The organism is Mycobacterium sp. Root135 (assembly GCF_001426545.1).
Taxonomy (GTDB): domain Bacteria; phylum Actinomycetota; class Actinomycetes; order Mycobacteriales; family Mycobacteriaceae; genus Mycobacterium.
Window position 1 is genome coordinate 1 of record NZ_LMEZ01000007.1, and the last position, 56264, is coordinate 56264.

General features: G+C 67.6%; 59 protein-coding genes and 1 pseudogene (1 of these 60 running past the window's edge). 49 read left to right on the forward strand and 11 right to left on the reverse strand.

The genetic code is table 11. From position 1 onward, the window contains the following. The coding region (locus ASD37_RS20255; RefSeq protein WP_156720994.1) for a DUF222 domain-containing protein at positions 1-1115 on the forward strand (1115 nt) is incomplete at its 5' end. On the opposite strand, the gene ASD37_RS20260 is transcribed toward ASD37_RS20255, so the two are convergent. Next, complete coding sequence (locus tag ASD37_RS20260) at positions 1112-1585, reverse strand: hypothetical protein (protein ID WP_082570359.1); 474 nt, start codon at positions 1583-1585, stop codon at positions 1112-1114. The genes ASD37_RS20255 and ASD37_RS20260 overlap by 4 nt on opposite strands. Positions 1586-1609: 24 nt before the next feature. On the opposite strand from ASD37_RS20260, the gene hisN reads away from it, so the two are divergent. The 5 genes from hisN to ASD37_RS20280 all read left to right on the forward strand — a co-directional run bounded on the left by hisN (position 1610) and on the right by ASD37_RS20280 (position 6427). Then, positions 1610-2392: a histidinol-phosphatase gene (gene hisN / locus ASD37_RS20265; RefSeq protein ID WP_056555594.1), complete on the forward strand. Its 783-nt coding sequence runs from the start codon at positions 1610-1612 to the stop codon at positions 2390-2392. 94 nt (positions 2393-2486) lie between these two features. Next, on the forward strand, positions 2487-2636 hold the full coding sequence (locus tag ASD37_RS31580) for a hypothetical protein (RefSeq protein WP_156720995.1): 150 nt from the start codon (positions 2487-2489) through the stop codon (positions 2634-2636). Positions 2637-2736: 100 nt separating this feature from the next. Then, positions 2737-4146: an acyl-CoA dehydrogenase family protein gene (locus ASD37_RS20270; RefSeq protein WP_056555597.1), complete on the forward strand. Its 1410-nt coding sequence runs from the start codon at positions 2737-2739 to the stop codon at positions 4144-4146. Positions 4147-4181: 35 nt separating this feature from the next. Then, positions 4182-5390 (forward strand): acyl-CoA dehydrogenase family protein, encoded by a 1209-nt coding sequence (locus tag ASD37_RS20275; protein WP_056555600.1) that lies wholly within the window; start codon positions 4182-4184, stop codon positions 5388-5390. A gap of 38 nt (positions 5391-5428) precedes the next feature. After that, complete coding sequence (locus ASD37_RS20280) at positions 5429-6427, forward strand: acryloyl-CoA reductase (protein ID WP_056555603.1); 999 nt, start codon at positions 5429-5431, stop codon at positions 6425-6427. Between the two features lie 33 nt (positions 6428-6460). Here the strand turns inward: ASD37_RS20280 and ASD37_RS20285 are convergent, their stop codons facing one another. Continuing rightward, entirely contained in the window at positions 6461-7432 is a 972-nt protein-coding gene (locus tag ASD37_RS20285) for an esterase family protein (RefSeq protein WP_056555606.1), read from the reverse strand. Positions 7433-7671: 239 nt separating this feature from the next. Between ASD37_RS20285 and ASD37_RS20290 the strand changes: the two genes are divergently transcribed. The 11 genes and pseudogenes from ASD37_RS20290 to ASD37_RS20335 all read left to right on the forward strand — a co-directional run bounded on the left by ASD37_RS20290 (position 7672) and on the right by ASD37_RS20335 (position 17199). Then, a complete protein-coding gene (locus ASD37_RS20290) occupies positions 7672-8238 on the forward strand; it encodes a TetR/AcrR family transcriptional regulator (RefSeq protein ID WP_056555609.1) in 567 nt (188 codons plus the stop codon). 33 nt (positions 8239-8271) lie between these two features. Continuing rightward, positions 8272-9426: an acyl-CoA dehydrogenase family protein gene (locus tag ASD37_RS20295; protein ID WP_056555612.1), complete on the forward strand. Its 1155-nt coding sequence runs from the start codon at positions 8272-8274 to the stop codon at positions 9424-9426. Positions 9427-9445: 19 nt separating this feature from the next. After that, positions 9446-9538: pseudogene (locus tag ASD37_RS32350) on the forward strand (nitroreductase family deazaflavin-dependent oxidoreductase); the annotation flags it as partial. An 89-nt stretch (positions 9539-9627) separates the two neighbouring features. Continuing rightward, complete coding sequence (locus ASD37_RS20300; RefSeq protein ID WP_056555614.1) at positions 9628-10731, forward strand: homogentisate 1,2-dioxygenase; 1104 nt, start codon at positions 9628-9630, stop codon at positions 10729-10731. Continuing rightward, positions 10731-11897: an alpha/beta fold hydrolase gene (locus tag ASD37_RS20305; RefSeq protein WP_056555617.1), complete on the forward strand. Its 1167-nt coding sequence runs from the start codon at positions 10731-10733 to the stop codon at positions 11895-11897. Before ASD37_RS20300 ends, ASD37_RS20305 begins: the two co-directional genes overlap by 1 nt. Then, positions 11894-13102 (forward strand): CaiB/BaiF CoA-transferase family protein, encoded by a 1209-nt coding sequence (locus tag ASD37_RS20310; RefSeq protein WP_056555620.1) that lies wholly within the window; start codon positions 11894-11896, stop codon positions 13100-13102. The genes ASD37_RS20305 and ASD37_RS20310 overlap by 4 nt, the downstream gene beginning before the upstream one ends. Continuing rightward, entirely contained in the window at positions 13099-14010 is a 912-nt protein-coding gene (locus tag ASD37_RS20315) for a hydroxymethylglutaryl-CoA lyase (RefSeq protein ID WP_056555623.1), read from the forward strand. Before ASD37_RS20310 ends, ASD37_RS20315 begins: the two co-directional genes overlap by 4 nt. A gap of 62 nt (positions 14011-14072) precedes the next feature. After that, positions 14073-14636 (forward strand): TetR/AcrR family transcriptional regulator, encoded by a 564-nt coding sequence (locus tag ASD37_RS20320; protein ID WP_200959969.1) that lies wholly within the window; start codon positions 14073-14075, stop codon positions 14634-14636. Between the two features lie 27 nt (positions 14637-14663). After that, positions 14664-15902, forward strand: coding sequence for an acyl-CoA dehydrogenase family protein (locus ASD37_RS20325; protein WP_056555628.1), 1239 nt, complete (start codon positions 14664-14666; stop codon positions 15900-15902). An 11-nt stretch (positions 15903-15913) separates the two neighbouring features. Continuing rightward, on the forward strand, positions 15914-16879 hold the full coding sequence (locus ASD37_RS20330) for a phosphotransferase family protein (protein ID WP_056557395.1): 966 nt from the start codon (positions 15914-15916) through the stop codon (positions 16877-16879). Beyond that, the gene (locus ASD37_RS20335) at positions 16876-17199 is read left to right on the forward strand and encodes a DUF6285 domain-containing protein (protein ID WP_056555631.1); all 324 of its coding nucleotides are present in this window, start codon (positions 16876-16878) and stop codon (positions 17197-17199) included. The genes ASD37_RS20330 and ASD37_RS20335 overlap by 4 nt, the downstream gene beginning before the upstream one ends. Positions 17200-17203: 4 nt before the next feature. Here ASD37_RS20335 and ASD37_RS20340 read toward each other — a convergent pair whose 3' ends face one another. After that, on the reverse strand, positions 17204-17845 hold the full coding sequence (locus ASD37_RS20340; protein WP_056555634.1) for a class I SAM-dependent methyltransferase: 642 nt from the start codon (positions 17843-17845) through the stop codon (positions 17204-17206). A gap of 57 nt (positions 17846-17902) precedes the next feature. Between ASD37_RS20340 and ASD37_RS20345 the strand changes: the two genes are divergently transcribed. The 18 genes from ASD37_RS20345 (at position 17903) to ASD37_RS20430 (ending at position 35457) form a co-directional block, all read left to right on the forward strand. Further along, positions 17903-18283: a nuclear transport factor 2 family protein gene (locus tag ASD37_RS20345; protein WP_056555636.1), complete on the forward strand. Its 381-nt coding sequence runs from the start codon at positions 17903-17905 to the stop codon at positions 18281-18283. A 49-nt stretch (positions 18284-18332) separates the two neighbouring features. Continuing rightward, entirely contained in the window at positions 18333-18728 is a 396-nt protein-coding gene (locus ASD37_RS20350) for a response regulator transcription factor (protein ID WP_200959948.1), read from the forward strand. Positions 18729-18899: 171 nt separating this feature from the next. Then, on the forward strand, positions 18900-19274 hold the full coding sequence (locus tag ASD37_RS20355) for an NADH-quinone oxidoreductase subunit A (protein WP_056555643.1): 375 nt from the start codon (positions 18900-18902) through the stop codon (positions 19272-19274). Positions 19275-19280: 6 nt separating this feature from the next. Further along, the gene (locus ASD37_RS20360) at positions 19281-19838 is read left to right on the forward strand and encodes an NADH-quinone oxidoreductase subunit B family protein (RefSeq protein ID WP_056555646.1); all 558 of its coding nucleotides are present in this window, start codon (positions 19281-19283) and stop codon (positions 19836-19838) included. Then, positions 19835-20500 (forward strand): NADH-quinone oxidoreductase subunit C, encoded by a 666-nt coding sequence (locus ASD37_RS20365; protein ID WP_056555649.1) that lies wholly within the window; start codon positions 19835-19837, stop codon positions 20498-20500. The genes ASD37_RS20360 and ASD37_RS20365 overlap by 4 nt, the downstream gene beginning before the upstream one ends. Next, positions 20500-21816, forward strand: a complete 1317-nt coding sequence (gene nuoD / locus ASD37_RS20370) for an NADH dehydrogenase (quinone) subunit D (RefSeq protein WP_056555652.1) — start codon at positions 20500-20502, stop codon at positions 21814-21816. Before ASD37_RS20365 ends, nuoD begins: the two co-directional genes overlap by 1 nt. Continuing rightward, positions 21813-22661 (forward strand): NADH-quinone oxidoreductase subunit NuoE, encoded by an 849-nt coding sequence (gene nuoE / locus ASD37_RS20375; protein WP_056555655.1) that lies wholly within the window; start codon positions 21813-21815, stop codon positions 22659-22661. The genes nuoD and nuoE overlap by 4 nt, the downstream gene beginning before the upstream one ends. Then, on the forward strand, positions 22658-23971 hold the full coding sequence (gene nuoF, locus ASD37_RS20380; protein WP_056555659.1) for an NADH-quinone oxidoreductase subunit NuoF: 1314 nt from the start codon (positions 22658-22660) through the stop codon (positions 23969-23971). Before nuoE ends, nuoF begins: the two co-directional genes overlap by 4 nt. Continuing rightward, positions 23968-26352, forward strand: a complete 2385-nt coding sequence (locus tag ASD37_RS20385) for an NADH-quinone oxidoreductase subunit G (protein ID WP_056555662.1) — start codon at positions 23968-23970, stop codon at positions 26350-26352. The genes nuoF and ASD37_RS20385 overlap by 4 nt, the downstream gene beginning before the upstream one ends. Continuing rightward, positions 26349-27581, forward strand: coding sequence for an NADH-quinone oxidoreductase subunit NuoH (nuoH, locus tag ASD37_RS20390; protein WP_056555665.1), 1233 nt, complete (start codon positions 26349-26351; stop codon positions 27579-27581). The genes ASD37_RS20385 and nuoH overlap by 4 nt, the downstream gene beginning before the upstream one ends. Then, the gene (gene nuoI / locus ASD37_RS20395; protein WP_056555668.1) at positions 27574-28146 is read left to right on the forward strand and encodes an NADH-quinone oxidoreductase subunit NuoI; all 573 of its coding nucleotides are present in this window, start codon (positions 27574-27576) and stop codon (positions 28144-28146) included. Before nuoH ends, nuoI begins: the two co-directional genes overlap by 8 nt. Continuing rightward, positions 28143-28904 (forward strand): NADH-quinone oxidoreductase subunit J, encoded by a 762-nt coding sequence (locus ASD37_RS20400; protein WP_082570303.1) that lies wholly within the window; start codon positions 28143-28145, stop codon positions 28902-28904. The genes nuoI and ASD37_RS20400 overlap by 4 nt, the downstream gene beginning before the upstream one ends. Further along, positions 28901-29200, forward strand: a complete 300-nt coding sequence (nuoK, locus tag ASD37_RS32355) for an NADH-quinone oxidoreductase subunit NuoK (protein WP_056555671.1) — start codon at positions 28901-28903, stop codon at positions 29198-29200. The genes ASD37_RS20400 and nuoK overlap by 4 nt, the downstream gene beginning before the upstream one ends. 2 nt (positions 29201-29202) lie before the next feature. Then, entirely contained in the window at positions 29203-31077 is a 1875-nt protein-coding gene (gene nuoL, locus ASD37_RS20410) for an NADH-quinone oxidoreductase subunit L (protein ID WP_056557398.1), read from the forward strand. Continuing rightward, positions 31071-32630 (forward strand): NADH-quinone oxidoreductase subunit M, encoded by a 1560-nt coding sequence (locus tag ASD37_RS20415; protein WP_056555675.1) that lies wholly within the window; start codon positions 31071-31073, stop codon positions 32628-32630. The genes nuoL and ASD37_RS20415 overlap by 7 nt, the downstream gene beginning before the upstream one ends. Positions 32631-32671: 41 nt before the next feature. Next, positions 32672-34195: an NADH-quinone oxidoreductase subunit NuoN gene (nuoN, locus tag ASD37_RS20420; protein WP_370073081.1), complete on the forward strand. Its 1524-nt coding sequence runs from the start codon at positions 32672-32674 to the stop codon at positions 34193-34195. Positions 34196-34205: 10 nt separating this feature from the next. Further along, on the forward strand, positions 34206-34994 hold the full coding sequence (locus ASD37_RS20425) for an enoyl-CoA hydratase (protein WP_056555682.1): 789 nt from the start codon (positions 34206-34208) through the stop codon (positions 34992-34994). Positions 34995-35052: 58 nt separating this feature from the next. Next, a complete protein-coding gene (locus ASD37_RS20430) occupies positions 35053-35457 on the forward strand; it encodes a VOC family protein (RefSeq protein ID WP_056555685.1) in 405 nt (134 codons plus the stop codon). Here ASD37_RS20430 and ASD37_RS20435 read toward each other — a convergent pair. Together ASD37_RS20435 and ASD37_RS20440 are read right to left on the reverse strand one after the other, a co-directional pair. Then, positions 35454-35795 (reverse strand): hypothetical protein, encoded by a 342-nt coding sequence (locus ASD37_RS20435; protein ID WP_056555688.1) that lies wholly within the window; start codon positions 35793-35795, stop codon positions 35454-35456. The genes ASD37_RS20430 and ASD37_RS20435 overlap by 4 nt on opposite strands. A 65-nt stretch (positions 35796-35860) precedes the next feature. Further along, the gene (locus tag ASD37_RS20440) at positions 35861-36463 is read right to left on the reverse strand and encodes a TetR/AcrR family transcriptional regulator (protein WP_056555691.1); all 603 of its coding nucleotides are present in this window, start codon (positions 36461-36463) and stop codon (positions 35861-35863) included. Between the two features lie 41 nt (positions 36464-36504). On the opposite strand from ASD37_RS20440, the gene ASD37_RS20445 reads away from it, so the two are divergent. The 5 genes from ASD37_RS20445 (at position 36505) to ASD37_RS20465 (ending at position 42206) form a co-directional block, all read left to right on the forward strand. Next, complete coding sequence (locus ASD37_RS20445) at positions 36505-37683, forward strand: phosphotransferase family protein (protein WP_056555696.1); 1179 nt, start codon at positions 36505-36507, stop codon at positions 37681-37683. After that, entirely contained in the window at positions 37683-38798 is a 1116-nt protein-coding gene (locus ASD37_RS20450) for a hypothetical protein (RefSeq protein WP_056555699.1), read from the forward strand. Before ASD37_RS20445 ends, ASD37_RS20450 begins: the two co-directional genes overlap by 1 nt. 142 nt (positions 38799-38940) lie before the next feature. Next, a complete protein-coding gene (locus ASD37_RS20455; RefSeq protein WP_056555702.1) occupies positions 38941-40506 on the forward strand; it encodes an HNH endonuclease signature motif containing protein in 1566 nt (521 codons plus the stop codon). 62 nt (positions 40507-40568) lie between these two features. Beyond that, complete coding sequence (locus ASD37_RS20460) at positions 40569-41723, forward strand: serine hydrolase domain-containing protein (protein ID WP_056555705.1); 1155 nt, start codon at positions 40569-40571, stop codon at positions 41721-41723. A gap of 72 nt (positions 41724-41795) precedes the next feature. Next, positions 41796-42206: a cupin domain-containing protein gene (locus ASD37_RS20465; RefSeq protein WP_056555709.1), complete on the forward strand. Its 411-nt coding sequence runs from the start codon at positions 41796-41798 to the stop codon at positions 42204-42206. Positions 42207-42253: 47 nt separating this feature from the next. Here ASD37_RS20465 and ASD37_RS20470 read toward each other — a convergent pair whose 3' ends face one another. Then, positions 42254-42442, reverse strand: a complete 189-nt coding sequence (locus tag ASD37_RS20470; protein WP_156720996.1) for a hypothetical protein — start codon at positions 42440-42442, stop codon at positions 42254-42256. Between the two features lie 29 nt (positions 42443-42471). Then, complete coding sequence (locus ASD37_RS20475; RefSeq protein WP_056555715.1) at positions 42472-43968, reverse strand: NAD(P)/FAD-dependent oxidoreductase; 1497 nt, start codon at positions 43966-43968, stop codon at positions 42472-42474. A 122-nt stretch (positions 43969-44090) separates the two neighbouring features. Here ASD37_RS20475 and ASD37_RS20480 point away from each other — a divergent pair, with 122 nt between their 5' ends. After that, positions 44091-45443: a flavin monoamine oxidase family protein gene (locus ASD37_RS20480; protein WP_056555718.1), complete on the forward strand. Its 1353-nt coding sequence runs from the start codon at positions 44091-44093 to the stop codon at positions 45441-45443. On the opposite strand, the gene ASD37_RS20485 is transcribed toward ASD37_RS20480, so the two are convergent. After that, entirely contained in the window at positions 45433-46353 is a 921-nt protein-coding gene (locus tag ASD37_RS20485; protein WP_056555721.1) for an alpha/beta fold hydrolase, read from the reverse strand. The two genes, ASD37_RS20480 and ASD37_RS20485, sit on opposite strands and share 11 nt — an antisense overlap. Positions 46354-46452: 99 nt before the next feature. Continuing rightward, on the reverse strand, positions 46453-47550 hold the full coding sequence (locus ASD37_RS20490) for an NAD(P)-dependent alcohol dehydrogenase (protein WP_056555724.1): 1098 nt from the start codon (positions 47548-47550) through the stop codon (positions 46453-46455). A gap of 22 nt (positions 47551-47572) precedes the next feature. On the opposite strand from ASD37_RS20490, the gene ASD37_RS20495 reads away from it, so the two are divergent. After that, positions 47573-48547 carry an NADPH:quinone oxidoreductase family protein gene (locus ASD37_RS20495; RefSeq protein WP_056557399.1) on the forward strand — a complete coding sequence of 325 codons (975 nt, stop codon included), beginning with the start codon at positions 47573-47575 and terminating at the stop codon, positions 48545-48547. Here ASD37_RS20495 and ASD37_RS20500 read toward each other — a convergent pair. Then, positions 48531-48824: a hypothetical protein gene (locus ASD37_RS20500; RefSeq protein WP_056557401.1), complete on the reverse strand. Its 294-nt coding sequence runs from the start codon at positions 48822-48824 to the stop codon at positions 48531-48533. The two genes, ASD37_RS20495 and ASD37_RS20500, sit on opposite strands and share 17 nt — an antisense overlap. 146 nt (positions 48825-48970) lie before the next feature. Here ASD37_RS20500 and ASD37_RS32025 point away from each other — a divergent pair, with 146 nt between their 5' ends. The 7 genes from ASD37_RS32025 (at position 48971) to ASD37_RS20535 (ending at position 56005) form a co-directional block, all read left to right on the forward strand. Continuing rightward, positions 48971-49831, forward strand: a complete 861-nt coding sequence (locus tag ASD37_RS32025; protein ID WP_200959950.1) for an ABC transporter substrate-binding protein — start codon at positions 48971-48973, stop codon at positions 49829-49831. Next, positions 49828-50655, forward strand: a complete 828-nt coding sequence (locus ASD37_RS32030; RefSeq protein ID WP_200959951.1) for an amino acid ABC transporter permease — start codon at positions 49828-49830, stop codon at positions 50653-50655. Before ASD37_RS32025 ends, ASD37_RS32030 begins: the two co-directional genes overlap by 4 nt. After that, entirely contained in the window at positions 50652-51395 is a 744-nt protein-coding gene (locus ASD37_RS20515) for an amino acid ABC transporter ATP-binding protein (RefSeq protein WP_056555730.1), read from the forward strand. Before ASD37_RS32030 ends, ASD37_RS20515 begins: the two co-directional genes overlap by 4 nt. Positions 51396-51464: 69 nt before the next feature. Then, complete coding sequence (locus ASD37_RS20520; protein WP_056555734.1) at positions 51465-52262, forward strand: DeoR/GlpR family DNA-binding transcription regulator; 798 nt, start codon at positions 51465-51467, stop codon at positions 52260-52262. Then, positions 52259-53365 carry a galactose-1-phosphate uridylyltransferase gene (gene galT / locus ASD37_RS20525; protein ID WP_056555737.1) on the forward strand — a complete coding sequence of 369 codons (1107 nt, stop codon included), beginning with the start codon at positions 52259-52261 and terminating at the stop codon, positions 53363-53365. Before ASD37_RS20520 ends, galT begins: the two co-directional genes overlap by 4 nt. After that, complete coding sequence (locus ASD37_RS20530) at positions 53362-54468, forward strand: galactokinase (RefSeq protein WP_056555740.1); 1107 nt, start codon at positions 53362-53364, stop codon at positions 54466-54468. Before galT ends, ASD37_RS20530 begins: the two co-directional genes overlap by 4 nt. A 100-nt stretch (positions 54469-54568) precedes the next feature. Beyond that, positions 54569-56005, forward strand: coding sequence for a PE-PPE domain-containing protein (locus ASD37_RS20535; protein ID WP_162253290.1), 1437 nt, complete (start codon positions 54569-54571; stop codon positions 56003-56005). A 27-nt stretch (positions 56006-56032) separates the two neighbouring features. Here the strand turns inward: ASD37_RS20535 and ASD37_RS20540 are convergent, their stop codons facing one another. Continuing rightward, a protein-coding gene (locus ASD37_RS20540) for a serine/threonine-protein kinase (protein ID WP_056555746.1) crosses the window boundary here: on the reverse strand, positions 56033-56264 show its 3' end. The gene runs 920 nt beyond the window's last position; the window shows 232 of its 1152 coding nt (coding positions 921-1152); its start codon lies beyond the right edge, outside the window; the stop codon is at positions 56033-56035.

Below are 56264 nucleotides of genomic sequence, written 5' to 3' on the forward strand. Positions count from 1 at the left end.
CTGCTGTCGGAATGGCGGGCCACCCTGATCGTGCGCGACTGCTGTCGGAATGGCGGGCCACCCTGATCGTGCGCGAATCGGCGTGTCTGGACGTCGCCGACCGCCGGGTGTTGGACGCCCGGATGTGCGCCGATCAGAACAGTTTGGAGGGCAAGGGCGACAAACGCATCGAGGCCGACGCCAAGGCCATCGCCTACGAACTCGACCCCCACGCCGTCGTCGACCGCGCCGCCCGCGCCGAAACCGAACGCTCGGTGTGGGTCCGACCCGCCCCCGACAACATGACCTACGTGACCGCCCTGCTGCCCATGCCCCAAGGCGTATCGGTCTACGCCGCCCTGCGACGAGAAGCCGACACCTGCGGCGACGGCCGCCCCCGCAACCACGTCATGGCCGACACCCTCGTCGAACGCATCACCGGCCGGGTCTACGCCGCCCTGCGACGAGAAGCCGACACCTGCGGCGACGGCCGCCCCCGCAACCACGTCATGGCCGACACCCTCGTCGAACGCATCACCGGCCGCCCCGCCGACATCCCAGTCCCGATCGCCGTGGACCTGGTCATCACCGACGACACCCTGCTCGGCGGCGACCAGGCCGCGGCCCGGGTGCCCGGCTACGGACCCATTCCCGCCGGGGTCGCCCGGCGGTTGGTCAACCGCGCCGCAAATGACGCCCGGTCACGGGCGACAGTGCGGCGGCTGTATCGGCATCCCCGCAGCGGTGCGCTGGTGGCGATGGAGTCCAAGGCCAGAATCTTCCCCAAGGGGTTGGCGAAGTTCCTCGACCTGCGCGACGACACCTGCCGCACCCCGTACTGCGACGCCCCGATCCGACATCACGACCACGCCCGCCCTCATAGCCGTGACGGACCGACCAGCGCGCTCAACGGACTCGGCGAGTGTGCGCACTGCAATTACACCAAGGAAGCGCCGGGTTGGTCGGTGATCACCACCGCCAACGAAACCGGTTGCCACACCGCCGAATTCACCACGCCCACCGGCGCAAGACACAGATCGGTGGCGCCGCGAATGCCCGGGCGGCAGATGACACTGACTCTGTACAGCGCCTTGGAGGTCCGCACGGCACTGGCGGTCTCCGGGCATGCCGCCTAGCGGAGCTCGGTCGGCCCATTGGGAGCGGGAGGCGGCCACGGCTCGTGGGGCGGCTCGTAGGGCGGCGCGGGCGGCGGGGTCGCGACGATGCCCCACTTGTCGGGATTCTTCGTCGAGTAGACGACGGGCATCAGCTGGCCCATGCTCGGCGCCGTGCCGACAGCCATCTGCATGCGCGCGTAGACCTCGTGCTCGCGCACCGTCGGGCCGTTGATCACACCGGTGATCGTCACGAATTGCGAGCCGCCGGACTCCGCACCCGCACTCACCCCAGTGACGAGGAGGGTTCCCGACGTGTTTTGTCCGCCGCCACCTGGCCCCCGACGTCCGCCGAAGTCGGCCATGCCCCCAGGTCCGCCAGGTGCGCCAGGCACACCGGGACCCCTCTGTCCGCGCCTGCCCATGATGCGCGGTCCTATGAACAGCGCGATCCCACCGATGACGAGCAAGAGCACGAAGATTTCAAACACGACCCCCATGGTAGGACTGCACCCATGAGAACAGTCTCAGATGACCTCGGCCTCGCACTTCAGATGGCCGACGAGGCCGACGCCCTGACCCTCGACAGGTTCGGCGCACTGGATCTTCACGTCGAGACGAAACCCGACCTGACCCCGGTCACCGATGCCGACAAGTCCGCCGAGGAGCTGCTTCGCGGCCTCCTCGTCGCGAATCGCCCCGACGACGCCGTGGTCGGCGAAGAGTTTGGCGGCACTGCGGTTTTCGAGGGTCGACAGTGGGTCCTCGATCCGATCGACGGCACCAAGAACTTCGTTCGCGGCGTGCCGGTGTGGTCGACGCTCATCGCCCTGCTGCAGGACGGCGTTCCCACGGTCGGCGTCGTCAGCGCGCCCGCGCTTGGTCGACGGTGGTGGGCAAGTGCGGGCGAGGGCGCGTTCACGTCGTTCAACGGCGTGACTCGTCGCATAACCGTGTCGGGCGTGTCCGAGCTCGATTCGGCCAGCCTCTCGTACTCCGACCTGACCACCGGTTGGGAGGACCGTCGGCCGCAGTTCGTCGAGCTCACCGACGCCGTGTGGCGCGTCCGCGGGTACGGCGACTTCTGGTCGTACTGCTTGTTGGCGGAGGGGGCGGTCGACGTCGTCACCGAGCCCGAAGTCAAGCTCTGGGACTTGGCGCCGCTCGACATCGTCGTCCGCGAGGCCGGCGGCCGGTTCACCAGCATCGACGGCGCCCCGGGCCCGCACGGCGGAAGCGCGATCGCCACGAACGGACTCCTGCACGACGAAGTGCTCGGCAGGCTCGTACTCCGGTAAACGGTGCGGGCGGCCCACCCACGCGCCACATCCGGCCACAGATGTAGGGGAATCCCTGATTCAGTCCGACGCCAGCTTCCCTAGCGTCGTCGAAATGAAGAAGTCCACCCTCCTCGCTGCCGCCGCCCTCACCGGATTGGGCGCCGCACTCGTCGCTCCGACCGCCGTCGCGGACCCCCGGATCAGCGTGCCGTTTCACCCCGTGTCGGTGCCCTTCGATCCCCCGACGGGCGGCCCCCGTTAGGTGCTGACCATCTGGTGACGTTGATAACACCCTCGCTTTATCTTACTCAATAGTAAGATACGGTCATGGCGTACTGCCCCAACGATTCGAGGCTGTCGATATGACCAACACCCTGCCGTCCCCGAGCGGCACCAACGAGCGCCCGAAGCGCACCGGCCGCGAAAGCGCAGTTGGCCTGCAGCGGCACAAGCGGACGGCGACCGACATCGGGCTCGCCCTCATCACTCCCCTCCTCGGCCAGGAGTTCCTGGACCGCCGCGGTCTGCGCGAGCCGCTCAACCGCGGTCTTCGCAACGGCGTCCAGACCGTGTTCTCCGCGATCGGCACCTCGACGCGTCAGTTCAACCGAGTCTCGAGGATCGGCAAACCCGCCACGCGGCTAAAGCCAAGTGGCGCTGACTATTTCGATCTGACGCCGGACGACGAGCAGAAGATGATCGTCGAGACGATCAGCGAATTCGCCGAGGAGATCCTGCGGCCGGCGGCGCACGACGCCGACGCTGCGGCCACCTATCCCCCGGAGCTGATCGCCAAGGCCGCCGAACTGGGCATCACCGCCGTCAACATCCCGGAGGACTTCGACGGCATCGCCGCGCAGCGCACGACGGTCACCAACGCGCTGGTGGCCGAAGCCCTGGCCTACGGCGACATGGGCCTCGCCCTTCCGATCCTCGCGCCGGGCGGCGTCGCATCGGCCCTGACCCATTGGGGCAGCGCCAGCCAGCAGGCCACGTACCTTCCCGAATTCGCCGGCGAGAGCGTGCCGCAGGCATGCGTCGCGATCGCCGAGCCCCACGCGTTGTTCGATCCGACGTCGCTGAAGACCGTCGCCACCCGCACGCCGGGCGGCTACCGGTTGACCGGCGTCAAGTCGCTGGTGCCCGCCGCCGCCGACGCGGAGTTGTTCGTCATCGCCGCCCAGTTGAACGGCAAGGCGACGCTGTTCATCGTCGAGGCCGGCTCGGAGGGCCTCACCGTCAAGGCCGACCCGAGCATGGGAATCCGCGCCGCGGCCCTGGGCCAGGTCCGGCTCGACAACGTCGCAGTGCCGCTGCACAACCGGCTCGGCGAGGACGAGACGACCGAGGCCGGCCATGCCCACAACTACTCGGAGGCCATCGCCTTGGCCCGATTGGGTTGGGCCGCACTGGCGGTCGGCACGTCGCACGCCGTGCTCGACTACGTCATCCCCTACGTGAAGGAGCGGGAGGCGTTCGGCGAGCCCATCGCACGCAGGCAGTCGGTCGCGTTCATGTGCGCCAACATTGCCATCGAACTGGACGGGCTGCGCCTGATCACTTGGCGCGGTGCCGCGCGTGCCGAGCAGGGCCTGTCCTTCGCGAGGGAAGCCGCGCTGGCCAAGAAGTTCGGCACCGACAAGGCCATGCAGATCGGTCTCGACGGCGTGCAGCTGCTCGGCGGACACGGCTTCACCAAGGAACACCCGGTCGAACGCTGGTACCGCGATTTGCGGGCACTCGGCGTGGCCGAGGGTGTCGTCGTCCTTTAGTCCCTGGTTTCTCGAAACTATCCGAAAGTCCTGTCATGGCAATCAATCTCGAAATGCCCAAGAAGCTCCAGGCCGTCATCGACACGAGCCACGGAGCCGCCGCCAATATGCTGCGGCCGATCTCGCGCAAGTACGACCTCGCCGAGCACGCCTACCCCGTCGAGCTCGACACGTTGGCCGAACTGTTCGAAGGCATGACGGCGGCCAACACCATCTCCTTCGCCGGTGCCGAAGCGTTCCGCGACGGTGCCGACTCGAAGGTCAACGTCAACGGCGCCAACATGTCCGCGTTGGTCAACGCGCTCGAAATCAGCTGGGGTGACGTCGCCCTGCTGCTTTCGGTGCCGTTCCAGGGGCTCGGCAACGCCGCGCTCTCCGGCGTCGCGACCGACGAACAGCTGACCCGCCTCGGCAAGGTCTGGGCGGCGATGGCCATCACGGAGCCGAGCTTCGGCTCCGATTCGGCCGCGGTGTCGACGACGGCCAAGCTCGACGGCGACGAGTACGTCATCAACGGCGAGAAGATCTACGTCACCGCCGGAGCCCGGGCCAGCCACATCGTGGTCTGGGCGACGCTGGACAAGTCGAAGGGCCGCGCCGCGATCAAGTCGTTCATCGTGCCGCGCGACCATCCCGGCGTCACCGTCGAGCGGCTCGAGCACAAGCTCGGCATCAAGGCGTCCGACACGGCCGCCATCCGCTTCGACAACGCGCGGATTCCGAAGGACAACCTGCTGGGCAGTCCGGAGATCAACGTCGACAAGGGCTTTGCCGGCGTCATGGAGACCTTCGACAACACCCGGCCCATCGTGGCCGCGATGGCCGTCGGCGTCGCCCGCGCGGCGCTCGAAGAACTGCGCGCCATCCTCACCGACGCGGGCGTCGAGATCTCCTACGACAAGCCCGCGCACGCCCAGAGTGCGCCGGCCGCGGAGTTCCTGCGGCTGGAAGCCGACTGGGAAGCCGGCTACCTGTTGACCGTGCGCTCCGCCTGGCAGGCCGACAACAAGATCCCCAACTCCAAGGAAGCCTCGATGGGCAAGGCGAAGGCCGCCCGCGTGGGCAGCGACGTCACCCTCAAGGCCGTCGAATTGGCCGGAACCACCGGTTATTCGGAGAACACCCTGCTCGAGAAGTGGGCGCGCGATTCGAAGATCCTCGACATTTTCGAGGGCACCCAGCAGATTCAGCAGCTGGTCGTCGCACGCCGGTTGCTCGGGTTGTCCTCGGCAGAGCTGAAGTAGCGCTCCTGCCCGCCGGCAGGCACGATAACGTCGTCCGAATGGATGACTTTCAGGCCCTTGTCGCGCGGCAACACGAGGATCGCATCGACGCTGCGGTCGAGACGCTGACGGAAGCGGATCTGCCACCGGGCGAGGTGACGATTCGCGTCGCGTATTCGAGCGTCAACTTCAAGGACGCGTTGGCGCTCACCCCCAAGGGTGGCGTCGCGCGGGACTACCCGCTGGTGCCGGGTATCGACCTGACCGGCGAAGTGGTGGCGTCGTCGTCCGACGAGTTCGCAGTCGGCGACGCCGTCCTGGCCCACGGCTACGAGATCGGCACCGGTCGCCACGGCGGCTACGCCGAGTACGCGCGGGTTCCCGCCGACGAGGTCGTCAGCCTTGGGTCACTGAGCCCGTACGAAGGGGCCGCAATCGGCACGGCGGGTTTCACCGCCGCCATGAGCGTGCAGGCGCTGATAGCCAGGGGCATCCGACCCGACGACGGCCCGATCGTGGTCACGGGGGCCACGGGCGGCGTTGGATCGGTGAGCGTCGACCTGTTGTCGGCGGCGGGGTACGAGACGGTCGCGTCGACCGGCAAGAAGGATGCCGAGGAGCGGCTGAAGGGACTCGGCGCGGCCGAGGTGATTCCGCGACTGCCTGCCGATCCCGACGCCAAGCCGCGGGCTCTCGGCAAGACGCGCTGGGCGGGTGCGGTGGACTGCGTTGGCGGGGCCACCCTGGCCGACGTGCTGAGCACCATGTCCTACGGCGGCGCGGTGGCGGCCAGTGGCCTCACCGGCGGGCCGGCGTTGAATACGACGGTGATGCCGTTCATCCTGCGGGGTGTCGCCCTACTGGGCATGGACTCGGTGATGATGCGAATCGGGCCGCGTCGCGAATTGTGGGCCCTGCTCGGCGGTTCGTTGAAGCCGCAACGCCTGTCGCAGATCACCCATGACGTCGACGTGAAGGACGTCGTCGACGTGATCGATCAGGTGCGCGCCGGTGCGTTCTCGGGTCGCGCAGTCGTGAAGGTGGCGGGCGGGTTCTGAACCCGCCCGCCACCTGTCACACTCGGATCAGCCTCAGAGCAGGTGGCTGATCAGGTCGGGCTTCATCTGCTGCAGCTGCGCGCCCCAGTACGGCCAGTCGTGCGTGCCGTTGTCCGGGAAGTTGAAGACGCCGTTCTTGCCGCCCGCTGCGATGTAGTTGTCCTGGAACGTGCGGTTGGTGCGGATGGTCAGGCCCTCGAGGAACTTGGCGGGCAGGTTGTTGCCGCCGAGCTCGCTGGGGGTGCCGTTGCCGCAGTAGACCCAGATGCGCGTTCCGTTGGCGACGATGGTCGGGATCTGCACCATCGCGTCGTTGTACTGCCAGGCCGGATCGGTCTCGGCGGGGCCCCACATGTCGTTGGCCTTGTAGCCACCTGCGTCACCCATGGAGAGGTTGATCAGGCCGGGCCACTGCCCCTCGGACGGGTTCAGGAAGCCCGACATCGAGCCGGCGTAGGAGAACTGTCCGGGGTGGTGCGCCGACAGGACGAGCGCTGCGCCACCGGCCATCGACAGGCCGACGGCGGCGTTGCCGGTCGACTTCACGCTGTTGTTGGCCGCCAGGTAGGAGGGCAGCTCCTGGGTCAGGAACGTCTCCCAGTTGTAGGTCAAGCAACCGGTCTTGCCACATGCGGGCTTGTACCAGTTGGAGTAGAAGCTCGACTGCCCGCCGACGGGCATGACGAGCGACAGGCCGGAGTCGAGGTACCACTCGAACGCCTGGGTGTTGATGTCCCAGCCGTTGAAGTCGTCCTGCGCACGCAGGCCGTCGAGGAGGTAGACCGCGGGTGAGTTGGGGCCACCGCTCTGGAACTGAACCTTGATGTCGCGCCCCATCGAAGGCGAGGGAACCATCAGGTACTCGACCGGGAGGCCGGGGCGTGAGAACGCCCCCGCGGTCGCGCTGCCACCTACCGCGCCGATCATGCCTGGCAGCAGGAGCACCGCCATGGTCGCCATCAGTAGTCGGCGCGTCCAGCGCCCGAGAACACCGTCAAACAACATCTACGAATCCATCCAGTTCCTGTTACGGGAAAACCGACGACGTGTGCGATGCGAGATCGCCCTAGCGGCGACGGGATCACCGCCTGCCGCGCCCGCGCAGCCGTAGCAGGCGGACCTGAGTATTAACTTGTCGGTACGAAGTAAAACATGATGCGGTGACCACCAGCCACTCCGACAGACGTCCGTTGAATGACGCGTCCGTCAACCGATGGGCATTTCAGAGCCCTAAACTGCTGGTTGTGGCGAGTTCCCGCGGCGCTGCCGGCAACCGGCTCGCGTTGGACGACTGGATCGAAGCTGGCTATGCCCTTCTCGCAGAGGAGGGCATCAAGGCCTTGAAGGTCGACCGGCTGTGCGAACGGCTCGGCGTCACGAAGGGCAGCTTCTACTGGCACTTCGACGGGATGCCGAGTTTCCGTGCCGCCCTCGTCGGCTCGTGGGGTCCGTTGCGGGAGCAGGATCGCTCCGCCTTCGACGACACGGGCAATACGACCCCCCGTGAACGGCTGTCGAACATGATGTCGTCGTTGCTAAGCCCACGGCACTGGACGTTGGAACGGGCGATGCGGGAATGGGCACGGACCGACGACACCGTGGCCGAGAGCGTCCGGACCGCGGACCGCCGCGTGTTGCAGGCCGTTCGACGGGCCTTCGAGGACTACGGGTTCGACTCCGACGAGGCCGAACTGCGTGCCAATGCCACGTTCGCGGCCGGCATCGGCTTTCTTCACCTCTCCGGTCCGACACCGGACGTCCGGCACGGAGTGAGCGGCGAGCGCTTCCTCGACCTGATGCTCAGACGCTGACTCCATACTTTTTAGTATGGTAACGTCCGCGGCATGAGTCACGTCGGGTTGATTACGGACGATTTCGTCGACCGATTGGCCGAACGAGCCCGCGAGGCGGAGGACCTTCGGCGTCTTCCCGACGCGACGGTCGCGGATCTGACCGCGTCGGGGTTGACCGAACTCCTCGTTCCCGCACGCTTCGGCGGCCAGCAGGCGGACTTTCCCGCCGTCCTCGATCCCGTCCGCAGGATGGGGCACGGCTGTACTTCCAGCGCGTGGACAATCGGCTTCTACGTACTTCACAACTGGATGCTCGCCCTGTTCGGAGAGCAAGCGCAGGAGGAGGCCTTCGCCACGCGGCCCTTTCTTGCACCGGCACCGCTCGCACCGACGGGTCGCGGCCTTCCGGTCCCCGGAGGTGTCCGCCTGAGCGGTCGATGGTCGTGGGCCACCGGCGCAATGGCAGGCAACTGGCTGATCGTCGGCGCACTGTGCGGGCCGGACGACGACCTGTACCCGGCCCTGGCTCTCCTGCCGGCCACGGACTTCACGGTCGAGGACGTCTGGCACACCGACGGCATGCGGGCGACCGGATCCAACGACGTCGTGGTCACCGACGCCTTCGTGCCAGAACACCGATTGGTGAAGGTGGTCGACGTCTACTCCGGGATGGCACCGGGTGCCGGTCTGCACGACGCACCGACCTACCGATGGCCGATGGTGCCCGCCTTGGCCCTGCTGGCCTCGATGCCTGCGCTCGGCGCCGCCGAACGCGTGGCCGAGATCTACGCCGACAGGTTGGCCGGACGCGTACTCGCCTACGAGGGCGTCATGCAACGAGACAAGCCCATTGCCCAGGCCCACCTCGGCGAGGCGCTGGTGCGCCTGCGCGCCCTGCGCGGGCTGCTCGCCGACACGGCGGCGACGATCGAAGACCTCGTCCAGGCGGGTCAACTCGTCCCGCGACCAGTTCGTGGCGAGGCCAGGCTGGCCGCTGCCCACATCGTGCACGAATCACGCGCCGTGATCGCCACCTTGACCGAGGCCTCGGGTGCCAGTGCCCACTTCTTGAACTCGCCCCTGCAGCGTTTCAAGCGCGACGTCGACGTCATCTCCGGACACGTCGTCTTCGACTACGACACCAGCCGTGAACTGTCGGGCGCGCTCAGGCTCGGCATGAAGATCCCGCGGACGGCGATGGTGTGAAATGACAACGTGCCCGACGCCACGGGCGCGACTCCGAAAACTGCCGCGGTTCAACAGCTTCGGCGTGCGCGCCATTGGCGACAACCTTTTGACCGTGCGGGTCGACCTCGACCGACCACCCCACCGACAACTCTTGTCAGCCGCGAGAAATAAAAGTAACGTCAGTTTCAGTTCATTGGTCCCACGTCATCGGAGACAGTCATGGAATCGTTCGTCCACCTTCGCAAGGGCAAGACCCCACGACGCCTGCACGCCGACCTCGACGGACTCAAGGACGACGAATTGGGCCGCGGCGGATTCACCGGCCGCACCGCCAACCTCTACCGGCGCGACGACCCCACCGCGTACCGCTCGGTCGGCCCCCTTCGCCCCGTCGACGTGCTGTCCTCCGAACTGAAGCCAACCGACGCCGCCGACGCCGCCGGCAGCCCTCTTCTGATGTTCTCCAACCCCGACTGCCTGGTGCTGCTGTCGCGACGGGCCGAGCCCATGCCCCGTTTCGTGCGCTACGTCGACGGCGATCTGCTGTTCTTCGTCCATGACGGATCCGGGCTTCTGGAAACGGAGTTCGGCCTCCTGCCCTACCGGGTCGGCGACTGGGTCTACCTGCCGAAGTCCTGCACCTGGCGCCAGGTGCCGGATTCACAGTCGACCCTGCTGATGATCCAGGCCACCGACGAGTTCCGGGTGCCCCCCGCCGGGCAGCTGGGCAGGCACTTCCCGTTCGACCCGTCGCAGGTCGAGATCCCAGAACCCGCCCCGATTGCGACCGGCGAGGGTCCGCAGCGCGACGGGGAGTACGAGGTCCGACTCATCCACGAGGGTGGCCCGACTTCGCTCTTCTATCAACATCATCCACTCGACGTCGAAGGGTGGCGCGGCGACAACTTTCCGTTCACCTTCAACATTGCCGACTACAACGTCATCACGTCCGACAGCGTCCACCTGCCGCCAACGGTGCACCTGTTCATGCAGGCCACCGGGGTATACGTGATGAACTTCCTGCCCAAGCCGGCCGAAGGCGTGCCGGGCACCGAACGCACCCCGTGGTACCACCGCAACGTCGACTTCGACGAGATCGCGTTCTTCCACAGCGGGTCGCTCTACGGCATCCCGATGCCACCCGGGCTCATTTCCCATGCACCGCAAGGGGTTCACCACGGCGCACCGGAGAAGGCCAGGGAGCGGGCTCGCCGCAAGTTCGACGAGTACTCCAGAGTGGACTGGTCGGTCATCTCGATCGACACCAGGCGCAGACTGGTGCCGTCGGCCGAGGTCTTGGCCGGCGACCTCGGGCAGCACTGATGAAGCACGCTTACGAGCGCATCCCGTATCTCGTCGCCTTCCAGAACACCTCGACCACCCGCGACGTCTACGGCGGCGTCGCCGAACTGGTGGTCCTCGAGAGCTACCTCCTGAAGCCCGACCGGCCCAGCGACACCGTGCTGGTGTTCATGCACCCGATCGGCGGCGGCGCGTACCTGCCCATGATCAACGGCCTCGCCCGCGCCGGGCATCACGTCATCTACTGCAACAGCCGATTTCGCGGCACCGACTCGGCGCTCCTGATGGAGAAGGTCGTCGAGGATCTCGGGGAGTGCATCAAGGACGCCAAGAATCGTCTCGGCTACGCCAAGGTGGTGCTGGCCGGATGGAGCGGCGGCGGCTCGCTGTCGGTGTTCTACCAGCAGCAGGCACAGCACCCGACCGTCACGGCAAGCCCGTCCGGCGACGGGCCCGACCTGACCACGCTCGGACTGATCCCTGCCGACGGCGTCCTGCTGCTGGCCGCCCACGTCAGCAGGCACGGCACCTTGACCGAGTGGCTGGACGCCTCGATCCTCGACGAGTCGGACCCGAGCCGGCGCGATCGCGAGCTGGACCTCTACGACCCCGAAAATCCCAACCAGCCGCCGTACACCGCGGAGTTCCTCGAGCGCTATCGGGCCGCGCAGGTGGCCCGCAACCGGCGAATCACCAAGTGGGTCAAGGAGAAATTGGACACGCTCTCGGATGAGGGACGCCCCGAGGACGAGTTCGCCTTCGTCGTGCACGGCACGATGGCCGACCCGCGCTGGCTGGACCCGACGGTGGATCCGAACGATCGCGCCCCCGGCACCTGTTATCTAGGCGATCCTGCAGTGGTGAACAACTCGCCCGTCGGGCTGGCCCGCTTCTGCACACTGCGCAGCTGGCTCTCCCAATGGAGTTACGACGACGCCAACGGTGACGCCCTCACCTGCGGGCCCGACATCGCCGTCCCCACCCTGGTGATCGGCAATCTCGCCGACGACGCGTGCACCCCGAGTCACACCCGCAGACTCTTCGAGGCAATCGGCCATCCCGACAAGGAGATGCACGAGATAGCAGGCGCGAACCACTACTACGCGGGACCCGATCAGCGGGGCACCCTGCGGGAGGCAGTCGGTGTCGTGACGGATTGGCTTCGGCAACATGGGTTTTTGGCATGACCTCGGTTACCGGACCACTCGACGGCATCAGGGTGATCGAAGTCGGCACGTTGATCTCCGGACCGTTCGCCGGGCGCCTGCTGGGTGACATGGGAGCCGACGTCGTCAAGATCGAGCCGCCCGGATCTCCCGACCCCTTGCGCACCTGGGGCCAGGCCGAGGTCGACGGACACCACTTCTTCTGGACGATTCACGCCCGCAACAAGAAGGCCGTCACGCTCAACCTGAGGGAGCCCAAGGGCCGGGAACTCTTCCTCGACCTCGTCGAGAAGTCCGACGTCATCGTGGAGAACTTCCGGCCCGGCACGCTGGAGAAGTGGAACCTCGGCTACGACGTTCTGCGCGAACGCAATCGGGGCATCATCCTGGTCCGTGTCTCCGGTTACGGTCAGACCGGTCCCGATTCCCACAAGGCCGGCTACGCCTCGGTGGCCGAGGCCGCCAGCGGGCTGCGACACATGAACGGCTTCCCCGGTGGCCCTCCCCCGCGGCTGGCACTGTCCCTCGGCGACACCCTCGCGGGGATGTTCGCCGCCCAAGGCGCACTGGCCGCGTTGTACCGACGAACCGTGACCGGCGAGGGCCAAGTCGTCGACGCCGCCCTGACCGAAGCGTGTCTTGCGGTACAGGAATCCACCATCCCCGACTACGACGTCGGCGGCGTGGTGCGTGGCCCGTCGGGCACCCGCCTCGAAGGGATCGCACCGTCGAACATCTACCCGACCGCCGACGGCAGCTGGGTGGTCATCGCGGCCAACCAGGACACCGTCTTCCGGCGACTCTGCGGTGCCATGGACCAACCCGAACTCGCGACCGACGAACGCTTCGCCGACCACGTCAGCCGCGGGCGCAACCAGGACGCGATCGACGACATCATCGCCGCCTGGGCCGCCGCGCGACAGCCCGCCGAGATCATCGCCACGCTGAGTGAGGCCGGTGTGATCAGCGGACCCATCAACACCGTCGCCGAGGTCGTCACCGACCCACAGTTGTTGTCCAGGGGCATGATTGCCGATCACTGGGACGAGCGGATCGAGCGCAACGTCAAGGGACCGGGCGTGGTGCCGGTGCTGTCGGAGACCCCGGGAACGATTCGCAGCGGGGGCTCGCTCACGCCCGGGCAGCACAACGACGAGGTGTACGGGCAGTTGTTGGGCCGCTCGGTCGCCGAACTCGACGCGTTGCGCGCGGAGGGAATCCTGTGAGCCTTCCCGAGCACGTCACCATCCGCGAGGTCTGCCTGCGCGACGGCCTGCAGATCGAAGCGCCGATTTCCCTGGCCGCCAAGCTCGCCCTGCTGGAGGCCGTCGTCGCCACCGGGGTACGGGAGGTCGAGGCGACCGCCTTCGTGTCACCGTCGAAGGTGCCCGCCCTCGCCGACGCCGAGGCCCTCGCGGCGGAGCTTCCGCGCTTCCGCGACACGCACGGCGTCGAGTTCTCTGCCCTCGTCGCCGGGCCGGGTGGTGCGAACAGGGCCATCGCGGCCGGGATGGACTCGATCGAGTACGTCGTGTCGGCGTCCGACGCGCACAGCCGTGCCAACGTGGGACGTTCGACGGCCGAGTCCACCGACCTGATCGCCGACATCGCCCGCATCGCGCACGAGGGCGGCGCCACGATCGAGGTCATCGTCGCAACGGCCTGGGACTGCCCGTTCGACGGGCCGACCGATCCCGCCCGAGTGGTCGACATCGTCACCGCCGCAGTCGAAATCGGCGCCGACCGGATCGCCATTGCCGACACCATCGGAACCACGACGCCGCGGCGGGTGACCACCCTCGTCGACGTCCTCCGCCCCGTCGTCGACGACCTGCCCTTCGGCGCCCACTTCCACAACACCCGCGGCGCGGGGCTGGCCAGTGCCTACGCTGCCGTCACCGCTGGCATCCGCCGGCTCGACTCGTCGGCAGGCGGGCTCGGCGGCTGCCCGTTCGCGCCCGGCGCGACGGGGAACATCGCGACCGAGGACCTCGTCTATCTGTTGCGTGACAGCGGTATAGGCACCGACGTCGACCTCCGGGCCGCGATCAGGGCCGCGGGCGTCGCACGCGACGTCGTCGGCCACGACCTGCCGAGCGCGCTGTTGCGTGCGGGCGATCGCGTCCTGGGCTGAGCGCGCCCGTGACATCCCCCGAGTCGCTCACCGCCAAGGGTCTCCAGACCCGCGAGGCCATCATGGTCGCGGCGCGGAAGCTGTTCGCCGAACGCGGCTTTCACGGGACGACGCTGACCGACATCACGTCGGCGGCTGGCAAGTCACCTGCCGCGTTCTATCGGTATTACTCCGACAAGGAGGATCTGCTCGCCGTCCTCGCCGAGTCGTTCCTGCGCGACGTGGTCGCCCCGCTGGGCTCCCACGTGCACCTGCCCGACTCGCCCCAGGACACCGACTTCTTCGTCTCCACCGTCACCGGATACTGGAACATGTTCAAGCAGAACATCGGCATCATGGTGGCCGTCGACCAGCTCGCGACGAGCCAACCGCGGTTCGCCGCCGTGCAGAACGAGTTCCGCCGCTTCGGCATCGACATCGTGCGGTCGTCGGTGCTTCACGCTCAAGACCAGGGGTACGGAGCGGATCTCGATCCCGAACACACCGCGCTGGCCATCTCACTTCTGTTCGAGCGATTCACCTCCGTTTACCTTCGCGAGGAAACCGCAGCGTTGGGGGTGGCCCGCACCGACGAAGACGCGGTGCGCACCCTGTCGACGATCTGGAAGAAGACCCTGTACGGCTGAGAATGTCACCCCCAGAAGGGAATCACCGTGGATTTCGCTCTGCCCGAACATCTTCCCGGCTTGCTCGCCGAGATGGACGCCTTCATCGACGCCGAGATCACGCCGCTGCAAGACGAACACATGCAGTACTTCGACCATCGACGCGAGTATGCCCGCACCGATTGGGAGAACGGCGGCGTCCCGCAACGCGCCTGGGAGGACCTCCTCGACGAGATGCGCCGTCGGGCCGACGCGGCGGGTTGGCTTCGTTACGGGCTGCCCTCGAAGTTCGGTGGCCGTGACGGGACCAACCTCGACATGGCGATCATCCGAGAACATCTGGCGCACAAGGGTCTCGGCCTGCACAACGACCTGCAGGACGAGTCGTCGATCGTCGGCAACTTCCCGCAGGTCATCATGATGGACCGCTTCGGCACCGACGAGCAGAAGAAGGAGTGGGGCGAGGCCCTCCTCACCGGTGAACGCTCGATGGCGTTTGGGCTCTCCGAACCGGACCACGGCTCCGACGCCACTTGGCTGGAGACGACCGCCGTCGCCGACGCCGACGGCTGGGTCATCAACGGCACCAAGCGATGGAACACCGGCGTGCACCGCGCCACCCACGACCTCGTCTTCGCCAGGACGTCGGGCCAAGCCGGGTCGGCGACCGGCATCACCGCGTTTCTGGTGCCCTGCGATTCACCGGGTTTCAGCGTGCCCTTCTACTGGTGGACGTTCAACATGCCGACCGATCACGGCGAGGTCGAACTGAAGGACGTCCGGGTACCGTCCACCGCCGTACTCGGCGAGGTCGACCACGGCTTGGAAGTGGGCCAGACCTTTCTGCACGAGAACAGGATTCGACAGGCGGCGAGCAGCCTCGGCGCGGCGCAGTACTGCATCGACCGGGCTGCGCGATACGCCTCCGAGCGCATCGTGTTCGGCAAACCGCTGTCGGTGAACCAGGCCGTCCAATGGCCGCTCGTCGAGCTGCAAACCGAGGCGCAGATGGTCCGGCTCCTCGTCTACTACGCCGCCTGGCACCTTGACCGAAATCACCACATGGAGGTGTCGGACAAGGTGTCGATGGCCAACTACCGCGCCAACCGACTGGTGTGCGACGCCGCCGACCGGGCGATGCAGGTCCACGGCGGCCTCGGGTACAGCCGTCACGAGCCGTTCGAACACATCTACCGGCACCATCGCCGATACCGGATCACCGAAGGCGCGGAGGAGATTCAGATCCGGCGAGTGGCGCAACGGATGTTCAAGTTCGGCCGGTCGTGAACCCCGACGAGCTGGCGCCCGCGTTGACCGCGGTACTTCAGCCCTCGTTGGGCGCGGTCACCGTCTCCGGCCTACGTGTGCTCACCGGCGGCGCCAGCCGGGCCACCTGGGCGTTCACGGCGGCGACGGACACCGGGCCCAGGGAGCTGATCCTGCGCATTGGTCCGCCCGACGAAATCCATGCCGGGATGGAATTGGAGGCGGCCGCCCTGACCCGCGCTGCCGCCACTGGCGCCCCGGTGCCCCACGTCCTCGTCGCCCGTGATTCGGCTGGGGCACTTGGCAACCCGTTCCTGGTCTGCGACTTCGTCGGCGGTGAGACGATCGTGCGGCGCATCCATCGCGCACTGGACGACGCGTCTCGGGCCGATCTTCTTGGGCAGTGCGCCACTGCCCTGGCGGCGATTCACCGGGCCGACCCGACGGGCATCGGACTCGGAGCGTTCGACCAGCTCGACGAGTGTCACCGCCAACTAGACCAGATGGCCGACACGACGGCGACGTTCGAGTGGACCTTCCGGTGGCTGGCGGCTCACCGGCCCGACCCGTCTCCGAAGGTGTTGGTGCACGGCGACTTTCGGATGGGAAATCTGATCGTCGACGTCGCCGACCACCCGGCCAGACTCACCGCGGTACTCGACTGGGAACTCACCCACAGCGGCGAGGTGTACGAGGATCTGGCGTGGTTCTGCATCCGGGCGTGGCGCTTCGGTGCGCCGCCGACGCGTGGCGCCGGCGGCGTCGGCGGCGTCGAGGACTTCCTCAGGGCCTACGAGGACGCCTCGGGCACGGCCGTCGACCGCTCGGCGATGCACTGGTGGATGGTGCTGTCGACGCTGCATTGGGGCGTGATCTGCCGCTACCAGGCCGAAAGACACCTCTCGGGGCAGACGCGATCGGTGGAACTGGCCGCCATCGGCCGCCGAGTCTGCGAAACGGAATTCGATCTGCTGACGCTGATGGAAGCCGCCTCGTGACCGACCTGCACGGCACACCCACCGCCGCCGAACTGATAGCCGCCGTCGCCGAATTCCTGGAGACCGACGTCAAGCAGGCGACGACGGGGGCGGTCAACTTTCACGCCCGCGTCGCCGCCAACGTGCTGCGCACGGTCGAACGCGAGTTACTCGACGACTCCCCCGCCCCTGACTTACTCGGCTTCGAGGACGAGCGCGCGCTGGCCGCGGCGATCCGCGCCGGCGAGCTCGACCACCGCGAGGCCGAAGTGCTCGCGGCGTTGCGTCGACTGGTCGCTCACCGAATCGCCGTCTCGCACCCGGGCTATGACTCCGAGTAGTCGCTCACGATCGGCGCACCCGGCCCAACCAGGCGGGTTCCTCGACGACCGTGCCGACCGCCAGACCCAAGGCGTCGGCGTGCGCCGGTCCGACGATGCCGCGATACGTCGTGACGTCGAGCGTCTCGATGTCCCACCCGTCGGCGAAGGCGCTCCGCACGGTTTGCTCACTCACCGACGGGCCGAACCCCCGGCCGGCATCCGAGAGTGCCAGCAGATGCAGCACGCCGCCCGGACGGATAGCGCGATGCAGGCTCGCGACGTAGCGCGCACGGTCGGTGTCGTCGTCGCCAAAGGCACCGAAGACGTGAAACAGGGCGCTGTCCACCACGGTGTCGTAGCCGGGCACGGCGTCCAAGGTGAGTGCATCCCGAACCTCGAAGCGGGCGTCGACCCCTCTGGCAGCCGCGTTGACCCTGGCTTGTTCGACCGCGTGCGGAGCGAAGTCGACGCCGAGCACGTCGTAGCCGAGCGCCGTCAGCATCACGGTGTGTTCGCCGAGCCCACATCCGACGTCGAGCACCGCGCCCCAGATGTGGCCGGCTCGCTCGAGTGCGACGACCGCAGGCTGCGGTTCACCGATAACCCAAGGCGGAGTGCCGAATTGATACGCCTCGTCGAATCTGTCCCTCGCTGATGTGGTCATGGGTCGAGTGTGCAACCTAAACCATTATCGAGGTCAACCCCTCCGAAGGAGCCCGTCGTGAACGCTGACCTGATCCAGACGCTGGCCACTCGGTTCTTCGCGGCGATCGAACGCGGCGACCAACCGGCCGTCGAGAGGATGTGGGCGCCCGACATCGCGGTCTGGCACACCGGGGACCGAAGGGACGACGACCGCGATCGGGCGCTGAAGATCATCGGGTGGTTCATCGCAACCACGACGACGCGGCGCTACGACGTTCTGGATCGGCGGGTCTTCGACGGCGGCTTCGTACAGCAGCACGTCCTAAACGCCGACGGGGCCAACGGAGCAGCGATTGCGCTGCGGGTTTGCATCGTCGTCAAGGTCGACGCGACCGGGTCCATCGTCAGGATCGACGAGTACTTCGACCCGGCCGACCTGGCACCGCTGCTGACCTGACGGCCAAACCCGGGGTCATCGGCACCGTCACCGTCGTAGCATCGCCCTTGTGCCCGACACGCCCCTGAAGATCCTGGTCTACAGCGACAACGCTCGCACTCGCGACCAAGTACGGAGCGCGCTCGGCACGCGGGTACACCCCGATCTCCCGGAGTTGGAGTATCTGGACGTGGCCACCGCACCGGTCGTCATCGCGAATCTGGACCGCGGCGGTATCGATCTCGCCATTCTCGACGGTGAGGCCAGTCCTACCGGCGGGCTGGGGCTGGCAAAGCAGCTGAAGGACGAGGTCGCACATTGCCCGCCCATCCTGGTGCTGACGGGACGTCCAGATGACCGATGGTTGGCGTCGTGGTCACAGGCCGAAGCGGCCGTGACGCACCCGATCGACCCGATTGAGCTTGGCGAGGCCGTGGCGGCACTCCTACGCCCACTTACCAGGTAATCAGCACGAAACACGCTGGCGCCATTGGGTTCTCGCGTAGGACTTGCCGCGGAACCCCGATGGGCACTTGCTTCCTCGGATCCTATCCAAAATGCGCCAAGCCGACCGTTAACGAGACTAAGCTGTGTCGTAGCTCACATCGACAGCCCAACGAGGGAGCGACACAGCTGTATGAATGCCTATCTGCCCATCCTGGTTCTCGGCGGAATCGCGGCCGCATTCGCGGTCGGATCAGTAGGAATAGCGGTGCTGATCGGTCCGCGACGCTACAACCGGGCGAAACTCGAAGCCTACGAATGCGGCATCGAACCCGTGGCCCCCGGATCACCAGGTGACCTGCTGACCGGGCAACGGTTCCCGGTGAAGTACTACCTCACCGCGATGCTGTTCATCGTCTTCGACATCGAAATCGTGTTCCTCTACCCGTGGGCCGTCGCCTTCGACTCGCTCGGACTCTTCGCCGTCGTCGAAATGCTGCTGTTCATGCTCACGGTGTTCGTCGCCTACGCGTACGTGTGGCGACGCGGCGGACTGAGCTGGGATTGAGCTGACATGGGACTCGAAGAACAACTACCAGGCGGCATCCTCCTCTCGACGCTGGAGAAGGTCGCCGGCTACGTGCGCAAGGGTTCGCTGTGGCCCGCGACGTTCGGGCTGGCCTGCTGCGCCATCGAGATGATGGCGACGGCGGGGCCGCGGTTCGACATCGCCCGATTCGGCATGGAGCGCTTCTCGGCGACACCTCGGCAGGCCGATCTGATGATCGTGGCCGGCCGGGTGAGCCAGAAGATGGCACCGGTGTTACGGCAGGTGTACGACCAGATGGCCGAGCCAAAATGGGTTCTCGCAATGGGCGTCTGTGCCTCGTCGGGCGGGATGTTCAACAACTATGCGATCGTGCAGGGGGTCGACCACGTCGTCCCCGTGGACATCTACCTGCCGGGGTGCCCGCCGCGGCCGGAGATGCTGCTCAACGCGATCCTGATGCTGCACGCCAAGATTCAAGAGATGCCGTTGGGCGTCAACCGCGCCGAGGCCATCGCCGCCGCCGAGGAAGCCGCCCTCGCGTCCCGGCCGACCATCGAGCTCAAGGGGTTGCTGCGGTCATGACGGGCGAGCCCGAGAAGATCGGCCAACGCCGAGGCATGTTCGGCGTCAAGGGCAGCGGCGACACCTCCGGTTACGGGAGGCTCATCCGCGACGTGGCGCTCCCCGGCAGCTCGCCGCGACCCTACGGCGGCTACTTCGACGACGTCGTCGACGCGCTGGTCACCGTGCTCGGCGAGGACGTCTTCACCGCCGCCGTCGAGCGCGTGGTGGTGTTCCGCGACGAGCTGACCCTCCACGTGCGGCGGGAACACCTGGTGGCCGTGGCGCAGGCGCTTCGCGACGACGCCGCGTTGAGATTCGAGCTGTGCCTTGGGGTCTCCGGCGTGCACTACCCCGTCGACCTTGACCGCGAACTGCATGCGGTCTACCCGCTGATGTCGATCACCCACAATCGCCGGATTCGCGTCGAGGTCACCGCGCCCGACGCCGATCCCCATGTGCCGTCGCTGTTCTCGGTGTATCCGACGACCGACTGGCACGAGCGCGAGACGTACGACTTCTTCGGGCTCGTCTTCGACGGTCACCCGTCGCTCACCCGCATCGAGATGCCCGACGACTGGGTGGGTCACCCGCAGCGCAAGGACTACCCGTTGGGCGGCATCCCCGTGGAGTACCACGGCGCCGAGATTCAACCGCCCGACCAGCGGAGGTCCTACAACTGATGACCAGGCCCGACACCCCGCCCAAGGAGACAGTCGTCACGGTGGGCGGTGAAGACTGGCAGGAGGTGGTCGACGCCGCGCGCGACAAGGCCGTCGCCGGCGAACGCATCGTCGTCAACATGGGACCCCAGCACCCCTCCACCCACGGCGTCCTCCGCCTGATCTTGGAGATCGAGGGCGAAACCATCACCGAGATCCGGTGCGGAATCGGCTACCTGCACACCGGAATCGAGAAGAATCTCGAGTTCAGGAACTGGACGCAGGGTGTCACGTTCGTGACGAGGATGGACTACCTGTCGCCCTTCTTCAACGAGACGGCGTACTGCCTCGGGGTGGAGAAACTGCTCGACGTCACCGACGACATTCCCGAACGCGCCAGCGTCATCCGGGTGATGCTGATGGAACTGAACAGAATCTCCAGCCACCTGGTGGCGCTGGCCACCGGCGGTATGGAACTGGGTGCGATGTCGGCCATGTTCTTCGGCTTCCTCGGACGCGAACAGGTGCTGTCGGTCTTCGAGACCATCACCGGCCTGCGCATGAACCATGCCTACATCCGGCCCGGTGGGCTGGCCTCCGATCTGCCCGACGAGGCCATCCCGCTGCTCGAGGAGCTGCTGCGGACCATGCCCGCCAAGCTCACCGACCTGGAGGACCTCCTCAACGAGAACTACATCTGGAAGGCGCGCACCCAGGGCATCGGGTACCTCGACCTGACGGGCTGCATGGCGTTGGGCATCACCGGACCGTGCCTCCGCTCGACCGGACTGCCGCACGACCTGCGCCGCGCCCAGCCGTACTGCGGATACGAGACCTACGACTTCGACGTCATCACCACCGACGAATGCGATGCCTACGGCCGGTACATGATCCGCGTTCGCGAGATGCGCGAGTCGCTGAAGATCGTCGAGCAGTGCCTGAGCCGGCTGAAGCCGGGGCCGGTGATGATCACCAACAAGAAGCTGGCCTGGCCCGCCGACCTCCAGCTGGGGCCCGACGGGCTGGGCAACTCACCCGAGCACATCGCCAAGATCATGGGCGGCTCGATGGAGGCGCTCATCCACCACTTCAAGTTGGTCACCGAGGGCATCCGCGTTCCCGCGGGCCAGGTGTACGTCGCGGTGGAGTCGCCGCGCGGCGAGCTTGGCGTGCACATGGTCTCCGACGGTGGAACGCGTCCCTACCGCGTGCACTACCGCGATCCGTCGTTCACCAATCTGCAGGCGGTGGCGGCGATGTGCGAGGGCGGGATGGTGGCAGATGCGATCGCTGCGGTGGCGTCGATCGACCCGGTCATGGGCGGTGTTGACAGGTGACCCTCATCGATCTCCACCTTGGCCCCCGACCGGACGAACCGGGACCGCCGATTTCCCGCGGGCCACAGGCATATTCGGCCGAGGTGACGGCGCGGCTGACCTCCGACGCCGCCCAGATCATGGCCCGCTACCCCGAGTCGAGGTCGGCACTGCTGCCGCTGCTACACCTGGTGCAGTCCGAGGACGGCTATCTCACCCCGGCCGGGATCTCCTTCTGCGCAGGGCAATTGAGACTGAGTCCCGCCGAGGTGACCGCCGTCGCGACGTTCTATTCGATGTACCGGCGCACGCCCACCGGCGAATACCTGGTGGGCGTGTGCACCAACACGCTGTGCGCGGTGATGGGCGGTGACGCGATCCTCGAAGTCCTCGAAGAGCACCTCGACCTGCACGCAGGTCAGACCACCGCCGACGGCAAGGTCACCCTGGAACACCTGGAGTGCAACGCGGCGTGCGACTACGCGCCGGTGATCATGGTGAACTGGGAGTTCTTCGACAATCAGACGCCGGCGTCGGCCAGGAATCTGGTGGACGACCTCCGCGCGGGGACACCCGTTGCCGCCACCCGCGGCGGTTCGCCGTGCTCGTTCCGCGACACGTCGCGGATCCTTGCCGGATTCGTCGACCAACGGCCCGGCGCCAACGACGGCCCCACCGCGGGCGACGCGACCCTGGCCGGACTGCGGGTGGCCCACGAGCTCGGAATGGCCGCCCCCGACCCCGACGAATCTCATTCCACCGCAGCGGGACCCGACGACGAGCAGATCACCGAGGAGGCGGTCCGCAACGAGCCCGCGCCCGGTCCTCAGGCAGATCTGCCACCGACGAACGGGGCGCACTCGTGACGCTGACACCGGTGTTGAGCAGCTACTGGGACGAGCCGTCGTCGTGGACGCTGGAGTCCTATCAGCGCCATGACGGTTACCAAGCGCTGCGTACGGCGTTGGCGATGGACGCCGACGCGGTGATCGGCCTGGTGAAGGACTCCGGCCTGCGTGGCCGTGGCGGCGCGGGGTTCCCGACGGGCCAGAAGTGGTCGTTCATTCCGCAGGGCACCGAGGGGGCGGCCGCCAAGCCGCACTACCTGGTGATCAACGCCGATGAATCGGAACCCGGCACCTGCAAGGACATTCCGCTGATGATGGCCACGCCGCACGTCCTGGTGGAGGGTGCCATCATCGCGGCCTACGCGATCAGGGCGCGGCACGCGTTCATCTACGTTCGCGGTGAGGTGCTGCCCGTGCTGCGTCGGTTGCAGACCGCCGTCGCCGAGGCCTACGACGCCGGCTTCCTCGGCGCCGACATCCTCGGCTCGGGCTTCGACCTCGATCTGGTGGTGCACGCCGGCGCGGGGGCGTACATCTGCGGCGAGGAGACCGCGCTGCTGGACTCGCTGGAGGGTCGACGCGGGCAACCTCGGCTACGCCCACCGTTCCCCGCCGTCGCCGGCCTGTACGCCTGTCCGACGGTGGTCAACAACGTGGAGTCGATCGCCAGTGTGCCCGCCGTGGTGCGCGGTGGTGTCGACTGGTTCAAGTCGATGGGCTCGGAGAAGTCGCCGGGGTTCACGTTGTACTCGTTGTCGGGGCACGTCACCACCCCGGGTCAGTATGAGGCCCCGCTTGGTATCACCCTTCGCGAGTTGCTCGAGTACGCGGGTGGAGTGCGGGCGGGCCACGAACTGAAGTTCTGGACCCCCGGCGGGTCGTCGACGCCACTGTTCACCCCCGAACATCTCGACGTGCCACTGGATTACGAGAACGTGGCCAAGGCAGGCTCGATGCTGGGCACCAAGGCGCTTCAGATATTCGACGAGACGACGTGCGTGGTGCGGGCGGTTCGACGGTGGACGCAGTTCTACGCCCACGAATCCTGCGGCAAGTGCACGCCATGCCGGGAGGGCACCTACTGGTTGGCGCAGATCTACGAGCGCCTGGAGAACGGAACGGGTCGTCGGGACGACCTCGACAAGTTGCTCGACATCGCCGACGCCATTCTCGGCAAGTCGTTCTGCGCACTCGGCGACGGCGCGGCGAGCCCAATCATGTCGTCGATCAAGTACTTCCGCGACGAGTACGTCGCGCACCTCGACGGCGGATGCCCGTTCGATCCGCACGCCTCGATGCTGGCCGCACCGGAAGGAGTGGGCGTATGACTCTGGCTGAGCCCACCAAGGGCACCACCGACGTCGAAATGGTGTCGCTCACCGTCGACGACCACCAGATCAGCGTTCCCAAGGGCACGTTGGTGATTCGCGCGGCCGAGCTGATGGGCATCCAGATCCCCCGGTTCTGCGACCACCCGTTGCTCGAACCGGTCGGCGCGTGCCGACAGTGCCTGGTCGAGGTCGAGGGTCAGCGCAAGCCCATGGCGAGTTGCACCATCACCGTCACCCCGGACATGGTGGTGCGCACCCAGCTGACGTCGGAGGTCGCCGACAAGTCCCAGCGCGGCGTGATGGAACTGCTGCTCATCAACCACCCGCTCGACTGCCCCGTCTGCGACAAGGGCGGCGAATGCCCGCTGCAGAACCAGGCAATGTCCAACGGCCAGGCCGACACTCGCTTCACCGACGTCAAGCGCACGTTCCCCAAACCGATCAACCTCTCCGCCCAGGTGCTGCTCGACCGCGAACGCTGCGTGCTGTGCGCGCGGTGCACCAGGTTCTCCAACCAGATCGCCGGCGACCCGTTCATCGAGCTGCTCGAACGAGGCGCACTTCAGCAGGTCGGCATCGCCGACGAGACGCCGTTCGACTCGTACTTCTCGGGCAACACCGTTCAGATCTGCCCGGTCGGCGCGCTGACCGGCACCGCGTACCGGTTCCGCGCCAGACCGTTCGACCTGGTGTCCACGCCCAGCGTGTGCGAGCACTGCGCCTCGGGCTGCGCCCAGCGCACCGACCACCGCCGCGGAAATGTGTTGCGCCGCCTCGCCGGCGACGACCCCACCGTCAACGAAGAGTGGAACTGCGACAAGGGGCGCTGGGCGTTCACCTACGCCACGCAGGGCGACCGCATCGCCACCCCGCTGGTTCGCGACGCCGACGGCACCCAACGGCCGGCGTCGTGGTCGGAGGCCGTTGCAGTCGCCATCCGCGGCCTGACCGCCGCGGGCGGGCGCACCGGGGTGCTGGTCGGTGGCCGGCTGACCCTCGAGGACGCCTACGCGTACGCCAAGTTCGCCCGAATCGTGTTGGGCACCAACGACGTCGACTTCCGTAGCCGGGCCCACTCCGAGGAGGAGGCCGACTTCCTCGCCGCCGCCGTCGCGGGGCGCCCGATGTCGGTCACCTATGACGACCTCGACGCCGCGTCGTCGGTCCTGCTGGTGGGGTTCGAACCCGAAGAGGAATCCCCGATCGTCTACCTTCGCCTACGCAAGGCTGCCCGCAAGCGCGGACTGGCCGTCACCTCGATCGCACCGTTCGCCACGCGCGGCCTCGAGAAGATGGGCGGCACCCTCATCCCCACGGTGCCGGGTGGCGAGGCCGCAGCCCTCGACGCGCTCGACGGCATGGACGCCGGGACTGTCGTCCTGGTCGGCGAACGGCTCGCGACCGCTCCCGGCGCGTACTCCGCGGCGGTTCGACTCGCCGAGCGCACCGGTGCCAAGATCGGCTGGATCCCCCGCCGCGCCGGTGAGCGTGGTGCCCTGGAAGCCGGTGCGGCGCCTCATCTTTTGCCCGGTGGCCGACCGTTGTCGGATGCCGCGGCCCGTGCCGAGGTCGCCGCGGCGTGGAACGTCGACGACCTGCCCGCCGCTCCTGGCCGGGACACCGCCGGCATCCTCGCGGCCGCCGAAGACGGCTCGTTGGGCGCGCTACTGGTCGGTGGCGTCGAGGTCGGCGACCTGCCCGACCCGGCTGCCGCCCTGGCGGGGATCGACGCCGCCCCGTTCGTCGTCAGCCTGGAATTGCGGCACAGCGCCGTCACCGAACGTGCCGACGTGGTGTTTCCGGTGGCTCCGGTCACCGAGAAGTCGGGCACGTTCGTCACGTGGGAGGGACGCCCACGGTCCTTCGAACCTGCCCTACCGCCCAACGCCACGTCGGACTCGCGCGTGCTCGCGGCGCTGGCCGAGGAGGTCGGCGTCCACCTTGGCCTGCGTGACGCGGCCGACGCCCGCGCCGAGATCCAACGACTCGGCAGCTGGCAGGGATCGTCGGCCGACGCTCCGAACGTGCCCGTGCCGCAGGCGAACCCGCCAGGGCCCGGGCAGGCCGTCCTGGCGGGCTGGCGGATGCTGCTGGACGCCGGCCGTCTCCAAGACGGTGAGCCACACCTCGCTGGCACGGCGCGACCCTCGGTCGTCCGGTTGTCGCCGATGACCGCCGCGGAGATCGGTGCCGACGACGGGCAACCGGTCACCGTCTCGACCGACCGCGGTGCGGTCACCTTGGCGCTGGAGGTTACCGAGATGCCGGACGGGGTGGTGTGGCTGCCGCTGAATTCGACTGGCTCGCAGGTGACCGTGACGCTGGGGGTCGCCCCGGGAGCCATCGTGAACGTGGCGGCCGGAGGTGAGCGGGCATGACCTATCCCGATCTGAGCTCCTTCGGACACGATCCGTGGTGGTTGGTGGTGGCGAAGGCGTTGGGCGTCTTCGTCTTCCTGCTGTTGACCGTGCTGGTCGCGATCCTTCTCGAACGCAAGATCCTCGGCCGCATGCAGATGCGGTTCGGCCCCAACCGAGTTGGGCCGTTCGGCCTGCTGCAAAGCCTCGTCGACGGCGTCAAGCTCGCGCTCAAGGAGGGCCTGATCCCGGCCGGAGTCGACAAGCCGATTTATCTCGCCGCCCCGGTCATCGCCGTCATTCCCGCCTTCATGGCGTTCGCGGTGATCCCGATGGGTGGCCTGGTGAGCGTCTTCGGTACCCAGACTCCGCTCCAGCTGACCGACCTTCCCGTCGCCGTGCTGTACGTCCTGGCGGTGACGTCCGTCGGCGTCTACGGAATCGTGTTGGCGGGGTGGGCTTCCGGGTCCACCTATCCCCTGCTCGGCGGCTTGCGTTCGAGCGCCCAGGTGATCTCCTACGAGATCGCGATGGCGTTGTGCTTCGCCGCGGTCTTCCTGTACGCGGGCACCATGTCCACCTCGGAGATCGTGGCCAAGCAGCAGGGCCTCTGGTTCGTGTTCCTGCTGCTGCCGTCCTTCGTGATCTACGCGGTCTCGATGGTGGGCGAAACCAACCGGGCGCCCTTCGATTTGCCGGAGGCCGAAGGCGAACTGGTCGGCGGGTTCCACACCGAGTACTCCTCGCTGAAGTTCGCGATGTTCATGCTCGCCGAGTACGTCAACATGACCACCGTCGCCGCATTGGCCACCACGATGTTCCTCGGCGGGTGGCAGGCGCCGTGGCCGCTCACCATGATCGACGGCGTCAACTCCGGATGGTGGCCGCTGCTGTGGTTCACCCTCAAGGTCTGGACGTTCATGTTCGGGTTCATGTGGCTGCGGGCGACGCTGCCGCGGCTGCGCTACGACCAGTTCATGGGATTGGGCTGGAAGATCCTCATCCCCATCTCACTCGGCTGGATCATGACGGTCGCCGTCGTCAGAACCCTGCGCAACCAGGGCTACGACGGACTCGCCGTCGTCCTCGTCGCCACCAGCTCGTTCGCCGGCCTGCTGCTCCTGGTCTACCTGTGGCGAATCCTGCGGCACAAGCGAGCCCGTCCCCAGCGTCTCGCCGACCCGCCGTCGACCGCGCCCGGCGCCTTCCCGGTGCCGCCCATCCCCGCGAAGGAGCCAGCCGATGTCTAAGCGGCCACACCTCGTCGACGCGCTCGCCGGTTTCGGCGTGACGTTCACGACGATGTTCAAGAAACCGGTCACCGAGCAGTACCCGGAGAAGCCAGGGGCGACGGCCAAGCGGTACCACGGCAGGCACCAACTCAACCGGTACGACGACGGTTTGGAGAAGTGCATCGGCTGCGAGCTCTGCGCGTGGGCATGCCCGGCCGACGCGATCTTCGTCGAAGGCGCCGACAACACGGAGACCGAACGCTATTCGCCTGGGGAACGGTACGGCGGCGTCTATCAAATCAACTATCTGCGGTGCATCGGCTGCGGCCTGTGCATCGAAGCGTGCCCCACCCGGGCGCTGACCATGACGAACGACTACGAAATGGCGGACGACAACCGCTCGGACCTGATCTACGGCAAGGACAAGTTGCTCGCGCCGCTTCGGCCCGAGATGACCGCTCCGCCGCACGCGATGGCGCCGGGTAGCACCGACGAGGACTACTACCGGGGCAACGTGCGGTCCGACGGGCTGGCCACCCCGCTTGGCATGCCAACCGTGAAGCCGAGGGAAGCGGTTCTGTGACAGCCGATTTCGCGCTCCTGGCTGCCGACACCATTCAGCGCACGTCGACGATGGAGGCCGTGACGTTCTGGGTGCTCGGCACGCTGGCCGTGCTGGGAGCGATCGCCGTCATCGCCGCGCCCAAGGCGGTGTACTCGGCAATCTTCCTGGCGATCACGATGATCATCCTTGCGGTGCTGTACATCGCCCAGGACGCGTTGTTCCTCGGCGTCGTACAGATCGTCGTCTACACCGGCGCGGTGATGATGCTCTTCCTGTTCGTCCTGATGCTCATTGGGGTCGACTCCGCCGACTCGCTGGTGGAAACCATTCGCGGCCAACGCCTTGCCGCCATCGGGGTGGGTGTGGCCTTCGGCATCCTGCTCGTCGCCGGCATCGGCAACGTCTCCGTCAACGGCTTCACCGGGCTCTCCGAGGCAAATGCGGGCGGCAACGTGGAAGGCCTCGCCGCGCTGATCTTCGTCCGCTACCTGTGGGCCTTCGAACTGACCAGCGCGCTGCTCATCACGGCCACCCTGGCGGCCATGGTCCTGACCCACCGCGAGCGCATCGACCGTCGCAAGACCCAGCGCGAACTCGCCACGGAGCGGTTCGCCCCCGGTGGGCACGCGACGCCGATGCCCAGTCCCGGCGTCTACGCCCGGCACAACGCGGTCGACGTGGCGGCGCGACTTCCCGACGGCTCGGATGCCAAGACCTCGGTCAGCGGCATCCTGCCACCCCGCACCATGGCGTCGAAGAACGGAGCGTCGTCGTGAATCCCGCGAATTACCTGTATCTGTCGGCGATGCTGTTCACCATCGGTGCCGCCGGAGTGCTTTTGCGCCGCAACGCCATCGTGATGTTCATGTGCGTCGAGTTGATGCTCAACGCCGCGAACCTCGCGTTCGTCACGTTCTCCCGCATGCACGGTCACCTCGACGGACAGGTCGTGGCGTTCTTCACCATGGTCGTCGCCGCGTGCGAGGTCGTCGTCGGGCTGGCGATCATCATGACAATCTTCCGGGCCAGACAATCGGCCTCGGTCGACGGCGCGAACCTGCTGAGGCACTAGTGATCTGGCTCCTGATCGCGCTGCCGCTTCTCGGTGCACTGGTCTTGCTGCTGGGCGGCAAGACCACCAACGCCTGGGGTCATCTGCTGGGGTGCGCGACGGTGCTGGCGTCCTTCGTCGTCGCCGCGGTGCTGTTCGTCGGCATGGCCGGCTCCCCCGCCGAGGACCGCGGCGTGCACCAACACCTCTTCACCTGGGTCCCCGTCGGGCAGTTGAACGTGGACTTCGGACTCCAACTCGACCAGCTCTCCGTGTGTTTCGTCCTGCTGATCACCGGCGTCGGCTCACTGATCCACGTCTACTCCGTCGGCTACATGGCCCACGATCCGGAGCGAAGGCGCTTCTTCGCCTACCTCAACCTGTTCGTCGCGGCCATGCTGCTGCTGGTGCTGGCCGACAACTACCTCGGGCTCTACATGGGTTGGGAGGGCGTCGGTTTGGCGTCCTACCTGCTGATCGGCTTTTGGCAGCACAAGCCGTCGGCCGCCACCGCCGCGAAGAAGGCCTTCGTCGTCAACCGGGTCGGTGACATCGGGCTCGCGCTGGCGTTGATGGTGATGTTCGCCAACGTCGGAACGGTCTCCTACGAAGGTGTCTTCAGGGCGGCGGACCAGATGTCGAACGGGACCACGACGGCCATCGGCCTGCTCCTCCTGTTGGCCGCCTGCGGCAAGTCCGCGCAGGTACCGCTGCAGTCGTGGCTAGGCGACGCGATGGAGGGCCCGACCCCGGTGTCGGCACTCATCCACGCGGCCACCATGGTCACCGCAGGTGTCTACCTGATCGTGCGGTCGGGGCCGATCTACGACCTCGCCCCCGACGCGCGCCTCGGGGTGGTCATCGTCGGTGCGGTCACACTGCTGTTCGGCGCCGTCATCGGGTGCGCGAAGGACGACATCAAGAAGGCGCTCGCCGCCTCGACGATGAGCCAGATCGGCTACATGGTGCTCGCCGCGGGGCTCGGGCCGGCGGGCTACGCGATCGCCATCATGCACCTGCTCACCCACGGGTTCTTCAAGGCCGGGCTGTTCCTCGGCGCCGGTTCGGTCATGCACGGCATGGACGACGAGACCGACATGCGACGCTACGGCGGCCTGCGCACGTTCATGCCGATCACGTTCGTCACCTTCGGCCTCGGCTACCTGGCGATCATCGGCGTCCCACCGTTTGCGGGCTTCTTCTCCAAGGACGCCATCATCGAAACCGCCTTCGCCGCAGGCGGAGTCAAGGGCATCCTGCTCGGCGGGGCGGCGCTGCTCGGCGCCGGCATCACGGCGTTCTACATGACCAGGGTGATGCTGATGACGTTCTTCGGGGAGAAGCGGTGGGTTGAGGGGGCTCATCCTCACGAATCACCGGCGAGCATGACAGCGCCGATGATCGTGCTCGCGATCGGCTCGGTCGGCGCGGGCGCACTGTTCGCCATTGGCGGCACCCTCGAGCACTGGCTCGAGCCCGTCGTCGGAGCACACGAAGAGGCTGCGCACGCCATCCCGGTCTGGCTGATGACCACCGTCACCCTCGCCGTCGTGGCCGTCGGGGTCGCGATCGCCTACCGCAACTACGCCATGCGTGCGATCCCGGAAGTCGCACCGGAGAACGTCTCCGCGCTGACCGTCGCGGCCCGCAGGGACCTCTACGGTGACGCGTTCAACGAGGACGTGCTGATGCGCGGTGGCCAGGTGGTGACCAGGGGGCTGGTCGAGATCGACGACGAGGGCATCGACGACGTCTCGCGTGGCCTTGGCGCGCTGGTCGGCGGCGCCTCGGAGCGGCTGCGTCAGGTGCAGACCGGTTTCGCCCGCTCGTATGCCCTGTCCATGTTCGGCGGTACCGTCCTGGTCATCGCCGCGATTCTGGCGGTGAAGGTCTGGTGAGCGGCGTGCCGTGGCTGTCAGTACTGTGGGCCGTCCCCATGCTCGGCGCCGCCGTGGTCATCCTGTTGCCTTCGGCGGCAAGGCATCTCGCGAAGTATGCGGCGCTGGCGCTATCGCTGGTCGTGTTGGCCATCGCGGCACTGCTTGCCGTGACGTTCGACCCGGCGGGCGCGCAGTACCAGTTCGTCGAAGACCACGCCTGGATCCCCTCCTTCGGAACGGGATACATCCTCGGGCTCGACGGCATTGCGCTGGCCCTGGTGGTGCTCACCGCCGTGCTGGTGCCGCTGCTGATCGTGGCCGGCTGGAACGACGCCGGGGAGCGCGGTAGATCCACCCACACCTACCTGGCGTTGACGCTGGTGGTCGAGGGTATGGTGCTGATCTCGCTGACGGCGCTGGACGTGTTGCTGTTCTACGTCTTCTTCGAGGCGATGCTCATCCCGATGTACTTCCTCATCGGCGGTTTCGGCGGCGAGCACAGGTCCGCTGCAGCCGTGAAGTTCTTGCTGTACAACCTCTTCGGCGGGCTCATCATGCTCGCGGCGGTCATCGGGCTGTACGTGGCGACGGCCAAGAGCGACGCGTTCGCCGCCGGCACCTTCGACTTCCGGGCGATCGTGGCCGCCGTCGCGGACGGGTCGTTGAACGTCCCCCCGGCGGTGCTCAACGCCCTGTTCCTCGGCTTCATGTTCGCCTTCGCCGTCAAGGCACCGCTGTGGCCGTTCCACCGCTGGCTGCCCGACGCGGCCGTCGAGTCGACCCCCGCCACGGCGGTGCTGATGATGGCCGTCGTCGACAAGGTCGGCACGTTCGGCATGCTGCGCTACTGCCTGCAGCTGTTCCCGGACGCGTCGATCACGTTCCGGCCGTTGATCATCACGCTCGCCGTGATCGGCATCGTCTACGGCGCGGTCGTCGCCATTGGTCAAACCGACGTGATGCGTCTGATCTCCTACACGTCGATCTCGCACTTCGGCTTCATCATCCTGGGGATCTTCGTCATGACGACTCAGGGCCAAACGGGGTCGACGCTCTACATGGTCAACCACGGCATCTCGACGGCTGCACTCTTCCTCGTCGCGGGATTCCTGGTGTCGCGCAGGGGAAGTCGTGCCATCGCGTCGTTCGGCGGCGTGCAGAAGGTGGCGCCGGTGCTGGCGGGCACGTTCCTCGTCGCCGGGTTGGCGACTCTGTCGCTGCCGGGCCTGGCGCCGTTCATCAGCGAGTTCCTCGTCCTGATCGGCACGTTCACCACCTACCCCGTCCTCGCGGTCTTCGCGTCGTCGGCCCTGGTGCTCTCGGCGATCTACATCCTCTGGATGTACCAGCGCATGATGACCGGGCCCGTTGCGGTGGACAACGAGAAGCTGCGTGACCTCGTCCCGAGGGAACTCCTCGTCGTCGCACCGCTGATCGCACTGCTGTTGGTCCTGGGCGTGTATCCCAAACCCGTGCTCGACGTCATCGATCCCGCCGTCGGCCACACGCTGACGACGATCGGCCAGGTAGACCCGGCACCCCGCGTTGCCGAAGGGAGCCCCGTCAAGTGACGATCACCCCGCCCACCGTCGAATACGGCCTCGTTTCACCGATGCTCATCGTGCTGGGCGTCGCCGTGCTCGGAGTTCTGGTCGAGGCGTTCCTGCCGCGCGCCGCGCGCTATCCGGTGCAGCTGACGTTGGCGATCGGCGGGCAAGTCGCCGCCATGGTCGCCGTCGTCGTCCAGTGGGTCGGGCTCGGGTCGTCGGTGGGCCAGACCGCCGTCATGGGGGCAGTCGCCGTCGACCGACCGGCACTGTTCCTCCAGGGCACCCTGTTGACGATCGGCATCCTCGGCACGCTGCTGATCGCCGAGCGCCGCATCGCCTCGGAGGTGGACGTGGACGACGGTGCAGGCGGGCTCGACGCCTTCACCCCGATGGCGTCGGCCGTGCCGGGCAGCGTCGCCGAAAGGCTCGCGACGAAGGCCGGCATCACCCAGACCGAGGTCTTCCCGCTCACCATGTTCGCGCTCGGCGGGATGATGCTGTTCGGCTCGTCGGACGACCTGCTGACCATGTTCGTTGCGCTGGAGGTCTTTTCGCTGCCGCTGTACCTGATGTGCGGGCTGGCGCGACGGCGCAGGCTGCTGTCGCAAGAGGCGGCCCTGAAGTACTTCCTGCTCGGTGCGTTCTCGTCGGCGTTCTTCCTGTACGGGATCGCCCTTCTGTACGGTTACTCCGGCGGCTTGAGCCTCAGTGGCATCCGTGAACAAACCTCGGGCAACACCGGCATGGCACTCGTCGGAATCGGCCTGCTGTCGGTCGGCGTGTTGTTCAAAGTTGGTGCAGTGCCGTTCCATTCGTGGATCCCCGACGTCTACCAGGGCGCTCCCACACCCGTCACGGCGTTCATGGCGGCAGCCACCAAGATCGCCGCATTCGGGGCCATGCTGCGGATCTTCTACGTGGCGCTACCCGACTTCAGGGACGACTGGCGGCCGCTGATGTGGGGTGTCGCGATCCTCACGATGATGGTGGGCACGGTGACCGCGGTGTCCCAAAGCGACGTCAAGCGGATGCTGGCCTATTCGTCGGTCGCCCACGCCGGGTTCATCCTCACCGGTGTCATCGCCTTGACCGACACCGGCATCTCCGCGACGCTGTTCTACCTCTTCGCCTACGGGTTCAGCACCCTCGGCGCCTTCGCCGTCGTCAGTGTCGTGCGCAACGCCGCGGGCGAGGAGGAGACCGACATGACCCGGTGGGCGGGTCTGGGCCGCAGTCATCCCCTGGTGGGCGTGGTGTTCTCGTTGTTCCTGCTCGCGTTCGCTGGCATTCCGTTGACCAGTGGCTTCGTCAGCAAGTTCGCGGTGTTCAAGGCGGCCGCCGAGGGTGGCGCGGCACCGCTGGTGATCGTCGGCGTCTGCGCCAGCGCCGTGGCGGCGTACTTCTACGTGCGTGTGATCGTGCTGCTGTTCTTCACCGATCCGCCCGAGGACGGCCCGACCGTGGTGGTGCCCAGTGCACTGAGCATGGCCACCGTGACGCTGAGCGCCGCGATCACCCTGGTTCTTGGCGCCTTGCCACAACCGATCCTCGACCTGGTGAACTCGGCGAACCAGTTCGTCGGCTAGCGTTCCGGCGATGAGCGACCACGGCGTGCTGATCCGTACCGAGCACGGTGCGGTCAGGGTTCTGACGATGAACCGCCCCGAGGCACGTAACGCCCTGAGCCGCAGTCTGATGGCGGCGCTCTACGAGGCTCTGCGAGCCGCCGACGAGGACGATTCGGTGCGCGCCGTCGTCCTGACGGGAACAGACCCGGCCTTCTGTGCGGGCATCGATCTCAAGGAGGCCGCGCGCGACGGTCTGGACTACCTCGCCGCGTTCACGACGAACAGTTGCATCTCCGCGGTAGGTGAGATGCGGACGCCCATCGTGGGGGCCGTCAACGGGGCGACCTTCACCGGCGGTCTCGAGATCGCGCTGGGGTGTGACTTCCTGCTGGCTTCCGAACGTGCGGTTTTCGCCGATACCCATGCGCGCGTGGGAATCCTCCCGGGCGGCGGGATGACGGCACGACTGCCCCTGGTGGTCGGTGGGGCGATGGCACGCCGCCTGTCGATGACGGGCGAAGTGGTGGATGCGGTTCGCGCCGAACGCATCGGATTGGTGACCGAAGTCGTGCCGCACGACGAGCTGCTACCCCGAGCGGTGGCCCTTGCCCAGCAGATCGCCGAGGTTCCCGCGTCGACGATGTCGAGGCTCAAGGAAATCTACGTGCGCGGCGCGGCGACGGTCGTCGACCCCGCGTTGGCCGCCGAGGACGCACTCGCGCGCACCCACGAAGGCGATCTGGCCGGCCTCGACCAGCGGCGCATCGACGTCATGCGCGCCAACAAGTCGCAGATCGACACCGGCGTCACCAGTTGAACCGAACGTCCCGCCGCATCGTGTCACGATCAATTGACCATCGAACAAGGACGTTCCCATGCCCAGTTTTCCCGCCCTGAACCATGTCGCGCTCACCGTCCGGGACCTCACGGTCAGCGCGCCGTGGTACCGCCAGCTCATCGGCGCCGACCCCCTGATCGAGGAAGACACCAGGTTCGGCTACCGCCACGTGGTGTGGCTGTTGCCCGACAACACCCTGTTCGGCATCCATCAGCACACCGAGGCCGCGCCGGACGAGACGTTCAGCGAGTTCCGGGTCGGCCTCGACCACGTGGGGTTCGGCTGTGCCTCCCGCGCCGACCTCGAGGACTGGGTGACGCGCCTCGACGAGCTGGGGATCGAGCACGGCGGCATCGTCGACGAGCCCTACGGCTCGGGCCTGAGCTTCAGAGACCCCGACGGGTCCGCTCTGGAGTTCTTCGCGCTGCCCGCAGAAGGCTAGGACTCGGCCGGCGAGTCGTCGTCGGAACCGGCCATCAGCACGTTCCACGCCTCACGCCGTTTGCGGTCCTGGACTTCCTTGCGCCATTGGGTGCCGCGTTGGCTGAAGTGGCCCTCCGCAGCTCGTTCGGCGATCTCGGTGATGCGACGGCCCAGCACCAGGGCCTCGCCGATCGTCATCGTCAGCAGGACCCCGGCCCGGTCGCCGTCCGGCCGTCCCACGGGGTCGACGACGACTCTGGCCGTCTCCGCCCGCCCGTCGGCGTCGTCGGTCCACGGCGGCGTGGAGTACACCTCGGGTACCCCGTCCTCGTCGTTCAGGGTCAGCTGCACGTACATGGTGACAACGGTACTGGTTCGACCTACGAGGCCGCCGGTCGACGGGTGTGAGCGTCGTCCAACTCCTAGGCCCTGATGCCGTGGTTGACAATCGCGGCAGTCTGCTCCACCCAGTCGTCGTCCAGCGACCCGCCGGGGTCGAGAAGTAGCCGCAAAAGCGTTGCCCCACCGATGATCTCGATCATCCGCTGGGGGTCGACGTCGGCGTGCACCTCGCCGCGGGCGACGGCGTGGTCCAGCCGGTCCCCGATGACGCCGAAGAGTCCCACGAACCGACTTACGACGCGGGCGTGCAGGTCGGCGTCGTCGGCCATGTCGGCGATGAGCCCCGGCAGTGCGGCTCGGACCACTGGGCTGGTGAACACGTCGCGGGCGGCGGCGACCATGGCGCGCACGTCGCCGCCGATGTCGCCCTCAGGGGTCGTCAATGCCGTGGGTGCCACGGGAAACGCTGCCTCGTGGACCAATTCGGCCTTGCTGGACCATCGGCGGTACAGGGCGGTCTTGGTGGTGCCGGCTCGTTCGGCGACGGCGGCCATCGTGAGGTTCGCGTACCCGACTTCGGCAAGCAGCTCCGCCGCCGCGCCCAGCACGGCAGCATCGATACGCGGGTCGCGAGGACGTCCCACGTTCGGGGTCTCGACAACGTCACCCGCATCTGCTTTCATAACGCTACCCACCGTATCGTAATTACTCTAAGGGGTAAACCTTGGCGAACGACCCGGCTGTCGAAGACGTCAGCCGCCTCCAGCACACCTCCCGCGACAGCAGCACCCTCCCCGCGGTGATGTCGCAGTGGCTCGCCACCGTTCTTCCCGGGGGAGCCGTGCCCACGGTGACCGTCGAGAGCGGAGTCGACGCGAACGGAATGTCCTCGGAGACAATCATCCTCACCGGCGAGTGGGAGCAGGACGGTCAGACCGCGAAGCAGAAGTGGGTGGCCCGCGTCGCCCCCAGCGCCGCGGACGTGCCGGTCTTCCCGACCTATCGAATGGACCATCAGTTCGACGTCATCCGACTGGTCGGCGAGCTGAGCGACGTGCCCGTCCCCCGCGTCCGCTGGTTGGAGGACACGGGTGACGTCCTCGGCACGCCGTTCTTCCTGATGGACCTCGCCGGCGGCGTCGTGCCACCCGACGTGATGCCGTATACGTTCGGCGGCAACTGGTTCGCCGACGCACCCGCCGACAGGCAGCGTGAGCTCCAGGACTCCACCGTCGAGGTGCTGGCGAAACTGCATTCGATTCCCGACGCGGAGAACACCTTCGGCTTCCTCGCCGAGGTCGACCCGCCCGGTGACACTCCGTTGCGCCGCCACTTCTGCTGGCTCAAGGACTGGTACGAATTCGCCGTCGCCGACATCGGCCGGTCGCCACTGGTCGAACGCGCACTGGCCTGGCTGGAGCAGAACTTCCCCGACGACGTCGCGGCGACGCAGCCGGTGCTGGCGTGGGGCGACTCGCGGATCGGCAACGTGCTCTACGAAGACTTTCGGCCCGTCGCCGTGCTGGACTGGGAGATGGCGACCGTCGGACCACGCGAACTCGACGTCTCCTGGATCATCTTCGCCCACATGGTGTTCCAGGAGCTGGCGGGCTTGGCCGGCCTGCCAGGCCTGCCCGACGTGCTGCGCGAGGACGACGTGCGCTCGACGTATGAGGAACTGACCGGCACCGCCCTCGGAGCGCTGGACTGGTTCTACGTGTATTCCGGTGTGATCTGGTGCTGCGTGTTCATGCGGACCAGCGCCCGGCGGGTGCACTTCGGCGAGATGGAGAAGCCCGATGACGTCGAGTCGCAGTTCTATCACGCGTCGCTGCTGAAGCGGCTGATCGGTCCGGAGGGCAGGAGCGCAGCGACCGGGGAAGAGGAAGAGGTAGCCAACTGATGCTCACCCCCATGGACGAGTTTCCGCTGCACCAGGTTCCGCAGCCGATCGCACAGCCGGAGTCCTCGGACCGCAACTTCTACGACCGGTCCTATTTCAACGCCCACGACCGCAGTGGCGACATCTTCCTCATCACCGGCATCGGGTACTACCCGAACCTCGGGGTGAAGGATGCCTTCGTGCTCGTTCGGCGCGGTGACCAGCAGACCGCGGTGCACCTGTCGGACGCCATCGACCACGACCGGCTCAACCAGCACGTCCTCGGGTACCGCGTCGAGGTCCAGGAGCCGCTGCGCCGGCTGCGAATCGTCCTGGAAGAGACCGACGGAATCGCCGCCGACCTCACCTGGAACGGGCTGTTCGACGTCGTCCAGGAACAACGGCACCTGCTTCGGGCCGGCAACCGAATCACCCTGGACGCCCAGCGGTTCGCGCAATTAGGTTCCTGGAGCGGGCATCTCGCGATCGACGGCGAAGAAATCACCGTCGACCCGTCGACCTGGATCGGCAGCCGCGACCGGTCGTGGGGCATCCGGCCCGTCGGAGAGGCCGAACCCGCCGGGCGCCCGGCACATCCGCCGTTCGAGGGCATGTGGTGGCTGTACGTGCCGATGGCGTTCGACGACTTCTCGATCGTGCTCATCATCCAGGAGGATCCCAGCGGATTCCGTTCACTCAACGACTGCACGCGGATCTGGAAGGACGGACGCGTCGAACAACTGGGGTGGCCGCGCGTCAAGATCCACTACACCTCGGGGACGCGAATCCCGACCGGCGCCAGCATCGACGCCACCGCGCTCGACGGATCGCCCGTGCACTTCGAGGTGGAATCCAAACTGCCCGTGCCGATTCACGTCGGCGGCGGCTACGGCGGTGACTCGGACTGGATCCATGGCATGTGGAGGGGCGAGAAGTTCACCGAGCGTCTCACCTACGACATGACCGACCCGGCGATCGTGGGTCGGGCCGGGTTCGGCGTCATCGACCACGTCGGCCGGGCGCTGTGCACCGAAGGCAACCGTGCACCCGTCGAGGGCTGGGGCCTCTTCGAACACGGCGCGCTTGGCCGCCACGACCCGTCGGGCTTCACCGACTGGCTGACGGTGGCGGACTAGCCTCCCGAATGGGTCAACGGCTCTAGCACGCCGGTCCGACACTTCCGGTGGCCTGGGCGGGGTTGTCCACAGGATGGCGGGTTGTCCACAGAGTGCTTGTAGCAGAACGGCTTTCGTCGTACCGGCGTCATAGACTGAGTTCATGTTCGACGGTCTGGTGGACGCGACGACCGACACCTCAGGTGCCGGGGCGCTCTCGGCGTGGACGCGGGTGGAATCCGCCGCATGCGCCCGCAAGGTCGCGGCGGTGGCCGCGATGCTCGCCGAGGCCTACGCCGCGTCCGGCTCTGCCGATCGCGACCAATGGTGCCTGGACAACTTCGACGCCGTCGCCGCCCACGTCGGAGCCACCCAACGCATCACCCCCGGCGCCGCCTCCAACCAACTCCTCATCGCCGTCGCCCTGCACGAACGCTTCCCTCAGGTCGCCGCGATCTTCGCCGAAGGACTCATCACCTACCAACTGGTCCGGGCCGTGGTGCAACGCGGAGCCCTGGTCGTCGACCCCGACGCGCTGCGCGCCCTTGACGCCCTACTTGCCGAGGCGTTCGGGACCTGGGGACCGATGTCGGTGGACAAGACCGAAAAGACCCTCGACGCCTACGTCGCCCAGGTAGACCCCCACGCGGTGCGCCGCACCGAGACCAAGGCCCGAAGTCGGTCGGTCGAGGTCAGCGTCGACGAGGACGGCAGCGGCCTGGCCACCGTCTACGCGACCTTGTTCGCCCACGACGCGAAGGCGTTCGAGGCCCGGTTGCGAGGACTGGCCGACACCGTGTGTCCAGCTGATCCGCGCACCGCCGAGCAGCGCCGCGCCGATGCGACCGGGGCGCTGGCCAACGGCAACGACCGCCTGGCCTGCCTCTGCGGCACCGAGGACTGCCCGGCCGCGCAGAACCCACCCTCAACCGGGATGGTGGTCTACGTGATCGCGAGCGCGGACACGCTCCCCAAGCCGACGGTTACGCCCGACTCCGGGCCGTCGGCGCCGACGCCGGAGACTCCCGCGCCGCCTTCGCTGGACGGGGAGCAGCCACCCTTGTTCGACAAGCCACTGCGCGAGCTGATGCTCACCGAGGCGCTCACCCCGACCCCGGGGCGCCTGGCCAGCCTGCGGCCCGCGGCCTTCATGGGTGGACAGTTCCTGCCCGGGGCGATCGCGTGCCGCGCTAGCCAAGGGGCCACCATCACCCCGATCCTCCACCCCGGGCAAGCGCCACCAGAATCCCGCTACCGCCCGTCGAAGAAGCTGGCCGACTTCATCCGCTGCCGAGACATGACGTGTCGCTTCCCCGGCTGCCGCGTACCCGCCACGAATTGCGACGTGGACCACGGCATCCCGTGGCCCTACGGCCCAACCGCGGCATCCAACCTGAAATGTCTATGCCGTCGACACCATCTGTTGAAGACCTTCTGGGGTGGTGAGAAGGGTTGGCGTGACGAGCAACTCGACGACGGAACGGTCATCTGGACCGCACCCGACGGCCGACGGCATATCACCACACCGGGCAGCAGACTGCTCTTCCCCGAACTCAGCGCACCCACCATGACGGTGACGCCGACCGGAAGACCCACACCGCACACCGCCGGGCTCACCATGCCGCGCCGCACGACCACCCGCAGCGAAGACCGCGCCGCACGGATCGCAGCCGAACGCGAACTCAACGAGGCTGACGGTGGCGGACTGGCAAGGATGCCGACGACGTAATCATTCTCCGCTCGGCGGCGTTCACCCTCAGGGGTTCGAACGCACGGAGAGAAGGAGAAGTCATGGTCCACGGCAGCTACGACCCGCTGTTTGCCGATCTCGTCAAAGCCCTGGACGACGAGCTCGTCAACGGCGGCGAAGTGGGAGCGGCCCTGGCGGTCGACGTCGACGGCGTCACCGTCGTCGACCTCTGGGGCGGATACGCCGACGCCGACCGAACATCCCGATGGAACGAAGACACCATCGTCAACGTGTGGTCCTGCACCAAACCCGTCTGCGTACTCGCGGCGCTGATCCTGGTCGACCGCGGGCTGCTCGACCTCGACGCCCCCGTCGCACGGTACTGGCCGCAGTTCGCCGCCAACGGCAAGCAAGACATCCTGATTCGCCACGTGCTGTCGCACACCTCCGGGGTCGCCGGCTGGAACGAGCCCTTCACCCAGGAACAGATGTATGACCGCGACACCGCCGTCGCCCGCCTCGCGCAGCAGGCCCCCTGGTGGACGCCGGGAACCCAGGCCGGCTACCACGCCCAAAACTACGGACACCTCGTCGGGGAGATCGTCCGCCGGGTCACCGGCACCAGCCTGACCGACTTCGTCCGACGCGAGATCGCCGAACCCTTGGGAGCCGACGTCCAAATCGGTGCCCGCGCCGCCGACGACCACCGCGTCGCCGAGCTGATCACTCCCCCACCGTTTCAGCTGCCACCCCTTCCGCAGGACAGCCCCATGCGCAAGGTGTTCGCCGCACCCCCGGCCGCGGCCGAGCCCGCCAACACCACGGCCTGGCGGCGGGCCGAAGTCGCCGCGTGCAACGGTCACTCCAACGCCCGCGGCCTGGTCCGGGCACTCTCACCAATCACGTTGGGCGGCACAGCCAACGGCGTCACCCTGCTCAGACCCGAGACCATCGACCGCATCTTCGACGTCCAGGCAACAGGTCCCGACCTGGTGCTTGGCACCCCAGTCAGGTGGGGGCTGGGAATGGCCCTGCCCACCGCCGAGTTCCTGCCCTACCTGCCGACCGAACGCACCTGCTTCTGGGGCGGCTGGGGCGGCTCGCTGGTCGTGATGGACCTACCCCGGCGCACGACCATCGCCTACACGATGAACCACATGGCCTCCGACCTCGTCGGATCCGACCGCACACGGCGCTACCTCGAAACCATCTACGAGGCACTCGCGGTGGGACATACCTCGGAGGAGAACTCGTGACGTTCGACATGCTGACACCCGAAGAGCAGCAGGCCGTCTGGTTCCTGGGCTCCCTGGTGCGCATCCGCCTCGGTGGCGGTGGTTCACCACGAGGGCGAACGCGGCTTCGGCAGTCCGAGGCATCGGCATCTGCTGGCCGACGAGACGTTCCTGGTGCTCGAGGGCGAGCTCAGCGTCGAGCTGGACGGCGACTTTCAGGCGGCGGGTCCCGGCAGTGCCGTGTTCCTGCCGCGCCAACGCTCACACGCCTTCGTGATCACCAGCCCGGTGGCGCGTTATGTGACGCTGCACACCCCGGCCGACTTCGACGCGCTCCTTCTGGCCAGCGGTACCGTGGCCGTCCCCGGCGTCGACGCACCGCCGGCCGAAGCGTCGGATCTCGGCGAGCTGGCCCGCATCGCCCGCGAGCATTCCATCGAAATCCTCGGCCCACCACCGTCACTCGAGAAAGCGCGCGGACCCTCCCCCCGCACCAGAACATGAAGAAGGGGCACCCGGATTACCGGGTGCCCCTCGTTCGGGGGTGTGAGTCAGCGACCGTTGCCTACGATCGAGGTGACGGAACCGACACTGGCGCGCTGCTGAATGTCGCTGACCCACTGGTGATGGTCGATGTCGGCGCTCGCGGGTGCGGCCAGCCCGAAGAGGGCGGCGGCGAATCCGGAGGCGACGATGCTGGCGATGCTGAACTTCTTCATGGTGGTGTCAACGACACCCACCGCCAGTTTCATTCCAGGGGTCGAACGGGCTAAGCGGTCTGCGCCCTGTCGGATTGGGGTTTCCGCGCGGGGGTGCGACCGAAGACCATCGACTCTTCGACGCGGTCGAAGCGGTGGTCGAGGATGTCGAGGACGTAGTTGTGCCGCACGTTCCATGGCCTGCGGGTACCCGACTTTGGCAACGCGTGTGGGGCGCGCTGGATGTACCCGGCCTTCAGGTCGAAGGTCGGCTTCTCCTGCATGGGTACGCCACCAAGATGCGGATAGGCGTGCGTGTAGCCACGAGAATCCATGTAGGCCAACAACTTCGCCACCGCGCGGGCGGTCATGTCGGCGCGAAGCGTCCACGACGCGTTGGTGTAGCCGATGCACCATGCCATGTTGGGCACGTCCTCGAGCAGATATTCCTTGTAGACGAAGCGATCGGAGGGCGCGATCTCATTGCCGTCCATGACGATGCGGACGCCGCCGAGCGCCTGCAGCTGTAACCCGGTTGCGGTCACGATCACGTCGGCGTCGACGCGCTTGCCGGAGGCGAGCACGATGCCGGTGGCGTCGACGTGGTCGACGTGGTCGGTCACCACCTCGGCGCGGCCGTCGCTGATGTCCTCGAACAGATCTCCGTCCAGGACCAGGCACATCCGCTGGTCCCACGGGTCGTAGCGCGGCTTGAAGTGCACGTCGACGTCATAGCCCTGGGGCAGCGCGGCGATGGTGCGGTTCCTGATCAGCCGCCGACCGAGCTTCGGGGCCTGACGCAGGACAAAGTACGACAATACCGAGAAGGCGGCGTTGCGGGCCCGCACCACACTGTGAGCCAGCTTCGGCGGCAACACCTTTCGGATTGCCTCCACCATCGGGTCGACCCGCGCCATCGACATCATGTAGGTCGGCGAGCGCTGCAGCATCGTGACGTGGGCGGCCGTCTTCGCCAACGCGGGCACCAGGCTGATGGCCGTCGCGCCGCTGCCGATCACGACGATTCGCTTGCCGGAGTGATCCAGCGACTCCGGCCAGAACTGGGGGTGCACCACCTCGCCGGTGAAGTCCTCGAGACCGGGGAATTCGGGGCGGTACGGCGTGTCGTAGTCGTAGTAGCCGGTGCCGAAGAACACGAAGCGCCCCCGGTACAGCTTGTCCGATCCGTCGGACGCCGTCGTGCGCAACGTCCAGGTGTCGGTGGACGAGTCCCATTCCGCGGAACCGACGCGGGTGTCGAACCGGATGTGACGGTCCATGCCGTGGTGTCGGGCGGCGTCGGTGAGGTAGTCGCGGATGTCGCCGCCGTCGGCCACGTTCTCCGGCCGGGTCCACGGCTCGAAGGGCAGGCTCAGGGTGAAGATGTCGCTGTCGGACCGGATTCCCGGGTAGCGAAACAGGTCCCACGTGCCGCCGATGCGTTCGCGCCGCTCCAGGATGGTGTAGCTGAGGTGGGGGTTGCGCTGGTGAATGCGATACGCGGCGCCGAGCCCCGAGATGCCCGCGCCGATGATCAGCACGTCCGAGTATTCCGCCTGGTCGTCCATCGAGAGCCTCCTTGGTCCTGCCGCGTACCAGCCCCACGATAGGGGGTCCGCCTCGAAGTGCGTCGGCGATCCGGCCGTCCGAACGACGCCGTGTCGACCCTCGCACGTGAGAGCCTGGTCACGTGACCAATCCACCAGGTCTTGACGTCGTCGTCGTGGGTGCCGGTTTCGCCGGGCTGACGGTCGCCCGCGCTCTCACCGCACTCGGGCACGACGTCGTCGTCCTGGAGGGGCGTGACCGGGTCGGCGGACGGTCCTTCACCACCACGGTCGCCGGTGTGCCCGTCGACCTCGGCGCCACCTTCGTCGGACCGACCCAAACCGAAGTGCTCGCGCTGGCCGCCGAGCTCGGCTGCACGACCGTTCCGACCCACAACGTCGGCAAGAACCTGATCCGCTGGCGCGGCCGGGTCAGGTCCTACCGCAGCACCATCCCCAAGCTGTCGATCCTAGAACTGCTCGACGTGTCGCGCATTCAGTGGCGGTTCGAACGCCTCGCCAAGCAGGTTCCGCTCGGAGCGCCGTGGACGGCCCCCACGGCGAGTCGACTCGACCACGAGACCGTCGAGGGATGGCTGCGGTCGGTCCACGCGGGCAAGAGCACCAGGGACCTCATGGCGATCATGACGCGGGTGACGTGGGGTTGCGAGCCCAACGAGGTGTCGATGCTGCACGCCGTGCACTACATCAAGGCCGCAGGCGGCATCGGGACCATGCTCGACGTCAAGGGCGGTGCGCAGCAAGACCGCTTTCCCGACGGCACCCAGCAGATCGCGGTCCGCATGGCGGAGGCGCTCGGCGATCGCGTCCGCCTCGACGACGTCGTCGAACGCATCGAGCACAGCGGGTCCGGTGTCACCGTGCACACCGCCACCGGAGCGGTTACCGCGCGCGCCGTCGTCGTCGCGGTCCCGCCGGCGCACCGGGCCGCCATCGCGTTCGAGCCCGGCCTGCCCGCCGGATACGCCGAGCTCGCGAAGAACTGGCCGCTTGGCAATCTGAGCAAGGCGTACGCGGCCTACGAGACGCCGTTCTGGCGCACCGCAGGGCAGTCGGGCGAGGCTCTGTCCGACGACGGTTCGGTGTTCATCACCTTCGACGTCAGTCCCGGCGACGGTGGCCCCGGCGTCCTGCTCGGCTTCACCGATGCGCGCAGCTTCGACCCGCTCGAACCGCAGGAGCGCCGGGCCCGCGCCCTCGAGTGCTTCGCGAGCCTGTTCGGCGAAGCCGCCCGCAACCCGGTCGACTACGTCGACCACCGGTGGAGCGCCGAATCCTTCGCACCCGGTGGCCCCACGGCCGCGGTGCCGCCCGGGTCGTGGACGACCTACGGACACCGGTTGCGCGAACCGGTCGACGGCATCTTCTGGGCGGGTACCGAGACAGCCGACGAGTGGACGGGTTTCCTCGACGGGGCGGTGCGATCGGGTCGTCGCGCGGCCGCCGAGGTCGCCGGATACCTGGCTACGAACTGATTCTGCGCTTCTCCGCAGTCGACTCGACCAGTTGGCGCAGGAGCTGGTTCACCTCGTCGGGTTGTTCCAGGATGCCGCAGTGTCCGCCGGACAGCTCGACGAAGGACGCCAGGTTGGGCGCATCGGCGGCGATGCGGCGCGACGACCCGACGGGCAGCAGACGGTCGTCGCGACTGCCGATGACGAGCGTCGGAACGGTCAGGTTCCGCAGCGAGATGTGTTTCGGCCCAAGGGAGTCGACGAGCACCCTGGCCCACCCGCCGCGACCCGCGGCGGGCGTCTGCGCGAACAGGTCGAAGACGAAGTCCGCGATCGCCGGATCGGCATGGCGGCCAACCGCCAGCGCCGCGACGAAACGTCGGCTCTGTTGAACCGAGCCCGGCATCAGGGGTGCGGCGCCCAGCCTCTTCAGCAAGAGTCCCGCCGCTCGCACCCGGCCGCCGACCAATGCCGGCGGGACGGGCAGGAAGTTGACGTTGCGCAGCAGATCCCCGGTGGTCGTGTTGATCAACGCGACGGCGTCGGCGCACTGCCGGACCCGTTGGGGGTAGCGCTGCGACCAGGACGAGATGGCGATGCCGCCCATCGAGTGACCGGCGATCACGGCACGTTCACCGGGCGCCAACGTTGCGGCCAGCACGGCGTCGAGATCGGCGGCGAGGAAGTCCAGGCCGTAACCGTTCCGCCTCCCGCGCAGCGGGGGCACGCCGCTTCGGCCGTGGCCGCGGTGGTCGTAGGCGATGACCTTGTGATCCCTGGAGAGGTCGGCGATCTGGTTTGCCCACACCCGGATCGCGCAGGTGATGCCGTGCGCCAACACGATCGGGTAGCCGTCGTCGGGGCCGAAGACCTCGGTGTGGATCCTGGTCCCGTCAGCCGAGTGGACCTCGACTACCCGGCCCGCTGGCATCTCGTCGACTACCGCCAGCCGCCTCGAGCTCGTCTTCACGTGCGCTCCGATCTCCGCGGCACCTTTGCCGACGGCGGGAGAATTGTAGCCATCGCCACGTCAGCGCGGCATGGTGAGCACCGGTTTGATCGCCGTACCCGACACCGCGGCAGCCCACGCGGCGCCGAAGTCGTCGAACGCGAACCGGGTGACCAGCTTCTCCAGCGGCAGCTCGCCACGCCGAGTCAGCTCGGCGAGGTACGGGATGAACACGTGCGGGTCACTGTCGCCCTCGATGACGCCGCGCACCCGAAGCCCCTTGGCCATGATGAGGCCGACCGGCAGCTCGGCGGTCAACGCGCCTAGGCCGACGAGTGCCAGTGTGCCGCAGGACCGCAACGCCGCCAGCGCGGTGGCGATGACCGAGGGCAGGGCCGTGGTGTCGACGCCAATGGTGGGGCCGCCGCCGGTGAGGTCGGCGAGGTGCGCCGCGACGTCGCCGTCGGTCGGATCGATGACCGCCGTGGCACCCAATTCCAGTGCCAGCGACCGACGCTCACCGTTGGGGTCGACGGCCAAGATGGCCCGGCAGCCCGCAATCCTGGCCCCCATCACGGCCGAGAGACCCACGCCGCCCGCGCCGAACACGACCACCGCGTCGTCGGCGCCAGCGGAGGTGGCGTTGAGCATCGTGCCGACGCCCGTCTGCACGCTGCAGGCAAGGGGCGCCGCCAGCGCAGGGTCGAGCGGTTCGGCGAGCGCGACGGTGTTGGACGGCCCGGCGAGGACGTGCGTTGCGAAGCTGGACTGACCAAAGAAGCCGCCCCGCAGCGGAATTCCGCCGAGGCGAAGGGGGCTGGTGTCGTCGGCCCTGTCACCCCGCATGTTCAGCGTGGTGGCGTGGTCGCAGTACGCGGGTCTTGCGGCGACGCAATTGGGACACCGACCGCAGCTGGCGAAGGTGAGCACCACCTGCCGACCGATCTCGACCCGGGCCTGAGGCCCCGTCTCGACGACGGTCCCGACGCCCTCGTGCCCGAAGACCATCGGCAGCTTGCGTGCGGGCCAGCGTGCCGCGACGCTGACGTCGGTGTGGCAGATGCCGACGGCGTCGACCCGGACCAGCACCTCCGCGTCGACTGGCGCCCGGACCTCGACGTCGACCAGTTGGGGCTCGGATTCCTCGGTGAGCAGTACGGCCGCTCGTGCGTTGGTCACCGGGCGATGTTAAATGGTCACGATGCGCGCCATTCAGATCCCGCGACTCGACGGACCACGGGCAGCGGAGCTCGTCGAGATCGACGAACCCGAAGCCGGCGACGGCGTCCTGATCGACGTCCATGCCGCGGGGGTCGCGTTTCCCGACGCCCTGCAGACCCGCGGGCTCTATCAGCACCGCCCCGAGCTGCCCTACGTGCCGGGTGCCGAGCTCGCCGGCGTCGTGCGCAGCGCCCCGGCGGGCGCGCACGTCGTGGCAGGTGACCGGGTCGCCGCGCTGACGATGCTCACCGGCGCGATGGCGGAAGTCGTTGCGGTACCGACAGATCAGGTGTTCAAACTGCCCGACGCGGTGTCCTTCGAAGCGGGCGCCGGCCTGCTGTTCAACGATCTGACGGTGCACTGCGCCCTTCGCACCCGCGGCCGCCTGGTGGCCGGCGAGTCGGTACTCGTCCACGGTGCGGCCGGCGGCATCGGCACCTCGACGCTGCGACTGGCCACGGCGTGGGGTGCGTCGCGCACGATCGCCGTCGTCAGCACCGCCGACAAGGGCGACGTCGCACGGGCGGCGGGCGCCACCGACGTGGTGCTCGCGGACGGTTTCCGCGACGCCGTCAAGGAACTCACCGGCGGCCGCGGAGTCGACGTGGTGGTCGACCCGGTGGGCGGCGACCGGTTCACCGACTCGCTGCGGTCCCTCGCCGCGGGCGGGCGACTGCTGGTGATCGGCTTCACCGGCGGCGACATCCCGACGGTCAAGGTGAACCGGTTGCTGCTCAACAACGTCGACGCGGTCGGCGTCGGCTGGGGAGCCTGGGCCATGACCCACCCGGGTTACCTTGGCGAGCAGTGGGCCGAACTGGAGCCACTGCTCGCCTCCGGCGCGGTGACCGCTCCCGCGCCCGTCGTCTACCCGCTCGAGCGGGCCGCCGATGCCATCGCGTCGCTCGAGGACCGCTCCGCACGGGGAAAGGTCGTCGTCACAATTCGTTCGTGACGGACGGCGTTCCCTCGGCAACGGTGCGCAGGTGCTTGGCCCGCTGAAGGAAGATCACTGCCGCGGCCGCGGCGACCACTCCGATGACGCCCCAGATGACGAACGAGAAGATCAGCGAACCGAAGAATCCGCTGAACGTGACGGCCAGGTACATCAGCCAGATCAGCCGGTAGGCGCACCACGCCGCGACGACGGCGTTGCTGATGCCGATGATCAGGCTGCGCTGGCGGTCGAAGCGGTTGATCTGCTCTTCGATGGCGGCGGGAAGGGTGATCATGATCGTGTTGCCTTTCGTGGGGCGGGCCTCGGTGGCTCGCCGGTGAGACGAGTACACGGCGCCCGCCGGGCTACCGATCCCAACAATTGGCAATTCGATGATCGGAAGGTTGGCGCCCGCTCGCCAGGTGCGCGATGATGCCGCCCATGCGCAATGTGTCGAGTGTGGTGTCCGTGCTGGCCCTCGTCGGTCTGGCTGCGGCCACGGCCTGTGCCCCCGCCGACGAGGCGGCGCCGGGCAGCTCGACCGCCGCGGCGTCGGCGGCGGAATGCACGAAGGACTCCCTGCCCACCCTGAAGAAGGGGTCGATCGCCTTCGGCACCGATCAACCGGCGTACCCGCCGTGGTTCGTCGACGACGACCCGTCCAACGGCAAGGGCTTCGAATCGGCCGTCGCCTACGCCGTCGCCGGGAAGCTGGGCTACGCGCCGCAGGACGTGACGTGGGTGCGGGTGCCGTTCAACGCGGCCATCGCCCCGGGCCCGAAGACGTTCGACGCCAACCTCAACGAGTTCTCCATCACCGACGACCGCAAGCAGGCCGTCGACTTCTCCTCGCCGTACTTCAACGTGACCCAGGCGGTCGTCGCGTTGAAGTCCTCCCCCGCCGCGGGAGTGAAGGACGTCGCGGGCCTCAAGGGACTCAAGCTCGGCGCGCAGGTCGGCACCACCAGTTACACCGCCGCGAAGGCGGTCGACCCGGACGTGGCGGTGTTCAACAACAACGACGACGCCAAGGCGGCGTTGTCGAACGGCCAGATCGACGCGTTGGTGCTGGATCTGCCGACCGCCTTCCAGGTGCAGGCCGAACTCGCCGACGGCGTCATCGTCGGCCAGCTGCCGGCCGGCGAGGAGAAGGCCGAGCAGTTCGGCATCGTGCTCGACAAGGGCAGCCCGCTGACGGCGTGCGTGTCCAAGGCAGTCGACGAGCTGGGCACCGACGGCGAGCTGTTCAAGCTGCAGAAGGTGTGGCTCACAGGCGCGGGCAACGCACCGGTTCTGTCGTGACCACGGCCGCCCTGGATCGGGTGGCCTACCGGCAGTCACGGGCCCGGCGGTCCACGCTGATCGCCCTGCTGTCCACCGTCGTCTTCGCGGCGGTACTGCTGCTGGCGGTGACGTCGTCGCCGGGCTGGCCACGGGTCCGCGAGTCGTTCTTCAACCTCAGGATCGGCTGGGAGAGCCTGCCCGCGCTGCTGGAGGGGCTGTGGCTCAACGTGCGCGTGCTGATCGTGTGCCAGGTGCTGATCCTGATCTTCGGGCTCGGACTGGCTGCGTTGCGCACCCTGCGCGGCCCGGTGTGGTTTCCGTTGCGCGCGTTGGCAACCGGTTACGTGGATCTGTTTCGTGGTCTGCCGCTGCTGATCTGTCTGTATCTCGTGGGCTTCGGCCTGCCGGGGCTGCGCCTGTCTGGCCTTCCCAACAATCCGGTGCTCCTCGGTGGTCTTGCGCTGGTGCTGATCTACTCCGCCTACGTGGCCGAGGTGTTCCGCGCCGGCATCGAATCGGTCCACCCGTCGCAGTTGGCGGCTGCGAAATCCCTTGGGCTGAACCATCGCCGGACCATGCAGCTGGTCGTCCTGCCGCAGGCGACGCGCCGCGTGACGCCCGCCCTGCTCAACGACTTCGTGGCGCTGCAGAAGGACTGCGGTCTCATCTCGGTGCTCGGTGCGGTCGACGCCGTCCGCGCCGCGCAGATTTCGGCGGCCACCACCTATAACTTCACCCCGTACGTCGTCGCCGGTCTGCTGTTCGTGGCGTTGGCGATACCGTCGGCCCGGTTGGCCGACTGGGCGGCGAAGCGCGTGGCGACTCGGCAGGGTGCGCTGTGACGACGCCGGTGCTCTCGGTGCGCGGTCTGACCAAGGCGTATCAGGACCGCCCCGTCCTCCAGGGCGTCGACCTCGACGTCGCCGAGCATCAGGTCGTCGTGCTGATCGGGGCGTCCGGATCCGGCAAGTCGACGCTGCTGCGGTGCGTCGACCTGCTGGAGGACATCGACGACGGCCAGATCCTGCTCGACGGCCGGGACATCAGCGATCCTCGGATCGACGCCGACGAAGCTCGTCAGGCGATGGGGATGGTGTTCCAGTCGTTCAACCTGTTTCCCCACATGACGGCGCTGGCCAACGTCGCGCTGGCGCCGCGGGTCGTGCACGGCTCCAGCCGCCGGGACGCCGAGGATCGCGGCCGTGAACTCTTGGACCGGGTCGGGTTGTCCTCACACGCCGGCGCCTACCCCGACAAGTTGTCCGGGGGCCAGCAGCAGCGGGTGGCGATCGCCAGGGCGCTGGCCTATGAGCCGCGGCTGCTGCTGCTCGACGAGATCACCAGCGCATTGGACCCGGAGCTCGTCGGCGAGGTGTTGACGCTCGTCGGGGAGTTGGCGAGCACCGGTCGCACAATCGTCATGGCCACCCACGAGATGGCCTTCGCGCGCGAGGTGGCCGACACGGTGTGCTTCCTCGACGGTGGTCGCATCGTCGAATCAGGTTCGGCTGCGGACGTTTTGACCAACCCGAAAGAGGACCGGACGCGGCAGTTCCTGCAGCGCTTCACCGGGGGCCGCTGACCGTCGCGCGCATGCGTTAGATTGTGTTCGTTAATGTGCGAATCTGTCTGACGAAGGGTGCTGCCACCGATGCTGGCCGCTGAACGACAAGACGCGATCTTGCGCGCGCTGCAATCGGAGGGCTCCGTGCGCGTCGCCGACCTCGCCGAGGAGCTCGCCGTCTCGGAGATGACGGTGCGCCGCGACCTGGACACCCTCGACGCCCAGCAGCTGCTGCGGAAGGTGCACGGCGGTGCGGTGTCGCGGCACAACCGCGGCGAGGAACCGCGCTCGGCGCAGAAGGCAGGTCAGCAGCGAGTCGAGAAGGCGGCCATCGCCGCGAGGGCGGCGGCCACCATCGTGGACGGCATGACGATCGCCATCGGCGCCGGAACCACCACCACCGAACTCGCCCGGCATCTGCGTGGTCGGCCCTCGATCACCGTCGTCACCAACTCGGTCAACGTCTTTCGCGAACTCACCGATCCCTTGACCAATGGAGCGGACGGCTCCGACACTCCACTGGTCTATCTCAGCGGTGGGGTGCGGACCCCGTCGGACGCCCTGGTCGGACCCGTCGCCGACGCCGCGATCTCCTCGTTTCGCGTCGACGCCACCTATCTCGGAGTGCACGGCGTCGACCCCGACGCCGGCCTCACCTCGCCGAACGTCGCCGAGGCCCAGACCAACCGCACCCTGATTGAGATCGGCGGCCGACTGGTGGTGCTTGCCGACCACACGAAGTACCGCGAAGTGGGTGCCTGCGTGTTCGCCCGCCTCGACCACGTCCAGACCCTGATCAGCGACGACGGCCTGACCGCCGCCGACCGCGAACTGCTCGACAGTCGGGTCGGCGACCTGGTGATCGCACAGGTGCGCACACCGTGACCGACCCGACCCCGAACCCCACGCCGTGGCCCTTGGCCGACGGTCGGGAACTGCTGTTCTTCTCGCTGCCCGGCCACGAGCCCACCCCGGTCCCCGACCGTCGACCGCTCCCCCCTCGGGGGGACGCCCAGTCGCAGATCCGGTTCGACCGCCAGACCGGCCAGTGGGTCGCCATCGCCGCGCTGCGCCAAGACCGCACCCACCTGCCGAGCGCCGATCAGTGTCCGCTGTGCCCCAGTTCGTCGGGGACCACCAGCGAGGTGCCCGCGCCCGACTACGACGTCGTCGTCTTCGAGAACCGCTTCCCCAGCCTCTCTGGAGCCGACGGACGGGCATTCGCCCTACCCGACGTCGGCGTCGACGACTTCCTCAGTGCGCCGGGACATGGCCGCTGCGAAGTGATTTCGTTCTCCAGCAGCCACACCTCGTCGTTCGGCGAACTCACGCTCCCCCACGCCCGCCTCGTCGTCGACGCCTGGCGTCACCGCACCGCCGACCTGATGAGCAGGCCCGGGATCGAGCAGGTGTTCTGCTTCGAGAATCGCGGCGAGGACATCGGGGTGACGCTCACCCACCCGCACGGGCAGATCTACGGCTACCCCTACCTGACGCCGCGCACCGCCCACATGCTCGCCGAGGCCCGTGCGCACGCAGAACGCCACGGCACCAACCTCTTCGCCGACATCCTGGCCCACGAGGTGGCCGCAGGCACCAGGGTGGTGGCACGCAACGATCTGTTCACGGCGTTCGTGCCCTATGCGGCGCGCTGGCCGGTGGAAGTCCACCTGTACCCGAACAGGTTGGTGCGCAACCTGTCCGAACTCGACGATGCCGAACTCGACGCGTTCGCGGCGATGTACTGCGACCTGCTGAAGCGCTTCGACAGGATGTATCCCATGCCCCTGCCGTACATCTCGGCACTACACCAGTACCGCGACACGGAAGCCCAGCGGGACGGGTACTTTCACGTCGAGCTGATGTCGGTGCGGCGCAGCGCCACCAAGCTGAAGTACCTCGCCGGGTCGGAATCGGCAATGGACGCCTTCATCGGCGACGTGCTGCCCGAGACAGTCGCCGAACGGCTCCGGGGGCTTGCCTCGTGACCGACGACATTCGCTTCTCCGCGCCGGGGCGGATCAACCTGATCGGCGAACACACCGACTACAACCAGGGTTTCGCGCTGCCGATCGCGCTGCCTGCCCGCACGACGGTGACCTTCCGACCCGACGGCGGCGACGCGGTCGTCGTCCGCAGCGATCGCGAGGGCGGCGAGGTCACGATCCCGCTGCACACCACCCCGGGTGACGTCACCGGCTGGGCCGCCTACGTCGCGGGTGTGGTGTGGGCACTACGGACGTCCGGGCACCTGGTGGGTGGGGGCACGATGCGGATCACCAGCGGGGTGGACGTGGGTTCGGGCCTGTCGTCGTCGGCCGCACTCGAGTGTGCCGTCCTCGGCGCGCTCACCACCGCGGCCGGGCTTCGGATCGACCGCACCGACCAGGCCAGGATCGCCCAGCGGGCGGAGAACGATTATGTCGGCGCGCCAACGGGTTTGATGGACCAACTGGCATCGCTGCGTGGCGAGCCACGACATGCGCTCCTGATCGACTTCCACGACGACACCGTGACGTTGGTGCCGTTCGACCCCGCCGCCGCCGGTCTGGCACTGATGCTGATCAACTCGAACGCCCCGCATCGGCATGCCGGCGGCGAGTACGCCGCGCGGCGCGCCTCCTGCGAACGAGCGGCCGCGGCACTCGGCGTCAGATCCCTGCGCGAAGTACAGGACCGCGGTGAGACGGTGCTCGTCGACGTCACCGACCCCGTCGACGCGCGTCGCGCCCGACACATTCTGACGGAGAACCAACGCGTCGCGGACGTCGTCTCGGCGCTGGGCGATGCCGACTTCGCCGACGTCGGCCGACTCTTCGACGCCTCACACGCCTCGATGCGCGACGACTTCGAAATCACCACCGAGCACGTCGACCTGATCGCCGACACCGCGGTCCGGGCCGGTGCGCTGGGAGCGCGCATGACGGGCGGCGGCTTTGGCGGATGCGTGATTGCCCTCGCGGCCGCCGACCGGTGCGACGCCGTCGCGGAGGAAGTCCGGAGCACGGTGGTGCGGGCCGGGTACCACCCGCCGACGATCACGCTCACCCACGCCGGAGCGGGGGCCGGGCTCGAACCGTCTGGTAGCTGAGCCGACGGTCTAGGCCGGAATTCATACCTTCGAGACGATTGGCGATGTCGTCTTACACGCGTCGTCCACCGACGCTATGGTCGACCACGGGGGTAACTACATGTTCGAATTCGTCGTCCGAAGAAGAAGGATTGCCGTCGCCGCCGGGGGTGGCCGGAGGGGTCGGTGGTCACTGGCCGCCGTGGTGGTCGCCGCGGCGCTCGCAATTGCCGCGCCAGGCGCTTTGGCGTCCGCCCAGACTCGCATCGGTGTCAACGGCGGGCGTCCGACCGAGTGGCCGATTCTGTCCGACATCCTTGCCAGCCAGGGCCTCACCAAACAGGGATGGCTCGACTTCGGCTTGCGAGTAGGCGAGAACTGGTTGCCCGACACGAAGGGCAAGTCGGTCGCCTTGGACTATCCCGGCCAGCTGGGGCTCGTGTCCGGACCCGGCGCGCTGACCACCGATCAGTCGACCAAACTCGGACAGACGTTGCTTCACCAGCTGATCCTGAATGAGCTGGACAAGGGTGAACCCGTCGCGGTGGCGGGCATCAGCGAGGGCACGCTCGTCATCGAACGCGAATTGGCCTATCTGCAGAGCCTGTCGGACGACGAGGCGCCCTCCCGAGACGTGCTCACGTTCTACGTCTTCGGGGACATGTTGCGCGGTCTTGGCCAGATGTACCTGCCCGGGGTGACGATTCCGTTCTTCGGGGAGACGTTCCATGCCGTCCCGGAGACCCGGTACGACACCGTGGTCGTCAACGAGGAATGGGACGGTTGGGCCAACCCACCCGACCGACCGTGGAACCCGCTTGCCGTGATCAACGCGGTGATGGGTGCGGTGTACACCGTCAACGGCAAGAACGACCATTCCCAGACCGCGCTCGACAGCATGGACGACGCCGTCCTGGTGTCGCAGGTGAAGAGCGACGCCGGGGGCACCACCAGCACGTACGTCGTTCCTCGCACCCAGCTCCCCATCACCAGGCCTCTGCTCCAACTGGGAGTGCCACGCAAGGTGGTCGACCAGATCGACAAGATGTTGATGCCGTTGATCAGGGCTGGCTATTCCTACATGACCCCCAATCTGGGGCCGCGCGTCGACGGCGGGCAGCTGGTGTTCACCCCGCCGCCGCCTCCGCAGCTGCCGACGACCACCAAGCAGCTAGACGCCTCGTCCGAGAACGTGGCGGTCTCGGCGGCGAAGACGTCGACCGACCCCGAAGAGACCACGAAGGTCACGAAGCACGAACGCTCGGGTGGCGCCGGCAATACGAAACACGTTGCCGCAGCCGGTGTTGCCGATACCGACGAGTCCACGAAGGTGGCGAGGCCAGACGAGTCCGATGCGACGGTCGACTCGCCGAAGACGGTCGAGAAGTCCGCGAAGAACGATCTCAAGCCGCGCACGTCACCCAGGACGAAGCCCTCGAAGGTTCGGGAGTCCACCAAGACGGACGACGCACCCGAGGTTCGCACCACGGTGAAGCCGAGCGACACCGACGACAAGCCCGGCTCTTCGCAGGGCGCCGACGCCGAGTCGGCGGCGTAACCGCACGCCAGGACGTCCGGTAGGTGGTCAGCCGCGGTTCTTCGGACCCTTGTCCTTGTCGTTGCCCCTGCCCGGCGGCGGGCCCGGCGGTTTGAAAGGTTCGACCGGTTGAACCGTGGTCGACGGGATCGGTTGCGGCGCAACGCTCGACGACGGCGGTGATGGTGGTGGCGTGGTCGACGTGCTGGTCGTCGCGGGGGCGTTCTGCGACGTGGGTTGCAGCGCCACGGCCAGCACGGCGACGACGAGCGCCACCACC

What these genes read in the sequence shown, in the direction of transcription:
- ASD37_RS20365 (WP_056555649.1), top strand. Translation starts at nt 19,835, where the DNA reads ATGACGGGCGAGCCCGAGAAGATCGGCCAACGCCGAGGCATGTTCGGC.
- nuoD (WP_056555652.1), top strand. Translation starts at nt 20,500, where the DNA reads ATGACCAGGCCCGACACCCCGCCCAAGGAGACAGTCGTCACGGTGGGC.
- ASD37_RS20355 (WP_056555643.1), top strand. Translation starts at nt 18,900, where the DNA reads ATGAATGCCTATCTGCCCATCCTGGTTCTCGGCGGAATCGCGGCCGCA.
- ASD37_RS20270 (WP_056555597.1), top strand. Translation starts at nt 2,737, where the DNA reads ATGACCAACACCCTGCCGTCCCCGAGCGGCACCAACGAGCGCCCGAAG.
- nuoH (WP_056555665.1), top strand. Translation starts at nt 26,349, where the DNA reads ATGACCTATCCCGATCTGAGCTCCTTCGGACACGATCCGTGGTGGTTG.
- hisN (WP_056555594.1), top strand. Translation starts at nt 1,610, where the DNA reads ATGAGAACAGTCTCAGATGACCTCGGCCTCGCACTTCAGATGGCCGAC.
- nuoN (WP_370073081.1), top strand. Translation starts at nt 32,672, where the DNA reads ATGCTCATCGTGCTGGGCGTCGCCGTGCTCGGAGTTCTGGTCGAGGCG.
- ASD37_RS20360 (WP_056555646.1), top strand. Translation starts at nt 19,281, where the DNA reads ATGGGACTCGAAGAACAACTACCAGGCGGCATCCTCCTCTCGACGCTG.
- ASD37_RS20435 (WP_056555688.1), bottom strand. Translation starts at nt 35,795, where the DNA reads ATGTACGTGCAGCTGACCCTGAACGACGAGGACGGGGTACCCGAGGTG.
- ASD37_RS20300 (WP_056555614.1), top strand. Translation starts at nt 9,628, where the DNA reads ATGGAATCGTTCGTCCACCTTCGCAAGGGCAAGACCCCACGACGCCTG.
- ASD37_RS20495 (WP_056557399.1), top strand. Translation starts at nt 47,573, where the DNA reads ATGCGCGCCATTCAGATCCCGCGACTCGACGGACCACGGGCAGCGGAG.
- ASD37_RS20485 (WP_056555721.1), bottom strand. Translation starts at nt 46,353, where the DNA reads ATGCCAGCGGGCCGGGTAGTCGAGGTCCACTCGGCTGACGGGACCAGG.
- ASD37_RS20295 (WP_056555612.1), top strand. Translation starts at nt 8,272, where the DNA reads ATGAGTCACGTCGGGTTGATTACGGACGATTTCGTCGACCGATTGGCC.
- nuoI (WP_056555668.1), top strand. Translation starts at nt 27,574, where the DNA reads ATGTCTAAGCGGCCACACCTCGTCGACGCGCTCGCCGGTTTCGGCGTG.
- ASD37_RS20320 (WP_200959969.1), top strand. Translation starts at nt 14,073, where the DNA reads ATGGTCGCGGCGCGGAAGCTGTTCGCCGAACGCGGCTTTCACGGGACG.
- ASD37_RS20275 (WP_056555600.1), top strand. Translation starts at nt 4,182, where the DNA reads ATGGCAATCAATCTCGAAATGCCCAAGAAGCTCCAGGCCGTCATCGAC.
- ASD37_RS20305 (WP_056555617.1), top strand. Translation starts at nt 10,731, where the DNA reads ATGAAGCACGCTTACGAGCGCATCCCGTATCTCGTCGCCTTCCAGAAC.
- ASD37_RS20440 (WP_056555691.1), bottom strand. Translation starts at nt 36,463, where the DNA reads ATGAAAGCAGATGCGGGTGACGTTGTCGAGACCCCGAACGTGGGACGT.
- ASD37_RS20450 (WP_056555699.1), top strand. Translation starts at nt 37,683, where the DNA reads ATGCTCACCCCCATGGACGAGTTTCCGCTGCACCAGGTTCCGCAGCCG.
- ASD37_RS20285 (WP_056555606.1), bottom strand. Translation starts at nt 7,432, where the DNA reads ATGTTGTTTGACGGTGTTCTCGGGCGCTGGACGCGCCGACTACTGATG.
- ASD37_RS20280 (WP_056555603.1), top strand. Translation starts at nt 5,429, where the DNA reads ATGGATGACTTTCAGGCCCTTGTCGCGCGGCAACACGAGGATCGCATC.
- ASD37_RS20535 (WP_162253290.1), top strand. Translation starts at nt 54,569, where the DNA reads ATGTTCGAATTCGTCGTCCGAAGAAGAAGGATTGCCGTCGCCGCCGGG.
- ASD37_RS20385 (WP_056555662.1), top strand. Translation starts at nt 23,968, where the DNA reads ATGACTCTGGCTGAGCCCACCAAGGGCACCACCGACGTCGAAATGGTG.
- ASD37_RS20520 (WP_056555734.1), top strand. Translation starts at nt 51,465, where the DNA reads ATGCTGGCCGCTGAACGACAAGACGCGATCTTGCGCGCGCTGCAATCG.
- ASD37_RS20340 (WP_056555634.1), bottom strand. Translation starts at nt 17,845, where the DNA reads ATGACCACATCAGCGAGGGACAGATTCGACGAGGCGTATCAATTCGGC.
- ASD37_RS20425 (WP_056555682.1), top strand. Translation starts at nt 34,206, where the DNA reads ATGAGCGACCACGGCGTGCTGATCCGTACCGAGCACGGTGCGGTCAGG.
- ASD37_RS20500 (WP_056557401.1), bottom strand. Translation starts at nt 48,824, where the DNA reads ATGATCACCCTTCCCGCCGCCATCGAAGAGCAGATCAACCGCTTCGAC.
- ASD37_RS20460 (WP_056555705.1), top strand. Translation starts at nt 40,569, where the DNA reads ATGGTCCACGGCAGCTACGACCCGCTGTTTGCCGATCTCGTCAAAGCC.
- ASD37_RS20310 (WP_056555620.1), top strand. Translation starts at nt 11,894, where the DNA reads ATGACCTCGGTTACCGGACCACTCGACGGCATCAGGGTGATCGAAGTC.
- ASD37_RS20455 (WP_056555702.1), top strand. Translation starts at nt 38,941, where the DNA reads ATGTTCGACGGTCTGGTGGACGCGACGACCGACACCTCAGGTGCCGGG.
- ASD37_RS20430 (WP_056555685.1), top strand. Translation starts at nt 35,053, where the DNA reads ATGCCCAGTTTTCCCGCCCTGAACCATGTCGCGCTCACCGTCCGGGAC.
- ASD37_RS32025 (WP_200959950.1), top strand. Translation starts at nt 48,971, where the DNA reads ATGCGCAATGTGTCGAGTGTGGTGTCCGTGCTGGCCCTCGTCGGTCTG.
- ASD37_RS31580 (WP_156720995.1), top strand. Translation starts at nt 2,487, where the DNA reads ATGAAGAAGTCCACCCTCCTCGCTGCCGCCGCCCTCACCGGATTGGGC.
- ASD37_RS20475 (WP_056555715.1), bottom strand. Translation starts at nt 43,968, where the DNA reads ATGGACGACCAGGCGGAATACTCGGACGTGCTGATCATCGGCGCGGGC.